General features: G+C 71.4%; 58 protein-coding genes (1 of these 58 running past the window's edge). 22 read left to right on the top strand and 36 right to left on the bottom strand.

Annotated features, from left to right (window positions below; translation table 11 throughout):
• The 4 genes in view from FS532_RS17220 to FS532_RS17205 are tightly spaced (each overlapping or abutting the next) and all read right to left on the bottom strand, a layout consistent with a single transcriptional unit that may run on beyond the window.
• Positions 1–728: the 5' portion of a hypothetical protein gene (locus FS532_RS17220; RefSeq protein WP_144757018.1), read on the bottom strand. The gene continues 265 nt to the left of window position 1, outside the view; 728 of the gene's 993 nt are visible here — the first part of the coding sequence; the start codon lies at positions 726–728; its stop codon lies beyond the left edge, outside the window.
• The gene (locus FS532_RS17215) at positions 725–1,513 is read right to left on the bottom strand and encodes a heme ABC transporter ATP-binding protein (protein ID WP_144757016.1); all 789 of its coding nucleotides are present in this window, start codon (positions 1,511–1,513) and stop codon (positions 725–727) included. Before FS532_RS17215 ends, FS532_RS17220 begins: the two co-directional genes overlap by 4 nt.
• Complete coding sequence (locus FS532_RS17210) at positions 1,510–2,613, bottom strand: FecCD family ABC transporter permease (RefSeq protein ID WP_144757014.1); 1,104 nt, start codon at positions 2,611–2,613, stop codon at positions 1,510–1,512. The genes FS532_RS17215 and FS532_RS17210 overlap by 4 nt, the downstream gene beginning before the upstream one ends.
• Complete coding sequence (locus FS532_RS17205; protein WP_144757012.1) at positions 2,610–3,746, bottom strand: heme/hemin ABC transporter substrate-binding protein; 1,137 nt, start codon at positions 3,744–3,746, stop codon at positions 2,610–2,612. The genes FS532_RS17210 and FS532_RS17205 overlap by 4 nt, the downstream gene beginning before the upstream one ends.
• Positions 3,747–3,864: 118 nt before the next feature.
• Between FS532_RS17205 and FS532_RS17200 the strand changes: the two genes are divergently transcribed.
• The 3 genes from FS532_RS17200 to FS532_RS17190 all read left to right on the top strand — a co-directional run bounded on the left by FS532_RS17200 (position 3,865) and on the right by FS532_RS17190 (position 7,188).
• Positions 3,865–4,887 (top strand): glycerate kinase, encoded by a 1,023-nt coding sequence (locus tag FS532_RS17200; protein WP_144757010.1) that lies wholly within the window; start codon positions 3,865–3,867, stop codon positions 4,885–4,887.
• Positions 4,888–5,019: 132 nt separating this feature from the next.
• On the top strand, positions 5,020–6,066 hold the full coding sequence (locus FS532_RS17195; RefSeq protein ID WP_144757008.1) for an NAD(P)-dependent alcohol dehydrogenase: 1,047 nt from the start codon (positions 5,020–5,022) through the stop codon (positions 6,064–6,066).
• 162 nt (positions 6,067–6,228) lie between these two features.
• Positions 6,229–7,188: a helix-turn-helix domain-containing protein gene (locus FS532_RS17190; RefSeq protein ID WP_144757006.1), complete on the top strand. Its 960-nt coding sequence runs from the start codon at positions 6,229–6,231 to the stop codon at positions 7,186–7,188.
• Here FS532_RS17190 and FS532_RS17185 read toward each other — a convergent pair.
• From FS532_RS17185 to FS532_RS17170, 4 genes are all read right to left on the bottom strand, one after another.
• Positions 7,185–8,597: a hypothetical protein gene (locus FS532_RS17185; protein WP_144757004.1), complete on the bottom strand. Its 1,413-nt coding sequence runs from the start codon at positions 8,595–8,597 to the stop codon at positions 7,185–7,187. The two genes, FS532_RS17190 and FS532_RS17185, sit on opposite strands and share 4 nt — an antisense overlap.
• Entirely contained in the window at positions 8,587–9,369 is a 783-nt protein-coding gene (locus FS532_RS17180; protein WP_144757002.1) for a TIGR03943 family putative permease subunit, read from the bottom strand. The genes FS532_RS17185 and FS532_RS17180 overlap by 11 nt, the downstream gene beginning before the upstream one ends.
• Positions 9,356–10,381: a permease gene (locus FS532_RS17175; RefSeq protein WP_144757000.1), complete on the bottom strand. Its 1,026-nt coding sequence runs from the start codon at positions 10,379–10,381 to the stop codon at positions 9,356–9,358. The genes FS532_RS17180 and FS532_RS17175 overlap by 14 nt, the downstream gene beginning before the upstream one ends.
• 211 nt (positions 10,382–10,592) lie before the next feature.
• Positions 10,593–11,171: a TetR/AcrR family transcriptional regulator gene (locus FS532_RS17170; protein ID WP_260852797.1), complete on the bottom strand. Its 579-nt coding sequence runs from the start codon at positions 11,169–11,171 to the stop codon at positions 10,593–10,595.
• Between the two features lie 82 nt (positions 11,172–11,253).
• Between FS532_RS17170 and FS532_RS17165 the strand changes: the two genes are divergently transcribed.
• Positions 11,254–11,568 carry a DMT family transporter gene (locus FS532_RS17165; protein ID WP_144756998.1) on the top strand — a complete coding sequence of 105 codons (315 nt, stop codon included), beginning with the start codon at positions 11,254–11,256 and terminating at the stop codon, positions 11,566–11,568.
• A gap of 1 nt (position 11,569) precedes the next feature.
• Positions 11,570–11,944 carry a DMT family transporter gene (locus FS532_RS17160; RefSeq protein WP_144756996.1) on the top strand — a complete coding sequence of 125 codons (375 nt, stop codon included), beginning with the start codon at positions 11,570–11,572 and terminating at the stop codon, positions 11,942–11,944.
• A gap of 245 nt (positions 11,945–12,189) precedes the next feature.
• Here the strand turns inward: FS532_RS17160 and FS532_RS17155 are convergent, their stop codons facing one another.
• From FS532_RS17155 to FS532_RS18800, 4 genes are all read right to left on the bottom strand, one after another.
• Positions 12,190–13,329: a CE1758 family FMN-dependent luciferase-like monooxygenase gene (locus FS532_RS17155; RefSeq protein ID WP_144756994.1), complete on the bottom strand. Its 1,140-nt coding sequence runs from the start codon at positions 13,327–13,329 to the stop codon at positions 12,190–12,192.
• 88 nt (positions 13,330–13,417) lie between these two features.
• Positions 13,418–14,344 carry a DUF4436 family protein gene (locus FS532_RS17150; RefSeq protein ID WP_144756992.1) on the bottom strand — a complete coding sequence of 309 codons (927 nt, stop codon included), beginning with the start codon at positions 14,342–14,344 and terminating at the stop codon, positions 13,418–13,420.
• Complete coding sequence (locus FS532_RS17145; RefSeq protein WP_144756990.1) at positions 14,341–16,617, bottom strand: Ig-like domain-containing protein; 2,277 nt, start codon at positions 16,615–16,617, stop codon at positions 14,341–14,343. Before FS532_RS17145 ends, FS532_RS17150 begins: the two co-directional genes overlap by 4 nt.
• Before the next feature lie 194 nt (positions 16,618–16,811).
• Entirely contained in the window at positions 16,812–17,603 is a 792-nt protein-coding gene (locus FS532_RS18800; RefSeq protein WP_186322114.1) for a phosphatase PAP2 family protein, read from the bottom strand.
• A gap of 310 nt (positions 17,604–17,913) precedes the next feature.
• On the opposite strand from FS532_RS18800, the gene FS532_RS18795 reads away from it, so the two are divergent.
• The gene (locus FS532_RS18795; RefSeq protein WP_186322113.1) at positions 17,914–18,366 is read left to right on the top strand and encodes a DUF4383 domain-containing protein; all 453 of its coding nucleotides are present in this window, start codon (positions 17,914–17,916) and stop codon (positions 18,364–18,366) included.
• 216 nt (positions 18,367–18,582) lie between these two features.
• Here FS532_RS18795 and FS532_RS17130 read toward each other — a convergent pair whose 3' ends face one another.
• From FS532_RS17130 to FS532_RS17070, 12 genes are all read right to left on the bottom strand, one after another.
• On the bottom strand, positions 18,583–19,896 hold the full coding sequence (locus tag FS532_RS17130) for an ATP-dependent DNA helicase (protein WP_144756985.1): 1,314 nt from the start codon (positions 19,894–19,896) through the stop codon (positions 18,583–18,585).
• Positions 19,893–21,935: a cytochrome c oxidase assembly protein gene (locus FS532_RS17125; protein WP_186322112.1), complete on the bottom strand. Its 2,043-nt coding sequence runs from the start codon at positions 21,933–21,935 to the stop codon at positions 19,893–19,895. Before FS532_RS17125 ends, FS532_RS17130 begins: the two co-directional genes overlap by 4 nt.
• Before the next feature lie 170 nt (positions 21,936–22,105).
• A complete protein-coding gene (locus tag FS532_RS17115; protein WP_071299873.1) occupies positions 22,106–22,393 on the bottom strand; it encodes an HU family DNA-binding protein in 288 nt (95 codons plus the stop codon).
• 276 nt (positions 22,394–22,669) lie between these two features.
• Positions 22,670–22,975 carry a 30S ribosomal protein S14 gene (gene rpsN / locus FS532_RS17110; protein WP_070417144.1) on the bottom strand — a complete coding sequence of 102 codons (306 nt, stop codon included), beginning with the start codon at positions 22,973–22,975 and terminating at the stop codon, positions 22,670–22,672.
• A gap of 2 nt (positions 22,976–22,977) precedes the next feature.
• Positions 22,978–23,148, bottom strand: coding sequence for a 50S ribosomal protein L33 (gene rpmG, locus FS532_RS17105; RefSeq protein WP_022908193.1), 171 nt, complete (start codon positions 23,146–23,148; stop codon positions 22,978–22,980).
• Positions 23,148–23,384 (bottom strand): 50S ribosomal protein L28, encoded by a 237-nt coding sequence (gene rpmB, locus FS532_RS17100; protein WP_022903747.1) that lies wholly within the window; start codon positions 23,382–23,384, stop codon positions 23,148–23,150. Before rpmB ends, rpmG begins: the two co-directional genes overlap by 1 nt.
• Positions 23,385–23,720: 336 nt before the next feature.
• Complete coding sequence (locus FS532_RS17095) at positions 23,721–24,422, bottom strand: alpha/beta fold hydrolase (protein ID WP_144756979.1); 702 nt, start codon at positions 24,420–24,422, stop codon at positions 23,721–23,723.
• A gap of 10 nt (positions 24,423–24,432) precedes the next feature.
• The gene (locus FS532_RS17090) at positions 24,433–24,846 is read right to left on the bottom strand and encodes a Fur family transcriptional regulator (RefSeq protein WP_070417146.1); all 414 of its coding nucleotides are present in this window, start codon (positions 24,844–24,846) and stop codon (positions 24,433–24,435) included.
• Positions 24,843–25,790: a metal ABC transporter permease gene (locus tag FS532_RS17085; RefSeq protein ID WP_144756977.1), complete on the bottom strand. Its 948-nt coding sequence runs from the start codon at positions 25,788–25,790 to the stop codon at positions 24,843–24,845. The genes FS532_RS17090 and FS532_RS17085 overlap by 4 nt, the downstream gene beginning before the upstream one ends.
• Positions 25,790–26,605 (bottom strand): metal ABC transporter ATP-binding protein, encoded by an 816-nt coding sequence (locus FS532_RS17080; protein ID WP_260852796.1) that lies wholly within the window; start codon positions 26,603–26,605, stop codon positions 25,790–25,792. The genes FS532_RS17085 and FS532_RS17080 overlap by 1 nt, the downstream gene beginning before the upstream one ends.
• A 56-nt stretch (positions 26,606–26,661) precedes the next feature.
• Positions 26,662–27,573, bottom strand: coding sequence for a metal ABC transporter solute-binding protein, Zn/Mn family (locus FS532_RS17075; protein ID WP_144756973.1), 912 nt, complete (start codon positions 27,571–27,573; stop codon positions 26,662–26,664).
• Positions 27,574–27,826: 253 nt separating this feature from the next.
• Positions 27,827–29,092 (bottom strand): PTS transporter subunit EIIC, encoded by a 1,266-nt coding sequence (locus FS532_RS17070; protein ID WP_144756971.1) that lies wholly within the window; start codon positions 29,090–29,092, stop codon positions 27,827–27,829.
• 178 nt (positions 29,093–29,270) lie between these two features.
• On the opposite strand from FS532_RS17070, the gene FS532_RS17065 reads away from it, so the two are divergent.
• On the top strand, positions 29,271–29,507 hold the full coding sequence (locus FS532_RS17065; protein WP_069711960.1) for a PTS transporter subunit EIIB: 237 nt from the start codon (positions 29,271–29,273) through the stop codon (positions 29,505–29,507).
• Complete coding sequence (locus FS532_RS17060) at positions 29,504–29,956, top strand: PTS sugar transporter subunit IIA (protein ID WP_144756969.1); 453 nt, start codon at positions 29,504–29,506, stop codon at positions 29,954–29,956. Before FS532_RS17065 ends, FS532_RS17060 begins: the two co-directional genes overlap by 4 nt.
• A gap of 110 nt (positions 29,957–30,066) precedes the next feature.
• Here FS532_RS17060 and FS532_RS17055 read toward each other — a convergent pair whose 3' ends face one another.
• Positions 30,067–30,807 carry a GntR family transcriptional regulator gene (locus tag FS532_RS17055; protein ID WP_144756967.1) on the bottom strand — a complete coding sequence of 247 codons (741 nt, stop codon included), beginning with the start codon at positions 30,805–30,807 and terminating at the stop codon, positions 30,067–30,069.
• 106 nt (positions 30,808–30,913) lie between these two features.
• On the opposite strand from FS532_RS17055, the gene FS532_RS17050 reads away from it, so the two are divergent.
• The 8 genes from FS532_RS17050 (at position 30,914) to FS532_RS18780 (ending at position 39,507) form a co-directional block, all read left to right on the top strand.
• Entirely contained in the window at positions 30,914–31,549 is a 636-nt protein-coding gene (locus FS532_RS17050) for a response regulator transcription factor (protein ID WP_144756965.1), read from the top strand.
• The gene (locus FS532_RS17045) at positions 31,542–32,744 is read left to right on the top strand and encodes a sensor histidine kinase (RefSeq protein ID WP_144756963.1); all 1,203 of its coding nucleotides are present in this window, start codon (positions 31,542–31,544) and stop codon (positions 32,742–32,744) included. Before FS532_RS17050 ends, FS532_RS17045 begins: the two co-directional genes overlap by 8 nt.
• A gap of 96 nt (positions 32,745–32,840) precedes the next feature.
• Positions 32,841–34,865: a bifunctional lysylphosphatidylglycerol flippase/synthetase MprF gene (locus FS532_RS17040; protein ID WP_144756961.1), complete on the top strand. Its 2,025-nt coding sequence runs from the start codon at positions 32,841–32,843 to the stop codon at positions 34,863–34,865.
• Positions 34,862–36,142, top strand: coding sequence for an alpha/beta hydrolase (locus tag FS532_RS17035; RefSeq protein ID WP_144756959.1), 1,281 nt, complete (start codon positions 34,862–34,864; stop codon positions 36,140–36,142). Before FS532_RS17040 ends, FS532_RS17035 begins: the two co-directional genes overlap by 4 nt.
• A complete protein-coding gene (locus FS532_RS18790; protein ID WP_186322111.1) occupies positions 36,139–36,294 on the top strand; it encodes a hypothetical protein in 156 nt (51 codons plus the stop codon). Before FS532_RS17035 ends, FS532_RS18790 begins: the two co-directional genes overlap by 4 nt.
• Before the next feature lie 96 nt (positions 36,295–36,390).
• Positions 36,391–36,786: a lactococcin 972 family bacteriocin gene (locus FS532_RS17030; RefSeq protein ID WP_186322110.1), complete on the top strand. Its 396-nt coding sequence runs from the start codon at positions 36,391–36,393 to the stop codon at positions 36,784–36,786.
• 448 nt (positions 36,787–37,234) lie between these two features.
• A complete protein-coding gene (locus FS532_RS18785) occupies positions 37,235–38,869 on the top strand; it encodes a hypothetical protein (protein ID WP_186322109.1) in 1,635 nt (544 codons plus the stop codon).
• Entirely contained in the window at positions 38,866–39,507 is a 642-nt protein-coding gene (locus FS532_RS18780; protein WP_186322108.1) for an ABC transporter ATP-binding protein, read from the top strand. Before FS532_RS18785 ends, FS532_RS18780 begins: the two co-directional genes overlap by 4 nt.
• Positions 39,508–39,521: 14 nt before the next feature.
• Here the strand turns inward: FS532_RS18780 and FS532_RS17020 are convergent, their stop codons facing one another.
• From FS532_RS17020 to FS532_RS17000, 5 genes are all read right to left on the bottom strand, one after another.
• Entirely contained in the window at positions 39,522–40,097 is a 576-nt protein-coding gene (locus FS532_RS17020; protein WP_144756953.1) for a GNAT family N-acetyltransferase, read from the bottom strand.
• A gap of 175 nt (positions 40,098–40,272) precedes the next feature.
• On the bottom strand, positions 40,273–41,853 hold the full coding sequence (locus FS532_RS17015; RefSeq protein ID WP_144756951.1) for a dihydrolipoamide acetyltransferase family protein: 1,581 nt from the start codon (positions 41,851–41,853) through the stop codon (positions 40,273–40,275).
• Positions 41,854–41,893: 40 nt separating this feature from the next.
• On the bottom strand, positions 41,894–42,853 hold the full coding sequence (locus FS532_RS17010; RefSeq protein ID WP_144757119.1) for an alpha-ketoacid dehydrogenase subunit beta: 960 nt from the start codon (positions 42,851–42,853) through the stop codon (positions 41,894–41,896).
• Positions 42,854–42,939: 86 nt separating this feature from the next.
• Positions 42,940–44,076 (bottom strand): thiamine pyrophosphate-dependent dehydrogenase E1 component subunit alpha, encoded by a 1,137-nt coding sequence (locus FS532_RS17005; RefSeq protein WP_144756949.1) that lies wholly within the window; start codon positions 44,074–44,076, stop codon positions 42,940–42,942.
• 23 nt (positions 44,077–44,099) lie between these two features.
• The gene (locus FS532_RS17000) at positions 44,100–45,179 is read right to left on the bottom strand and encodes a histidinol-phosphate transaminase (RefSeq protein ID WP_144756947.1); all 1,080 of its coding nucleotides are present in this window, start codon (positions 45,177–45,179) and stop codon (positions 44,100–44,102) included.
• A 50-nt stretch (positions 45,180–45,229) separates the two neighbouring features.
• On the opposite strand from FS532_RS17000, the gene FS532_RS16995 reads away from it, so the two are divergent.
• The 3 genes from FS532_RS16995 (at position 45,230) to purB (ending at position 47,630) form a co-directional block, all read left to right on the top strand.
• Positions 45,230–45,628, top strand: coding sequence for a phage holin family protein (locus FS532_RS16995; RefSeq protein WP_079237926.1), 399 nt, complete (start codon positions 45,230–45,232; stop codon positions 45,626–45,628).
• Between the two features lie 107 nt (positions 45,629–45,735).
• Positions 45,736–46,248 (top strand): low molecular weight protein-tyrosine-phosphatase, encoded by a 513-nt coding sequence (locus FS532_RS16990; RefSeq protein WP_097181947.1) that lies wholly within the window; start codon positions 45,736–45,738, stop codon positions 46,246–46,248.
• On the top strand, positions 46,245–47,630 hold the full coding sequence (purB, locus tag FS532_RS16985; protein WP_144756945.1) for an adenylosuccinate lyase: 1,386 nt from the start codon (positions 46,245–46,247) through the stop codon (positions 47,628–47,630). The genes FS532_RS16990 and purB overlap by 4 nt, the downstream gene beginning before the upstream one ends.
• A 73-nt stretch (positions 47,631–47,703) precedes the next feature.
• Here the strand turns inward: purB and FS532_RS16980 are convergent, their stop codons facing one another.
• Positions 47,704–48,618, bottom strand: coding sequence for a LysR family transcriptional regulator (locus FS532_RS16980; protein WP_144756943.1), 915 nt, complete (start codon positions 48,616–48,618; stop codon positions 47,704–47,706).
• 72 nt (positions 48,619–48,690) lie between these two features.
• On the opposite strand from FS532_RS16980, the gene FS532_RS16975 reads away from it, so the two are divergent.
• Entirely contained in the window at positions 48,691–49,632 is a 942-nt protein-coding gene (locus tag FS532_RS16975; RefSeq protein ID WP_144756941.1) for an EamA family transporter, read from the top strand.
• Here the strand turns inward: FS532_RS16975 and FS532_RS16970 are convergent.
• Positions 49,601–50,578, bottom strand: coding sequence for an epimerase (locus FS532_RS16970; protein ID WP_144756939.1), 978 nt, complete (start codon positions 50,576–50,578; stop codon positions 49,601–49,603). The genes FS532_RS16975 and FS532_RS16970 overlap by 32 nt on opposite strands.
• A 1-nt stretch (position 50,579) precedes the next feature.
• On the bottom strand, positions 50,580–51,305 hold the full coding sequence (locus FS532_RS16965) for a DUF4166 domain-containing protein (RefSeq protein WP_260852795.1): 726 nt from the start codon (positions 51,303–51,305) through the stop codon (positions 50,580–50,582).
• Between the two features lie 48 nt (positions 51,306–51,353).
• Here FS532_RS16965 and FS532_RS16960 point away from each other — a divergent pair, with 48 nt between their 5' ends.
• A complete protein-coding gene (locus FS532_RS16960) occupies positions 51,354–52,262 on the top strand; it encodes a cation diffusion facilitator family transporter (protein ID WP_144756937.1) in 909 nt (302 codons plus the stop codon).
• Between the two features lie 220 nt (positions 52,263–52,482).
• On the opposite strand, the gene FS532_RS16955 is transcribed toward FS532_RS16960, so the two are convergent.
• The gene (locus FS532_RS16955) at positions 52,483–53,094 is read right to left on the bottom strand and encodes a hypothetical protein (RefSeq protein ID WP_144756935.1); all 612 of its coding nucleotides are present in this window, start codon (positions 53,092–53,094) and stop codon (positions 52,483–52,485) included.
• A 55-nt stretch (positions 53,095–53,149) separates the two neighbouring features.
• The gene (locus FS532_RS16950; protein WP_260852794.1) at positions 53,150–54,406 is read right to left on the bottom strand and encodes an MFS transporter; all 1,257 of its coding nucleotides are present in this window, start codon (positions 54,404–54,406) and stop codon (positions 53,150–53,152) included.
• Between the two features lie 81 nt (positions 54,407–54,487).
• Here FS532_RS16950 and FS532_RS16945 point away from each other — a divergent pair, with 81 nt between their 5' ends.
• The gene (locus FS532_RS16945; RefSeq protein ID WP_186322107.1) at positions 54,488–55,366 is read left to right on the top strand and encodes a LysR family transcriptional regulator; all 879 of its coding nucleotides are present in this window, start codon (positions 54,488–54,490) and stop codon (positions 55,364–55,366) included.
• A 116-nt stretch (positions 55,367–55,482) separates the two neighbouring features.
• Here FS532_RS16945 and FS532_RS16940 read toward each other — a convergent pair.
• Positions 55,483–56,022, bottom strand: a 540-nt coding sequence (locus FS532_RS16940) for a hypothetical protein (protein ID WP_186322106.1), incomplete at its 5' end; no start/stop codon positions are given.

Below are 56,022 nucleotides of genomic sequence, written 5' to 3'. Positions count from 1 at the left end.
GTCGCCCGAGCGGACGCTCCCGCCCCCGGCGTCGCAGCGGCGGACGGACTGGAGGCACGACCCGCCTCCGTCGCGCCGGCCTGCGTCTGCCCCGTGGCCGGCCCGGCACCCCCGGCGAGCGTGCCGCCCGTGCCGTAGAGGTTCTGCACGGAGACCGGCGTGAACGACTCGTTGTTCGCGTTCGACACCCCGTGCGCGCCGATCGTGATGATCCCGCACTGCACGCGCGCGCAGTCGACGGTCCTCGCGGCGCCGTTCCGGTCGAGCGCCTGGAACGTGGAGCCGGGTACCTTGAGCGTCGCCGACCAGGTGCCGGTCGCCGAGTCCACGGTGCCGCCGTTCGCCGCGTAGCCGGTGGAGCTGCCCTCGAACGCGACGAAGTCCAGGTACCCGGTGGGGTTCGACTCGTCGTCTGGGACGTAGCTGTAGTTCACGCCCGTGGCGCCGCCCTTGCTCGGCTGCCAGGTGCCGGCGACGGTGCCGAACGCGACGTAGATGCCGCCGTACCCGTTCTTGATGCCCTGGAACCCGGAGCCGTTCAGCCGCAGGGTCGTGAGGTAGGTGGAGTCGACCTGGTTCGTGACCTCGGGGTGGCCCTCGATCGCGACGCTGACCCGGCCCGCTGCCGCGGCGGGCGCGGCTCCGGCGAGCAGGAGCGCACCGGAGGCCGCGGCGACGAGCACCCCGGCGAGCGCGGCGCGGAGCGGACGGTGGGTTCGGGTGGTCACTGGACGGCCTCCTGGCGGGTGGGGACGACGACGGGGGTTCCGGAGTGCGGGTCCGGCAGGACGGTGACGGGGTGCCGGTAGACGGTGCTGATCCGTTCGGCGGTGAGGACCTCGTCCGGGGTGCCGTCCGCGACCAACCGGCCGTCGGCGAGCATCGCGACCCGGTCGGCGTACGCCCCGGCGAGGGTGAGGTCGTGCAGGACCACGACGACCGCTCCCCCGGCGGCGGCGTGCGCGCGGGCGATCCGGAGCACGCCCTCCTGGTGGCGCAGGTCGAGCGCCGCGGTGGGCTCGTCGAGCAGCAGCACGGGTGTCTCCTGCGCGGTGATCCGGGCGAAGGACGCCCGTGCGCGCTCCCCGCCGGACAGCGAGGGGAACGTCTGGTCGATGCGGTCGGCGAGCTCCACCTGGTCGAGCACGCGTGCCACGACCCGGTCGTCGTCCTCGGCGCGGTCGGTCCCGCGCCAGGGCGCCCGCCCCATCCGGACGACCTCGCCGACCCGGAACCCGAACGCGACGGCGTGCTCCTGTTCGAGCACCGCGCGGCGCCGGGCGGTGGCGATCGGCGGCTCGGACCCGGCCGGCACCCCGTCGACCGTGACCGTGCCGGTGTGGTCGACGTCGCCCGCGATCGCCCGGAGCAGCGTGGACTTACCGGCACCGTTCGGCCCGACGAGGGCGAGCACCTCGCCGCGCTCGACGACCAGGTCGACGTCGGTGAGCAGTGCGCGGCGCCCGACGACCACGCCGAGGCCGCTGACGGTCACGCCGGTCGCGCCGGTCATGCCCAGCCTCCCGACCGTCGGCGTGCGCGGCGCAGGAGCCAGAAGAAGAACGGGCCACCGACGAGCGACGTGAGCATGCCGATCGGCAGGTCCGCGTACGGCACGAGCGTCCGGGCGAGCAGGTCCGCGATCGTCAGGAGCAGTGCGCCGCCGAGGGTCGAGACGAGCAGCAGCGGGCCGTGCGCCGGGCCGATGAGCATCCGCATGAGGTGCGGGACGACGAGTCCGACGAACGCGATGATCCCCGCGAACGCGACCGCTGCCCCGACGAGCAGTGCGACGACGACGATCGCGACGATCCGGACGGCCTCGACCCGGACCCCGACGTGCCGTGCGGCCCGGTCCCCGAGCGACAGCAGGTCGAGGGAGCGGGTGAGCACGACGGAGCCGGCGAGCCCGAGTCCGACGACCGGGGCGATCGCCGCCGCCTGGTCCCACATCGAGCCGTTCAGGGACCCGAGCTGCCAGAACACGATCTGCTCGCGGGCCTGCTGGTCGCCGAGGAAGGTGAGGAACGCCAGCCCCGCCCCCGTGAAGGCGTTCACCGCGATGCCGGTCAGCAGGAGTGTGACGACCTCGGTGCGTCCGCCCGCGCGGGACAGTCCGTAGACGAGCATCGTCGCGACGAGTCCGGCGGCGAACGCCATCAGCGGGGTCGTCCAGTACCCGGCGAACTGCAGGCCGAACACGATCGAGGCACAGGCTCCGAAGGCGGCGCCTCCCGAGACGCCGACGACCCCCGGGTCCGCCAGCGGGTTCGCGAACACCGCCTGCATGAGCACCCCGGCCGCGGCGAGCGCGGCGCCGATCAGGAGCGCCATGACGACCCGAGGGAACCGGATCGTCCAGAGCGCCTGCGTGACGAGGTCGTCCGAGGGTCCGGCGACCGGCAGTCCGATCGAGCGTCCGACGGTGCGGAGCACCTCGGCCGGGGAGATCCCGAGCTGGCCGACGCTCGCCGACACGAGCGTGGCGACGACGAGCGCCACCACCAGCCCGACCGTCAGCAACGTGATCCGGCCGACCCGTGACCTGGACGCAACCGGCGGTGGGACCGCGACGTTCGGGGCGGGCGCGACCCGCGCCTCCAGACCGGTCATCGCGACCGCTCCGGAGCGTAGATCGCCGCTGCCAGCGCGGCCACGATCTCGGGCGTGCGCGGCCCGAAGCTCATCACCGTCGTGTCGGCCATGTCCACGATGCGGCGGTGCTGCCCGGCCGGGGTCTTCGCGATCGCGGGGACCCGCTGCAGCAGCCCGTCGACGCCACCCACCGACTCGAGGCCCTTCGTCATCATGATCACGAGGTCGGGCTGCATGGCGACGAGCGCTTCGGCGTTCACCGGCCGCATGCCCTTCCAGTCCTGCTCCGTCGCGATGTCCCGCCCGCCGACCGCGTCGATGAGCGAGTCCGCGCCGGACTCCTGGCCGAAGAGGTAGTAGATGCCGGCGTTCCCCCGCACGTACAGGAAGACCATCCGGAGCTTGTCCGCCTTCGACTGCGGGGCGATGCGCGCGACCTGCGCGGCGACGGCCTCCTGCTGCTCGTGCACCTCGTCGACCAGTCGCGCACCCGTCTCGGGCACGCCGAGCGCCGTCGCGACCTGGTCGATGATCCGGTCGGTGTTCGAGGTGTCCCGGTGCGAGTCCACGACGACGACCGGGATCCCCGCCTTCCGGATCTGCAGGACGACGTCCCAGGGGCCGAGCGAGGTGTCCGTGAGCAGCACGGTGGGACGGAGCGCGAGGATCGCCTCGGCGGAGAGCTCGTGGCCGTTCTGGGTGACGAGCGGCAGCTCTTCGGTACCGGCGAACCCGGTGGAGACGTCGCGTCCGACGAGGTTCCCGCCGAGGCCGAGGCCGTACACGGTCGACGACAGCGTGCCGTAGACGTCGAGCGCGAGGATGCGGTCCGCGCTCGTCACGGTGACCTCCGTGTCCTGGTTGTCCGTGACGGTGACGGGCAGCTCCGGCTCGTCGACCGTGCTCGCCTTCGGCGGCAGGTCGGTCGTCAGGGTCGCGGTGCTCGCGCCGGTGACGGACTTCGCGTCGGTGACGGGGGCGATGGCCTGGAGGCTCGTGGCCGGGTCCGTCGCGCTCGTCGCGGAGTCCGCGGTGCCGGCTGCGGCGGTGCCGGCTTGTTGCGGCGCGCCGCCGGCGCTGCACCCGGTGGCCACGGCGAGGACGACGAGGGCGGAGGCGGCGGCCAGGAGGGCGCGGCGGCGTGACGGCATGGAAGGGCGATCCCCGGGGAACTGGAGCGAAGGGCGAGTTAGGTTAGCCTCACCTGAGTGTTAACTTAGGTGAGGCTAACCTGACTTGTCCAGCGGTCGTCTCCGCTACGGTTGTCGGGTGCGAATCGTCGTGGCTCCGGACTCCTTCAAGGGCACCGCGACGGCAGCGTCCGTCGCCGAGGCGATCCGCGAGGGCTGGCTGTCCGTGCGACCGGACGACTCCGTGACGCTCGCGCCGATGGCCGACGGCGGCGAGGGCACGCTCGACGCCTTCGCGACCGCCGTCCCCGGTGCGGTCCGCGTCCCGATCACGGTGACCGGACCGGACGGTTCCCCAGTCGACACGTCCTGGCTCCGGCTGCCGGACGGCCGTGCCGTGGTCGAGCTCGCGGCGACGAGCGGGCTCCCCCTGCTCGGCGGGGACCTGCTGCCGGACACCGCGACCTCGCGCGGGTTCGGCGAGGCGATCGCCGCCGCGCTCTCCTCCGGGGTGACCGGCCTCGTGCTCGGGATCGGGGGCAGTGCGTCGACGGACGGCGGTTCGTCCGTTCTCGACGTCATCGGCGATCTCCCGCTGCCGTCCGGCGGGGTCGTCGTGCTCACCGACGTCACGTCACCGTTGCTCGGGCCGACGGGTGCCGCCGCGGTCTTCGGGCCGCAGAAGGGCATCACGCCCGACCGGGTCGCCTCGTTCGACGACCGCTTGGCCGCCTTCGCGGGGCGCTTCCCCGACGTCGACCCCTCGACGCCCGGTGCCGGCGCCGCCGGCGGCGTGGGGTTCGGGCTGCTGGTGTGGGGCGCGACGCTCGCGCGAGGGGCCTCGGCGGTCGCGGACGTCCTGGGACTCCCGGCACTGCTGGACGGGGCCGACGTGGTGGTCACGGGCGAGGGGCGGTACGACGGGCAGAGCGCCGCGGGCAAGGTGCCGTCGGTGGTGCGGGCCCTGGCGGCGTCGCACGCTCCCGCTGCTCGGTCGATGCTCGTCGCGGGGGCGATCGATGCCCCGCTGGACGACTACGACGCCGCCGCCTCACTGACCGTGCTGGCGACGCAGACCACCGGCGAGCCGGACGACGCCCTGGCCGATCCGCTGCGGTTCGCCCGGATCGCCGGGCAGCGCCTCGCCCGCATGGTCGACTGACGGCCCAGCGCATCCGACACGCGAGGGCTGACACACCAGGGGTGCCCCAGTGGGACCTCCCACGGGATGGCGCGCTCCACGAGACTGGTGCAGGACCGGATCCGGTCCTGAAGCAACCCCACGAGGAGACCATTGCGCACCGTCAACGCGTACGCGGCCCCGTCCGCCACGGAACCGCTCGTCAAGACCACCATCACCCGTCGTGACCTCGGCCCGAACGACGTCGAGATCGACATCGCCTACGCCGGCATCTGCCACTCGGACATCCACACCGTCCGCGGCGAGTGGGGCGAGATCCAGTACCCCCAGGTCGTCGGCCACGAGATCGTCGGCCATGTCGCCTCCGTCGGCGAGAACGTCACCAAGCACAAGGTCGGCGACCGCGTCGGCGTCGGCTGCATGGTGAACTCCTGCGGCGAGTGCGAGAACTGCCTGAAGGGCGAGGAGCAGTACTGCCTCAAGGGCAACATCCAGACCTACGCGGGCGTCGACCCCGCCGACGGCAGCATCACCCAGGGCGGCTACTCGCAGGCCGTCGTGGTGAACGAGGACTTCGTGCTGCGCGTCCCCGAGTCGCTCGACATCGAGAAGGTCGCGCCGCTGCTCTGCGCCGGCATCACCCTGTACTCGCCGCTGCACCACTGGAAGGCCGGCCCCGGCAAGAAGGTCGCGATCGTCGGCCTCGGCGGGCTCGGCCACATGGGCGTCAAGATCGCCGCCGCGCTCGGCGCCGAGGTCACCGTCCTGTCGCAGACCACCTCCAAGCAGGAGGACTCCCTGCGCTTCGGTGCCGTCGCCCACTACGCGACGAAGGACCCGGAGACGTTCGAGAAGCTCGCGAACTCCTTCGACCTCATCATCAACACGGTGTCGGCGAAGATCCCGATGGGCGCCTACCTGGGCCTGCTCGCGGTCGACGGCACCATCGTGAACGTCGGCGCTCCGTCGGAGCCGCTCGAGGTCCCCGCCTTCGCCCTGATCGGCTCGCGTCGCAGCTGGGCCGGTTCGGCCATCGGCGGCATCCGCGAGACCCAGGAGATGCTCGACTTCTGCGCCGAGCACGGCATCCTGCCGGAGACCGAGCTCATCAGCGCCGAGTACATCAACGAGGCGTACGAGCGCGTCCTGTCGTCGGACGTCCGGTACCGCTTCGTGATCGACGCGGCAACGCTGGCGTAGCGGGTCGCGTCTCTGACGCGACCAGATACGGACGGGAGGCGCGGTGCCAGCCGGCACCGCGCCTCCCGTCCGTCTGTGCGCGCGACCCGCGCGCTCACCACCCCACCGTCCGACACGCGCACCGCACAGGCGCGACCGACCCGCGCGCGACAGACTCGACCCATGACCACCACGGCCCACGAGGGCACCCCTCCCCTCGTGTCCGTCGCGGGCACCGACACGGACGCCGCCGTGAGCGACCTCGCCGGCATGTACGCCGGCCGGTCGTGGCGCTCCGACCGCACCGACGGCGCGTACTGGTACCGCTACGTCGGTGTCGGCGACGACCGGATGAGCATCCGCCGGTCGCAGATGCACGGGTCCCTCCGCGGCGACGCAGCCGTCGAGGGCGAGGTCGTCGTCCAGTGGATCGACGACGGTGTCGCCGCGATCGACGCCGGCCGTGACGAGGTCCGGATGCAGCCGGGGATCCCGACGCTCTTCCCGGTCGAGCAGCGGTTCAGCATCGACTACACCGACTGGGACCAGCGGCTCGTGCACCTCGACCGAGGCCTCGTGCTCGACGTCGCATCCGAGCGGTACCTGGTCGACGGGTCGGTCGACTTCGACCGGAACGCCACCCCGACGGCCGAGTCGATGGCCCGGTGGCGCACCGCGGTCGCGTCGTCGGTCCGGGCACTCCGCGAGCAGGGTTCGGAGTCGCTCGCGTGGCACGAGTCCCAGCGCGAGACCACCCGAGCGCTGCTCGGCATGTACCGGTTCCGTGCCGAGGTGGCGCCGATCGGCTGGGGCGAGCACCGGAACGCCCGGATCCGCACCGCCGTCGAGCACATCCACGCGCACGCGCACGAACCGTTGACGGTGTCCGACCTCGCCCGGGTCGCCGACCTCAGCGTCCGCGGCCTGCAGGAGGCCTTCCACCGCACCCTCGACCGGTCGCCGATGCAGTACCTCCGCGAGGTCCGGCTGCGCCGCGCCCACGAGGACCTGCTCCGCGCCTCCCCCGCCCAGGTCGCCGTCGCGGACGTCGCGGCGCGCTGGGGATTCACGCACATGGGCCGCTTCTCGGGCGAGTACCTCCGCCGGTTCGGCGAGTACCCGAAGGTCACGCTCCGGCGCTAGCCGACCTCGTCGCCCGACGGCAACGCCGCGCACCAGTCCACGGACCCCGCGTCGATGCTCGCCTCGAGCGCTCCCGAGGTGGCGTCGACGATGCTCACGAGCTCGCTCGTCGCCGACTTCGTCGCGACTGCGACGAACTGCCCGTTCGGGGACGGGCAGACCGCGGTGACGCTCGCGTCCTCGGGGACGGTCACGGGCAGCCTGGAGGCGCGGCTCCCCTCCACGCGCACGACCCGCTGCGAGATGGTCCCGTCCGACCGCACGTCCCCCACCACCCGCAGGTAGCTGTCGTCCGTCAGCTGGGCGATGCGCCCGAGGTAGGCGGCGTCGGTGCTGGCGGCGGGGGCCTGCAGCGCCGTGCGCTCGCCGTCCGTGAGGTCGAGGCGCACGATGCCGGTCCCGGTCTCGACCACGGCGGTGGTGCCGGTGCCGACGAAGCCGTGCAGGTACGTGGCGCTCCCGAGCCGGACGGCGTCCGTGCGGCCGCTCATGTCGACGAGCAGGAGGTCATCGCTGCCGGTCCGGACGAGGGCGCTCTCGGTCCGCGGCACGTACGCCCACTGCCCGACCGTCATCGGGACGGCCCCGGTCACCGGCTTGCCGCTCCCGTCGATCGCGGTCGGCAGGTGCGTCCCGGTCATGTCGACGACGTACAGCCCGACGTTGCGGGACTGCCCGGTCGAGGTGTCGGCGTACTCGAACCCGAACGAGGCACCGTCGTCCGCGGCGTGCAGGGCGGTGACGCGGCCCTCGGCGGTCGGCAGCGTGAGGTGCTCGACGGGGGCGTCCTCGTCCTGCACCCCACCGGCGAGCGGCACGATGTCGACGGAGGACCCGGCGTCCGTCCCGCTCACCACGACGAGCGACCGGCCGAGGCGGACGTACTCCGTGATGCCGGTCCCTTGGTACACGGTGGTCGCGCCCCCGGCGTCGAGGGACCGACGGACGATGCGGTCCTTCGCGCCGGCGTCACCCGGGACGAGCGCGAGGACGTCGGTACTGCCCGTTCGGATCGAGGCACGGAGGTCCGAGGTCGCACGCTGCCCGGGGGCGCGGACGCCCGCGACGGTGACCGTGTAGTCGCGGTCGTACGCCAGTGGTCCGGCGAACTCCACGGCGATCGTGTTCCCGCTCGAGGTCACGGTGTGCGCTGCCGCCGGGCTGACCCGGACGTCGGCGGCGGACACCCGCTGCAGTGCCTGGTTCGCGGTGAGGATCACGCGCTGGGCCGGCCGGGAAACCAGCCCGGTGGCGTCGTACGTGACGTCGCGGAGCCGGGGGCCCTGCTGCGACCCGACGACCGCGGCGGCCGTGCCGACGACGACGAACACCAGGACCGTGGCGACGAGCCGGCGGCGGAAGCGGTTCCGGGGCCGACGGCGCTGCATCGTCTCAGCCTCAGTACTCATACGGGTCCTTCGGCTGCGCGATCTTCTTGACCGTCGCTGCCTTGATGACGATCCGGGCGTCCGCCGACTGGTCCGGGTTGGCGGCGAGCGCGCCCGTCACGGTGACCCACTGGTCCTCGTCGGGGACGGCGCCGTCGGTGACGACCCCGAGCCCGACGGGCTGGGCGTCCACGGCGCAGCAGCTGATCACGAACCGGGTCAGCGTGAACGAGCCGTCCGAACCGGGCACGACGAACCCCGAGAGCCGCACCTGCTTGCCGACGAGCGACGTGGTGTCCGTGGTCTGGCGGATGAGGGCGGCCCAGTCCTTCACGCCGTACTCCGACGTGTCGACCGACCCGCTGCCGAGCAGGGACACCGCGGCCTCGGAGCCGGTGGCGTTCGACAGGGTCGCCGAGTCCACGCTCCGCTGTTGCGCGGTGCGGGCGGAGAGGGTCGTCGGGGGCAGGACGAGCATGGCGGCGGTGACCCCGATCGTGACGAGCGCCGCCACCCCACCCAGGACGACCCGTGTGAGGCGACCCGCGCCTCCCGGCCGGTGCTCGTGTTCCTCGTCGTCGTGCACGTGCTCGTGCCCGCGCGCCACGACGACCAGGCCGGCCACCGACGCGGGCACCGCGACGGTCGCGAGGACGATCGTGAACGCCGAGTACCGCGGGTTGATGTACAGGTCGAGGTGCCCGGCGAGGGCGAGCCACAGCGTGCAGAGCGCCACCGCGAGCACCGACCCGAGGCCGAGGTACGCGGGCAGGCGCGACTCAGACGAGGACATTCATCACCAACCCGACGGTCGCGGCGAACAGGACGCAGACGACGGCGAGCAGCACCAGGAAGCGTGCACGGAACGTCGTTCGGAGCAGGGCGATCATCTTCACGTCGATGATCGGCCCGATGATGAGGAAGGCGGTGATCGACCCGGGCAGGAACGTCGACGCGAACGACAGCGCGAAGAAGGCGTCCACGTTCGAGCACAGCGACACCGTCATCGCCAGGAGCATCATCGCGGCGACGGACAGCACCGGGTTCGCGCCGATCGACACGAGCGTGGACCGGGGCACGGCCACCTGGATCGCGGCGGCCAGTCCGGCGCCGACGAACAGCGCGGGCATCATCGTCGCGGTCTCGCCACCGAACTGCGCGGCACTCTCCCGCCAGCGGTTCCGGGACCGCGGGGCACCGATCGCCGCACGGCAGCGGGCCTCGAACGCGGGCAGCAGCAGGTCGGCCGGACGGCGGTGCGCGGCGACGATCCAGCCGACGAGGTTGGCGATCACGAAGCCGCCGACGATGCGGACCGGCAGGATCCAGCCGGACCAGCCGAACGCCTGCGCGGTGCTGATGATCACGAGCGGGTTGAGGATCGGGGCGGCGACGAGGAACGTGACGGCCTCGGCCGGGGTGAACCCGCGCATCATGAGGCCGCGGGCGAGCGGCACGTTCCCGCACTCGCACACCGGGAAGAGCATGCCGATGAGGGAGATCACGGCCCGGCGCGGGATGGGGCGCTGCGGCAGGACCTTCTCGAGCGCACCGACGGGCACCCAGACCTCGACGACGATGGACAGCACGATGCCGAGCACCACGAACGGCAGGGACTCGACGACGACGCTGATCGCCAGGGTGAGGAAGTCCTGCACGACGTTCGGCAACCCCGCGGTCCCGACGGCCGGGGACAGCAGGCGGATCCCGAGCAGCACGACGACGGCGAGCAGCACGAGCCCGGGGCCGGTGAGGGCCCGCGATCGGGAGTCAGCGCGCTGTGGCGGCCGGGTGGTCGTCGTCACCGGGCAAGGATAGGCGACGGACGTTGCCGCGCGGGGCGGCGCGGCGCGCGGTGCGAGGCCTCGCACGGTGCGAGGCGCGGACAGTGTGCGAGGTTCCGGTCACCGTGGGACGCCGCGAGCCTCGCACCATGCACGGGACCTCGCACCATGCCCACGGGACCTCGCACCGTGCGAGGCCTCGGGCGCCCCGCGAAGCCCGCAACGACCCGCCTCAGCCCGTGGCGACCCCGTCGAGGTGCCGGTCGAGCACCTCGATCGCCCAGTCGCCGGACTCCCCCGGCGCGAGCCGCACGACGTGCATCGCGAGCCCGTCGATCAGCGCGTGCAGCCGGCGGGCCTCGTACTCCCGGTCGGCGGCGGGTACCCCGACGAGCCCGAGGATCTCCTCGCTCCACTCCCGCATCTCGTCGACGACCCGGTCGAGTGCCGGCCGGAGCTCGGTGTCGGTCAGCGCCGCGTTCCCGAGCGCGAGGTAGACGTCGAGCTCGATGACCCGCTCCTCGTCGAGGGGCAGCAGCTCGAGGACGATCCGGTGCGCGCGGTCACGGCCCGAGATGTCGGACGCGATCGATGCGATCCGCTCCCGCGTGCGGTCGAACACGAGCGTGATGGTGTGCTCGCGCATGCTCGACTGCGTCGGGAACACGTAGCGCACGGTGCTCGGCGGCAGTCCGGCCTCGGCGGCGACGTTCCGGACGCTCAGGGCCCCGAGGCCGTCCCGCGCGAGGACCCGGCACGCCGCTTCGGACACGGTGCGGCGCCGTTTCTCGACGTCGATGCTCCTGGTCACGCCCCCATACTCGCACAGTTGTGCTACTTTCGAACTCGTACTCGTACTCGTACACTCGTACGACTCATGGAAGGAGATCGTCATGGCATGGGTGATCCTCGTGCTGTCCGGCGTCCTCGAGGCCGTGTGGGCCACCGCCCTCGGCGCCTCGAACGGCTTCAAGAAGGTCGTCCCGACGATCGTGTTCATCGCAGGCATGGCGCTGAGCATGGTCGGCCTGGCGTTCGCGATGAAGGAGATCCCGGTCGGCACCGCCTACGCTGTCTGGGTCGGCATCGGCGCATCGCTCACGGTGATCGTCGCGATCCTCCGCAAGCAGGAGGCCGCCTCGGTCGCCCGGATCGCCCTCGTGCTCGGGCTCGTCGCCTGCGTCGTCGGCCTCAAGGTGGTGAGCTGAGATGCCGTGGATCGTCCTGTTCGTCAGCGCCGCGCTCGAGACCGTGTGGGCGACCGCCCTCGGCGAGAGCGACGGCTTCACCGTCCCCGGCCCGACGATCGTGTTCGCGATCACCATCGTGGTGAGCCTCGTCGCGTTCGGCTACGTCCTGAAGCACATCCCGATCAGCACGGCGTACGCGGTGTGGACGGGGACCGGTGCCGCCCTCACCGTGCTGTGGGGCATGGCCACCGGCGCCGAGCCCGTGACTGTGCTGCGCGTGCTCTTCATCGCCGGCATCGTCGGCTGCGTGGTGGGCCTCAAGCTGGTCCCCGCCCGCGCGGTGGCTCCCGCGCCCGACGCTCCCGCAGCCCCCACCCCGCCGAATCGCGCGTAGGAAGCAGGTCCGCGCGTAGGAAGCGCTTTCGCGCGTAGGGGGCAGTTCCTTCCTGCCCCCTACGCGCGAAAGCGCATCCCAGGACGCGCATGATGGGTCAGAACGCACACCGTGACGGACTGGAGGCGCGGTGCCAGCCCGCACCGCGCCTCCAGTCCGTCGGTGGTCGCGCCCACCCCGCATGGTGAGCAGCAATGGTCGGGCCACCATCCGGGACCCGACCATCCCCGCTCACGAAGCGTGCGTCAGACCGACGCGCCCGTCCACTCGTCCTCGGCGGCGACGTGGTCGCTGCCCGCCGTGCCGGCGGCCAGCGCCGCGGCCGCACGAGCCGCGTGCGACGGCGGGTCCGACGGCACGTCCGCCGGACGCCCCTCGTCGTTGATCGTGCGGAGCGCGGGCACGATGTCCTCGGCCAGGATGTCGATCTGCTCGAGCACCGTCTTGAGCGGCAGCCCCGCGTGGTCGACGAGGAACAGTTGACGCTGGTAGTGCCCGACGCTGTCCTTCATCGCGGCGTACCGGTCGATGACCTGCTGCGGGGAACCGACGGTGAGCGGAGTCTGGTGGGTGAAGTCCTCCATCGAGGGGCCGTGTCCGTACACCGGCGCGTTGTCGAAGTACGGGCGGAACTCGTCGATCGCGTCCTGCGAGTTCTTCCGGGCGAAGAACTGCCCACCGAGGCCCACGATCGCCTGGTCGGCACGCCCGTGACCGTAGTGCTCGAAGCGCTGCCGGTACAGCCCGACCATCTGCGCGGTGTGCTCGATCGGCCAGAAGATGTTGTTGTGGAAGAAGCCGTCGCCGTAGTACGCGGCCTGCTCGGCGATCTCCGGCGTCCGGATGGAGCCGTGCCACACGAACGGCGGGACGCCGTCGAGCGGACGCGGGGTCGAGGTGAAGCCCTGCAGCGGCGTGCGGAACTTGCCCTGCCAGTTGACGACGTCGTTCTCCCAGAGCTGGCGGACGAGTGCGTAGTTCTCGATCGCCAGGTTGACGCCCTGGCGGATGTCCTGGCCGAACCACGGGTAGACGGGACCGGTGTTGCCGCGGCCCATCATGAGGTCCATCCGGCCGTCGGAGATGACCTGGAGCATCGCGTACTCCTCGGCGATGCGCACCGGGTCGTTCGTCGTGATCAGCGTCGTCGAGGTCGACAGCGTGATGTGCTTCGTCCGACCCGCGAGGTAGCCGAGCATGGTGGTCGGCGACGACGCCACGAACGGCGGGTTGTGGTGCTCGCCGGTGGCGAAGACGTCGAGGCCGGCCTGGTCGGCGTGCTCGGCGATCGTCAGGATGTCCCGGACGCGCTGGGTGTCGTCGGGGGTCTGCCCGGTGGTGGGGTCGGTCGTGACGTCACTGACCGTGAAGATGCCGAACTGCATGATGCGCCGCCTTCCGCGAATTCGATGCGTTTGCATCGACTTGCTGGATACAACGTACCGTAGCCGCTGGCATTCCCGCCAGGAGCCGCTACGCCGCGTCGTCCTCCAGGACCCGCCCGCGCAGCACCTTCGACTCACGCCAGAGCATGTACGCGCCGGTCCACACGAACATGATCGCGACGAGCGCCAGGCACGGGAACAGGAACACGAAGTCGAGCGTCGTCCCGATCGGCGGCGCCCCCGGCATCGCCGACCGGAGCGCCGGGAACGACAGCAGGGTCGCGCTCAGCCAGATGACGTTCGCGAACTCGAGCTTCCGCCGCAGGATCGCCGCACCGATCGTCACGACGGCCATCAGCGTCGTGAACAGGATCGCGAGGATGTAGAACGACACGATCACGACGCTCAGGGTGTCGCGGTGTCCGTCGATCTGCATCGGGACGAGGGTCCGACCGTCCTGCTGCTCGCCGGCACTCCGCTCGGCGTTCATCACCCACGGGCGCGCCGAGTTCGACATGTCCACCTCGAACGGCACGGCAGCGCTGGTGTCGTCGTTCTGCACGCTCAGTTGGAAGTTCGTGAACGGCTGGTCGAACGGGTACGAGGTGTCGCCACGGTCCAGGGTCAGCGTCAACGAGGTCGCGTCCACCACCGACTGCCCCGGGAACGTCACCACGCTCGTCGTCACGCCGCCGCTCGAGACCTCGATGCGGAGCGGCTTCGATATCTCACCGGCCTTCTCGCCCTCGTACGTCCCGTGCGGGATCGGCAGCACGTTCGCCTGCATCACCCGGTTCGACAGGTCGACGTCCTGCACGCTCATCCGCAGGGTCATGTAGTTCCCGGTGGGGCTGTTCGACCCGCTCACCGGCACCGCGGTCGTGGTCTTCAGCGCGCCGGAGAGCCCGATCACGACGTAGTACACCGCCAGGAGCACCACCGCGACGAGCAGGATGATCGGCGCCGGGTTCCTGCGGGTGCGCTTCTCGGTGGGTGCGTCGGTCGTCTGCGTCATCGGTTGCTCCCGGACGGTGGATCGGTGGTGGGACGGGGACTGGTCGGACTGGAGGCACGGCTCGGCTCCGGCGGACCGGATCCGGTCGGCGACGTGGTCGCCCCTGCGGCGGGGCCGGAGGCGGCGCGTCGACCCGCGACGGTCGCGGCGAGCGCGAAGAGCAGCATCGCGAGGAGCGGCACCATCGCGCCGGGGAACTCCGTGACGTTGAACGTGGTGATCTGGTCGGCGAGCTGGGATGCCTCGGTCTCGCCCTTCGCCACCGCGGTGGTGACGGTGATCGCGTTCGCCTGCGACGCCCGGTTCGACGCGAGGGAGATCTGCTGCACGGCCGTGTCCGGGGCGTTCACGGGATCGGCGTACACGCGGACGTCGACGTCCGCCTGCTGCCCGGGGTCGAGCGGGATCATGCAGGAGAACGAGGTCGTGGCGACGGTGCAGTCGAGCGGCTGGTCGTCCACCTCGACGTTCACGTTGCGGTAGACCATGCCGGTCGACATCCGGGCCTGGAAGGTGATCGCGACCGTCGCTCCGGAGGCGTTCGGGCCGAGGGTGCCGCGCATGTCGGAGGCCGTGCCGGGGACGATGCGCTGGGTCCCGAAGCGGAGGTTCATCGCCATCGGGCCGTTGTTCACCCCGTCGCCGCCGCCGTTGCCGTCGCCTGACCCGTCGCCGGAGCCGTTGGCGGCGCCGGGGGCGGGGGCGGGGGCGGGCGCGGACGGCGTGCTCGGGGTCGCCGGTGCCGACGACGGCGGCTGGCCGGCGTCCCCGGAGGCGGACCCGCCGCTCGCGCCGGAGCCGGTGCCGTTCCCGGAGCCGCTGCCGCCACCGGCACCGGTGCCACCGGAACCGTCACTGCCGGAGCCGCCGGGGGCGGTACCGCCGGACCCACCCGTGGAACCGCCGCCGGTGCCGGGGAGGGGAGTCGTGCCTCCAGGCGGGGTGGCCGGTGCGCGCACCGTGAAGCGGGTGCTGCCGGCGTCGGACTCGATGCCGCCGACGGTCTGCGTCGCCGTCAGCGTGACCGCGCCGAGCGGGAAGGTGCGGTCGGGCGTGCACGAGAACCCGGTGCTCGCCATGCCGGTGGCCGTGCACAGCACGGTGTCGCCCTGCCGGACGGCGACCGTCGCCCCGGGCAGGACCCCGTTGCCGAAGACGCCGACCCGACGCGCGACGGTCGACGAACCGTTCGCCGGCGCCGTGATCACCGGCGCGGTCGGGGCCGACGTGACGAGGGTGCTGCTCGAGTCGACGGGCGAATCCGGATCGGTCGACGACGACGCCCTCGTGGCGATCGGGAACGACGTCCCGGGCACGGTGCCCGCCGGCGCGGCGATGGTTAGCCGGAACACCCGCTCGCCGCCGGACGCCATCGTGCCGAGCTGGACGCCGGACGTCAGGGTCGCGCAGTCGAACGCCGCGCCGTCGAGCTCGCACACCGGGACCTGGAGGCCGCCGGTGTCGGCGGTGAACACGACGCCGCGGGCCTCGCCGTCGCCGGCGTTCCGGACGGTGACGGTGTGCACGGCCGGGAAGCCGGCGTAGAGCGGGGTACCGCCGGTCTGCGTGATCGCGAGTCCGGCCTCGGCGAGGACCGTGAACGTGGTCGTCGCAGCCGGCGAGGTCTGGCCGAAGCGGTCGGTCTGGGTCGCACTGATCGTGTGGGTGCCGACGGCGAGCGGTGCCGCCGGGGCACAGGCCCACGTCGACTCGGTGCTCGCAGCGACGGTGCACAGCGGGTCGCCGTCGAGTGTCGCCGTCAGGGTCGTGCCGGTCGTGGTCGCGGCACCGGCGGTCTTCGAGCCGGTGATGGTCGGCTGGGTCACGATCGACTCGTCGCCGGCGGGCGGGGCGGTGATCGCGGGGGCGGCGGGGGCGGCCGGCGGGACGATGTCCACCGAGTAGTCACCCGACTCGACGTTCTGGATCGTCGAGTTCCCGGTGACCGTCTGCGGTGCGGCTGCGGTCGGGTCGATCGTCATGGTGATGGCGACCTGGTTGTCGGCACCCCACAGCCCGCTGAACTGACAGTCCGCCTGCGCCCCGCCGTTGATCGGGACGCACGTGAACGGCAGCAGGCCGGGGCCGGGGATCGACTGGGCAGCGGTGATCACGGTGCTCGGCGGCGCGGTGATGATCCACGATCCCGTGCCGGAGGACTGGTTCTGCACCACCGCCTGCACCGAGCTGCCGGGGACTCCGCTGGGGGCCGCGCCGACCTGGACCATCGCCGAGGCGGCGGCCGTCGGCACGAGCGCAGCGACACCGACCATGATCAGACCCAGGACAGCGGCGATCGTCCCACGTACTCGGCGACCTCGCGCCACGGTGTGCTGCACCCGCATGGTTCCCTGTCCGCCGCGGGTCCCTGGTCCGCCGACGCGGGCAACGCTAGTCGTCTTTCTGCCCGGGATCCGGACGCGTTACAGGGCTGTAACCCTCGCGCATGCGATTGCGACTGTGACGCTCACGCGGGGACGGCCTCGGTGTCGGTGCGCGCCGCGTGGTGCATCCCGTCCGCGAACCACACGATCGTCACGACCGCCAGCACGCTCGCACTCGACGCCATCCGCCCCGCCACGAGGATCGCTGCGTGGTCGTGCGCACCGCCCGTCACGCCGTACACGAGCGCCGCGACGCCCACGAGGAACGTGACCCCGGTCGCCACGAGGAGGACCCCGGTCACGACGCGGCGCGGTCCCCGGTGTCCGTCCCGGTCGCCGCGCTCACTGCGGTCCACGTTCGGCCCGAACGCCCGGACGACCCCGAGCCAGAAGAGTGCGATGGCGCACGCACCGATGATGTCGCTCACCCGGTGCCAGCCGTAGACCACGGTCTGGTTCGCGACGAACACCGCGTACGCCGCACCGATCAGGGTGACGATCGGTCGGAAGCGCCGCGGGGTCACCATCAGCACGGCGAACAGTGCCGCGAGGGCGATCGTGGCGTGACCCGAGGGGAACGAGTTGGGGGTCGTCGACTGGGCGATCTCCGGGCGCTCGGCGATACGCTTGACGAGCGTCGAGGTGGCCGCCGCCGCGAGCACGACGACATCGGCTCCGAGCCCCACCGCGAGCCGACGTCGAGCGAACGCGACGGCAGCGATCACGACCAGGAGCAACAGGATCACCGGCACCGAGATGACGTTGAGCGCAGTGTCCGACCCGAACAGGTCGGACTCCCGGACCCCGCCGAGTGCGGCGTCCTCGACCCGCTGCCCCACCGGCGTCAACACCGCCGCCGCGTAGACGAGAGGCACGATCACGAACCCCAGAGCCGCCAACAGCCCCCACCGCAACCGTCGCGAGACACTCGGTCCACGCGATGCAGGTGCGTTGCGTTCGGGCGTTCGCGTCACCGGACTGGTCCTCCTCGGGGTGCTGGTCGTCGGCCTCGTCACGCGCCTGGCGACGCGCGTGCGATTCGGACGGTCGGGGTCCGACACGATACCGTTGGAGCGCCGGTCGGAGGCTGGGAACGCACCGATCGGGCTCGCGCGGGTGAACGCACCGGCGCACATCGCCGGACCGACGTACAGCGCGTCGGCTGCGTACGAGGAGGAAACCGAAGTGGCAGTCAAGGAACCGAGCATCACTGCTTCCCCGAACCGTGGACTCGCGCTCACGGTCGGCGCGATCCTCTTCGTGTGGGGCATCCTCGGCTTCTTCTTCGCTGCCGACGGCGACCCCGGGTTCTTCAGCCGCCAGGGCGGCATGCTCTGGAACGCGTTCGGCGTCAACCCGCCGCTCGCCCTGATCTGGGTGATGCTGGCCGCCGTGCTCCTCATCGTGGGCCTCGGCAACACGATCGGGTCGCGCAACGGCAACATCCTGGTCGGCGCCGTGCTCGTCGTGCTCGCCGTGTACGGCTTCGTGTTCGTGAACACCTCCGCCAACATCTTCGCGCTCAACACCACGGACAACGTGTTCCACGCGATCGTCGGTGTCATCCTGCTCCTGACGGCGTTCGGTGCCGACAAGCAGAACCTCCGCGCACTCCGGGCGGACGCCGCTCGCGCCTGAGTCCTCGCGTCCACGAACGCCCCGCCCGCCCACGTGGCCGGCGGGGCGTCGTGCGTCCGCGCGTCGTGCGTCCGGGCGTCGTGCGTCCGGGCGTCGCGGTCGCCGAGGTCGCACGACTCGCCGTGTGCGCGCCGCCGAGGTCGCACGTTCTGCCGCCCACTCGGCGCTCGGGCGGCACTTCGCGCGACCTCGCGAGCGCGCGAGCCCGTCCGGGCGTCAGGCCTCGTCGGGCTCGGGGGCCTTCGGCGCCTCGAGCTCCGTCGCCACCACGCGCGGTGCCTCGGACATGAAACGCCGGACGTCGAGGTCCACGATGATGTCCTGCGGCCGCAGCGGTCGGGTCAGGTAGAGCCCCTCGAGCGAGGTCAGCCGCGACAACGCCACGTACGTCTGCCCCGCGCTGAACACCCGGTTGCCCAGGTCGACCACGGCCCGGTCGTACGTGCTGCCCTGCGACTTGTGGATCGTCACCGCCCACGCCAGGCGCAACGGGAACTGCTGGAACTCCCCCACGGTGTCCTTCTTGAGTTCCTTCTTGTCCGGGTCGTAGGAGTACTTGAACTTCTCCCACACCGACGGCTGGACCTCGAAGGACTCCCCGTCGACGTCGACCCACACGGTGTCCCGGATCGTCTGCACGATGCCGAGGGTGCCGTTCACCCAGCGCTGGTCGGGGTCGTTGCGCAGGAACATCACGTGCGCGCCGGGCTTGAGCTCGAGTGCTTCGTCGGCGGGGAAGTTCCGCCCGCCGAAGTCGCCGTTCACGTCCGCCTTCGCCGTCTTCACCTTGCCCGGCAGCCGGTCGAGCGCGGCCTTGTTGATGCGCGCCACGGTGTCGTTGCGGGTCGCGAGGGTGATCGCGTCGTCGGGTGCTGGTCGTGCCCCGGCGGCGTTGAGCTGGCCGGCGACGTCGGCCGTGACACGTCCGTGCCGCACGGCCGTGAGCATCGCGGCGAAGGCGTCGTCCCGCTGGCGGTGCACGGTCGCGAGTTCGATGATGTTCAGCTCGGCCTCGAGCCACACCTTCGCGTCGAAGAACCACATCGACCGGTAGTGGTCGGTGAAGTAGGCCCGCTCGTCGCCGTCGCCCGGGACCGGGGGCAACTGGTACGGGTCGCCGAACATCACGACCTGCACGCCGCCGAACGCCTCGAACTGCCGACCGCGGGCTTTCCGGAGCGAGCGGTCCATCGCGTCGAGCAGGTCGGCGTTCACCATCGAGACCTCGTCGATCACGAGGGTGTCGATGGTGTTGAGGAGCTTGCGGGTGTCCGGCCCCTGCCGGAGCTCGGCGTCCGCGATGAGACCGATCGGCAGGCGGAACAGCGAGTGGATGGTCTGTCCGCCGACGTTCAGCGCGGCGACACCGGTCGGTGCGCAGATCACGACCTGCTTCTCGGTGTTCCACGACAGGTGGTTGAGGAGCGTCGACTTGCCCGTCCCCGCACGCCCGGTGATGAACACGTGGTCGCGGGTGTGCTCGATGTACTCGAAGACCGCCCGCTGCTCGGCGCTCAGCTCGACGCTCATCGGGTCACCGCGGAGTCGTCGCTGCTGTCGTCGAAGTCCGGCTCGTCGGACGCGCTCCCGTTCGCGCCCCGGTTCGGACGTCGCGCCCCGGTGTGTGCGGGCGCGATGTCCGCATCGGGGCGCAATCCGTCAGGCGCGGACGCGGACGCGGGCGAAGCCGCCTCGCGCCGCACGCGGACGAGCACCACCACGACGACGGTCACGAGCACGACGGCACCGGCGACCACGAGCAGGGCACCCGCGCGCGCCTGGTCGACGAGCGGGTCCGGCCCCCACGTCCGGCCCATCGCGCCGAACCACGACGCCTGCAGGAGCCCGAGCGGCCCGCGCATCGCGATGCCGAGCGAGACCAGGCCTGCTGCGACGATGACCGCTCCGGCGATCCGGACGAGTGCCGCCGGCACCGAGGCGCGTCGGGCACCGGCCGCGATCGGCGTGAGCAGGGTCGGCACCGCGAGAAGCCCGACGAGCAGGAACACGACGTCGATCACCGTTCGCCCGGTGGAGTCGCTGACGGACCACCGGAGCGCGTCGGTCACGAAGAACGCCCACCACACGGCGGCGAGGAACACGAACGCCGGGAACGGCTGTACGAGGTACCGCACCGCGGCGTTGTCGAGCAGGACCCCGGCCCACTCGCGCACGCCGGTGCTGTCGTCGTCACGCGGGTGCACGGCCGCGCGGACGAGCCGTACCGGCGCGGCGGCCCAGAGCAGGGTCGGCACGGCGAGCCCGAGGAGCAGGTGCGCACCGACGTTCGCCGACACCAGGAACCGGTCGTAGGTGTGCAGCGAACCCGACGTCGCCACGACGAGCGAGACGAGGGCGATGCCCAGTGCCACCGTGCGGCGGACGGGCCAGTGTTCCCCGCGCCGACGGAGCCGCAGGACCCCGGCGGCGTACGTCGCGGCGACGAGCACGGCCGCCATCAGCCAGAACAGGTCGATGTTCCACGCCGTCAGCCAGCCCCAGGCACCGGGTGCGTGCGGCAGGGTGTCGTCCGTCAACAGCTCGGCCGGCGACGGGTTCGTGGTCTTGCTCAGCGCGATCTGGTCGACCGGGGTGGCCGTGCGACCGAGTGCTGCGGCGAACCCGCTCGCGACCCCCATCACGGCGAGCTCGACGACGATCAGCGTCCAGAACGGGCGCCGACGGTCTGGCGCGACGGTGAGGGAGCGGATGGCACGCTGCCGCTGCACGGCCCCGAGGACGCCCATCGCCACGATGGCCGCGATCTTGACGAGCACCAGCACCCCGTACGCGGTGAACAGGTTCGAGAGCGCCCCGACCCGGATCTGTGCGGAGGCGACACCGGACACGGCGACGAGCACGAAGCAGCCGAGGGCGATGCTCGAGTACCGCCCGACGACCAGGGCGAGGCGGTCCGCGTCGATCACGGGGCGGAGCAGCACGAGCATCACGAGCCCGCCGACCCAGAGCGCGGCGCCCACCAGGTGCAGACCGAGCGCGGTGACCGCGGCGTCGTGGCTGGCCGTGCCCGCGGCGTGCCCCTGCTGCGCGAGCGGGATGAGGCCGATCATCGAGACGCCGGCGGTCAGGGCGACCATCCCCCGCGAGCGCACGGCGAAGCACAGCACCGTGACGGCAGCCGCGACGAGGACGGTCACGAGCCAGGCGAGCCCGAGGTCCGTGCCGGTGAGGAACACACCCATCGACTGGCCGAACTGCTCGTCGAGGCTGACCTTGGAGCCCGCGACGCTGAGGAACGTGAAGAACGTCGTGACGGCGGATGCCACCGTCCAGACGCCCGCGGCCCCGGCGGCGACGTCGATCGCCCGGTTCCACTCCGGAGCCGTGCGCGACAGCCCGACGGTCGCGAGCGCCAGGCCACCGATCGTGGCCGCGGCGGAGAGGTCGACGACCAGCCGGGCGATCGGGAGGCCGAAGCGCACCACGGCGCCCGGGTCGGCGATGAGCGCAGCGTTGGCCCCGCCCCCGATGACGAGGGCGACCAACAGGGAGACGAACCCGACGAGCAGCAGCACGGCGGGGCCGGCGATGCGCGCGATCCGGTTCACCCGTCAAGCCTAGGCGCTGCCCCACCCGGCCACGGAATCGAGTGGGCCGACCTGTGGACGGCGATCCGTGCCTCCAGGCTGGGGATGGGTGACCACGCGCCGGAGGCGCCGCGGCCCCGGGAACGACGAAAGGGACGGCCGGAGCCGTCCCTTCCAACGCGGAAGCAGTCTTACTTGACCGCAGCCTTCAGCTTCGAGCCGGCGCTGACCTTGACCGAGTCGCTCGCGGCGATCTCGATGGCCTCACCCGTCTGCGGGTTGCGGCCGGTGCGCGCGGCGCGGTGGGTCTTCTCGAAGGCGATCCAACCGGGGATCGTGACCTTGGTGCCGTCGGCAACCGAGCCGGAGACGACGGAGAAGAGCGCGTCGACGACGCCGTTGACGGTGGCCTGGCTCTGGCCGGACTCCTGCGCGACGGCAGCGACGAGCTCGGTGCGGTTCAGTGACTTGTCAGCCATGGATGTCCTCCTCGGACTTCTTGCAGTATCGGTCGGACGACTTCTCGTCCGGCGCCCGGAGCGGGTGCCCCGTGCCGCGGGACCGCAGGCGTGCTGCCCGGCGGAACCGGAGTCGAACGTACCAGCCACCTGGGACGAAACCCGCCGACTCGCCCGGATTTCCGGGGTTGTCGGGGTACCAGTGAGGCAGAAGTGACCGATGTGACGAAGATGTCCCCCGAAAGCACGAACGCCCCGCCACCACTGGGGTGACGGGGCGTTCGCGGAAGCTGGTGCTTACCAGGAGCTCTTCGTGATGCCCGGCAGCTCGCCACGGTGGGCCATGTCGCGGAAGCGGACACGGCTGATGCCGAACTCACCGAGGTGGCCACGGGGGCGGCCGTCGATGGCGTCGCGGTTGCGGTAGCGCACCGGCGACGCGTCGCGCGGGAGCTTCTGCAGGCCGACGCGGGCAGCCTCACGCGACTCGTCGGAGCCGTTCGGGTCCACGAGGGCCTTCTTCAGCTCGAGACGACGCTCGGCGTAGCGCGCGATGATCTCGGCACGCTGGTTGTTCTTCGCGATCTTGCTCTTCTTCGCCATGCTTAGCGCTCCTCACGGAAGTCGACGTGCTTGCGGATCACCGGGTCGTACTTCTTGAGCACGAGACGGTCCGGGTTGTTGCGACGGTTCTTCTTGGTCACGTAGGTGAACCCGGTGCCCGCCGTGGAGCGGAGCTTGATGATCGGACGAACGTCCTGACCCTTCTTGGCCATCAGATCTTCTCCCCACGGGCGAGGAGATCCTTGACGACGGACTCGATGCCGCGTGCGTCGATCACCTTGATGCCCTTAGCGCTGAGCGTGAGCGTGACGTTACGACGAAGCGAGGGCACGTAGTACGTCTTCTTCTGCACGTTCGGGTCGAAGCGGCGCTTCGTCCGGCGGTGCGAGTGCGAGATGTTGTGTCCGAAGCCGGGGGTGGCTCCGGTCACCTGGCACACTGCTGCCATGGTTTCCTCCTGAGGTACCGTGCGACCGATCGGTCGCACCCAAGTTCACTTGCCTGGCACGCACGCGCTGCCGCTCGGTCTGCGACCGGGCTGTCAGCGAGGGGGTTGTGCGCGCCGCCCAGGCCCGCGGACCCTGTCGAAGGGCCTGTGAGCACCGCGCGACCGCGGCGTTCGCGACGGTCGGAGGGCTTGGAACAACTGGGCTCGCCGCGCGGACGCGGAGAACCAAGGGTCAAGCGTACGCGACGACCGGGCGTGTCGCAAACCGCGGCTTCCGGTCGTCGGCCTGGAGGCGCGCCCCGCGTCCGGCGCGCGGACGCCCGCCCGGGACGCGCCCTACGGCGCAGGCGCCTGCGTCGGCGCGGGCGCCAACGCCTGCACCATGAGCTCGCCGAGCTCCCGCGGCGCCGTGAACATCGGCCAGTGCCCCGTCTCGAGCCCCACGATCGAGAGCTCCTCGGTCGCCACGAGCTCCGCCGCCCACGTCTGGTGGTCGGCCACCATCGTCGCGAGGTCCGTCGCAGGGATCTCGCACGTGATCACCGTCGCCGGGATCGTGTGCCGTGCGGCGTCGGAGTAGTGGAACCGGTCCGACGGCACGGCCGCGGGCTCCGGGATCGCCCGGTGCTCGAAGGCCTCCCGCAGTTCAGGCGTCATGCCCCGCACGGTCGCCGGCTCCCACACGTCCCACGAGGGCAGCGGCACGACGCCGTCCACCACGGGCAGTTCGTCGTTGACGCAGCCGCCCTCCGGTCCGGGGAACGTGTCGACGTACAGCAGGTGCGCGACGAGCGAGGGCCGCTGGTCCGCTGCCATGTACGCGATCGGCCCCGCCCCGGAGTGCCCGGCGAGCACGACGGGTTCGTCAGCGGTGGCCACGTCGTCGAGCTTCTCGACCAGTGCGGCGACCTGCTCGTCGAGCGTGTCACCGTCGCGGGTGACCGCCTCGACCGAGTGACCGGCGGCGCGGAGCACCGGGGCCACCTCGTCCCAGGCGCTCGCGTCGAGCCAGAATCCGGGAACCAGGATCACGTGCATGAGGCGGAGACTACGCGCCGGTGCGGGCTGCGGTGCACGACGCGCACTCGCCGAAGATGTCCACCACGTGGCTGGCGTTCGTGAAGCCGTTCGCCGCGGCGACCTCCTGCGCCCACCGCTCCACCGGGTCGGCTTCGATCTCGACCGTGCGGCCGCAGTTCCGGCAGATCAGGTGGTGGTGGTGCGCGTCGGTCGTGCAGGCGCGGTACAGCGACTCGCCGTCCTGCTGCAGGGAGTCGGCGTCACCCTCGGTGGCCAGGTCGGAGAGCGCCCGGTACACCGTCGCCAGTCCGATCGTGGAGCCGTCGTCCCGCAGGTGCTGGTGCAGCGCCTGCGCGCTCACGAACCCCTCGGTGCTGGAGAGCGCGGTGCGCACCGCTTCGCGCTGCCACGTGTTCCGCTTCGGCTTCTGCACGGCGTTCATGCGGTGACTCCTTCCTTGCGGCTCGCGTCGGTCGACGCGTCCGGCGTTCCGGCCTGGAGGCGCGGTGCGCCCCCGCCTCGTTGGTCCCGACCCACGATCCGGTCACGTCCACGGCGGTCCTTGCGTCCGCCGACGATGCGGCAGACCACCCAGATCGCGAACGAGATCGTCGTGACGTAGGGGCTGATCGGCAGCCCGCCGCCGAGGGCGAGCAGGATCCCGCCCACGACCGACACGACCGCGAACACGGTCGACAGGATCGGCACGACGACCGGGTGCGAGCTGAGGCGCAGTGCCGCTGCCGCCGGGGTGACGAGCAGGGAGAGCACGAGGAGCGCGCCGACGATCTGCACCGACACCGCCGTCGCGAGTCCGAGGGCGAGCATGAACACGATCGCCAGGGTCCGCACCGGGATGCCGGCCGCCGCCGCGACGTCGGGGTCGACGGACGCGAACATCAGCGGGCGCCAGATCACGAGCAGCGTCGCGACGACGATCGCGGCGATGACGATGAGGAACGTCAGCTGCGGGTTGTCCACCGACACGATCTGGCCGGTGAGCAGGCCGAACTTGTTCGCCGCACGCCCCTTGTAGAGCGCGAGGCAGAGGATGCCGAGCCCGAGCCCGAACGGCATGAGGACGGCGATGATCGAGTTGCGGTCGCGGGCCTTCGACCCGAGCAGTCCGATGAGGAGCGCCGCGATGACCGACCCGACGAGCGACCCCGTGACGACGTTGACGCCGAGCAGCAGGGACGCACTCGCGCCCGCAAAGGACAGCTCCGAGATGCCGTGCACCGCGAAGGGCATGTTCCGGGCGACCACGAACGGACCGATCAGGCCACCGACGATGCCGAGCACCGCGCCCGCCCAGATCGAGTTCTGCACGAGCACGACGAGCTCGCCGTAGTCCTGGAACGAGAAGATCGTCGACCAGACGTCCATCAGATCCGTCCTTCGTCCGGTGCCGGAGCGTGCGGGTCCGGGTCGCAGTGGTGGTCGTGCGCGTCGTTCGCACCGACGATGACGATCCGCCCCATGGTCCGGACGACGTCGACGGGCGTGCCGTACAGGTCGGAGAGCACGTCGGTGCGCAGGACCTCGTCCGGCGAACCGATCCGGAACCGCCCGCCGGCGATGTAGAGCACGCGGTCGACGACGTCGAGGATCGGGTTCACGTCGTGCGTGACGAACAGCACCGCTGCGTCCTGCTGTCGGCGCTGCCGGTCGATGAGCTCGGTGACGCCGCGCTGGTGGCGGAGGTCGAGCGAGATGAGCGGTTCGTCGCACAGCAGCAGTGCGGGGTCGGCGGCGATGGCCTGCCCGACGCGGGTGCGCTGCTGCTCCCCGCCGGAGAGCTCGGCGACCGGGGCGTCCGCGAACGCCGTCGCGCCGACCTCGTCGAGGATGCGGTCGACCCGGGCTCGCTCGGCACGGCTCGCGGGCAGGATCCCCCACCGCGACCCGGTGACGCCCTGCGCGATCATGTCCCGCGCGCGGAGCGGGGTCCCGGCGTCCATCAGGCGCTGCTGCGGGATGTACCCGATCTTGCGGTGCCCGCGACGGACCGGCTGGCCGAGGAACGACATCGTGCCGGAGGTCAGCCGCTGCTGCCCGAGCACGGTCCGCAGCAGCGAGGTCTTCCCGGCACCGTTCGGCCCGAGCACGGCGACGAACTCGCCCGGCGCCAGGTCGAGGTCGAGGTGCGACCAGAGCCGGCGCGCACCGTAGGAGAGCTCGGCGTCCCGCAGCGCGAGCACGGCGGAACCGCCACTGCCGGGGGCAGTGACGGTTCGCGAGGGACTCTGGAGGGCGGTCACTTCTGGAGCGCCGCCTGCACCGCGTCGATGTTCGCCTGCTGCCACGAGACGTAATCCTCCCCCTTCGGGAGCGTCTCCGTGACACCGACGACCGGGATGCCGTTGTCCTCGGCCGCCTTCTTGACCTGTTCGGTCTCCGGGCTGGAGGTCTGGTCGTTGTACGCCAGGACCTTCACGGTCTTGTTCGTGAACAGCTTGAGGGTGTCGTTGAGCGCGGCCGGCGGGACGTCGTCGCCCTCCTCGATCGCCTCGGAGAAGGCCTCGGGCGTGACGTTGTCGAGCCCGATCGCGTCGAACAGGTAACCGGGCACGGGCTCGGTGTACGAGACCTTCTCGCCCGCGTACGTCTTCTTCAGGTCGGCGGTCGCGGTCTCGAGCCCCTCGAGCTTCGTCGTCAGCGCGTCGGCGTTCTTCGTGAACTCGCCCTTGTCCGCGCTGTCGAGCTCGCCGAGGCGCTTCGACACGTCGGCCACGAGCTTCACCATCGTCGGGTAGCTGTAGAACACGTGCTCGTTGAACTCGGTGTCCCCGCCCTCGTCGAGCCCCGAGAGCTTCACGACGTTGATCGTGTCGGCCTCCGTGCTCGACGCGTCGGCGAGCGTGGTCATGAAGTCGTCGTACCCGCCCCCGTTCTCGATGAGGAGGTCGGCCTTCGACACGGCGAGCTGCGTCTTCGCGCTGGACTCGAACGAGTGCGGGTCCTGCGACGGGTCGTTGAGGATGCTCGTGACGGACACGTGGTCGCCGCCGATCGCCTCGACGATCGAGCCGTAGACGTTCGTGGAGGCGACGACCCGGACGGTGCCGTCGCCCGAGGCGTCACCGGAGGCAGAGGACGTCGCGCAACCGGTCAGGGCGAGCGCGGCGGCGCCGGCGACGAGCGGCAGGGCGAGGAGACGGTTGTGCATGTCCTCGAGCGTAGAGCTAGTTGATAACGGTTGTCAAAACCACTCTCATGAAGCCAGCGCGGGTGTCGTTCCGCGCGTCGGAGGCCGTTCCGCGCGTAGGAAGCCGTTCCGCGCATGGAGAGCAGGAAGTTCCGGCCTCCTACGCGCGAATCCGCTTCCTACTGCGCGCGGCATGGGAAGGAACACACGCCGTGACGGACGGGAGGCGCGGTGCCAGCTGGCACCGCGCCTCCAGTCCGTCAGGTGGTGACGTCTACGGCTTCGTGGCCGCGTCGATCGTGTTCTCCGCGATCGTGTCGTCCTCACGCCCGGGCGTCCGGAGGTTCCACTTCTTGATCACGAAACTGAACAGGAAGTAGTAGATCACCGCGTACCCGAGGCCGATCGGGATGAGCCAGATCGCCCCGTCGGCCTTGCCGAAGTTCAGGACGAAGTCGATCGCGCCGGCCGAGAACGAGAACCCGTCGTGGATCCCGAGCGCGTTCACGAGGGCGAGCGACGTGCCCGTGAGGACCGCGTGGATGACGTAGAGCGGGAACGCCACGAACATGAACGAGTACTCGAGGGGCTCGGTGATGCCGGTCACGAACGAGGTGAGCGCGGCCGAGATCATGATGCCGCCGACGAGCTTGCGGTTCTGCGGCTTGGCGTTGCGCCAGATGGCGAGGGCACCAGCCGGCAGGGCGAACATCATGATCGGGAAGAACCCGGTCTGGAAGATGCCTGCGGTCGGGTCGCCCGCGAGGAAGCGCGGGATGTCGCCGTGGACGATGTCACCGGCGGCGTTCGTGAAGCTCCCGAGCTGGAACCACGGGAAGAAGTTCAGCAGCTGGTGGAGACCAATCGGGATGAGCATCCGGTTCGCGAACCCGAAGATGCCGCCACCGATGACGGCGTTGTCCGCGACCGCGGTGCCGGCTGCGGTGAGCGCGATGTCGAAGTACCGGTAGACGAAGGACATCAGCACAGCGATCACGAGGCCGGCGGCCGCAGTGAGGATCGGGACGAGGCGACGTCCGGAGAAGAAGCCGAGGAAGTCGGGCATCTTCGTCCGGTGGAACTTCTCCCACATCACTGCGGAGACGAGGCCCATGACGATGCCGCCGAGCACGCCGTAGTTGATGACCGCCTGGTCTCCGTTGGCGTTCTTCACACCGTCGAGCACGACCGGGGACATCACCGCGAACACCTGGTACATGACCATGTAGCCGACGACCGCGGCGAGCGCCGTCGTGCCGTCCGACTTCTTCGCCCACCCGATCGCGATGCCGACGGCGAACAGCAGCGGGAGCCACGTGAAGATGGCCTGTCCCGCAGCCGAGATGACGCTGGCGCCCGTCTCGAAGCCCGGGATGGCACCGAGGAGGTCGGGCTGGCCGATGCGGTTCAGGATGCCCGCCGCCGGCATGACCGCGATCGGGAGCAGCAGGCTGCGTCCGAGTCGCTGGGCGTTCGCGAAGACCTTGGACTGCTTCTTCGGCTTCTTCTCCGGCACGTCCGCGGCAGTGGTGATGCTCATCGGAAGTCCTCTCGTCATTGGGTGGAGCTGTCGGAGTGGGTTGAGTCGTGCAGCCAGCGCAGGTAACCTCGGCGGTACCACCAGGTCCGGTCCTGTCCGGTCATGACCAGTTCCGTAGTCTGAACCGAGACCGGGCGCATGTCAACCTGGCGCTCACACCCTTAACGAGGAGGAAACGATGGCTGACATCAAGGCCGCCGACATCATCGCCGCGCTCGGCGGGGTCGACAACATCGAAGAGGTCGAGGGCTGCATCACGCGCCTCCGCGTCGAGGTGGAGGACGGAGACCTCGTCGACAAGGCCGCACTGCAGGCCGCTGGGGCCCAGGCCGTCGTCGGTGGCGGCACCGGCTGGCAGGTCATCGTCGGCACGGTCGCCGACAACCTCGCGCAGGACATCCAGGACGAGCTGTGACGAGCGTCCGGACCCCGTTCGCGGGCCCGGTCGTTGCACTCTCCGACGTGCCGGACCCGGTGTTCGCCGGGCAGCTCGTCGGCGCGGGCGTCGCGGTGGACCCGACCGGCGTCGAGGGTGCGGTCACCGCGGTGGCGCCCGTCGACGGCTCGATCGTGAAGCTGCACCCGCACGCCTTCGCCCTGCAGGGCTCGGCGGGGACCGACGTCCTCGTGCACGTCGGCATCGACACCGTGAAGCTCTCGGGCGAGGGCTTCGAGCTCCTTGCCGCCGAGGGTGACACCGTGAGCGCCGGTGACCCCGTCGTCCGGTTCACCCCCTCGGTGATCTCGGCCGCCGGCTACTCGCCGATCTGCCCCGTCGTGGTGCTCGGCTCCGCGCCGGACTCCATCGCACAGGACACCGTCGGCACGACCGTCCGCGACGGCGACGCGCTCTACGAGGCGTAACCCGCACGCACGAGACCCAGGCCCCGTCCGTCGCACGCCGACGGGCGGGGCCGACCCGTGCCTCCAGGCCGGCGCAGTGACGCGACGTGACGTGACGCGACGCGACGGCCCTACGCGACCGCCTGCGGCGCCGTCGCCGTGACCTCCATCTGCACGCGGTACCGGTCCGACCGGTACCACGAGCGGGAGTGCTCCACGGGGCGGTCGCCCGAGTACGACACCCGGTCGAACTCCAGGACCGGCGCACCCGTCTTCGTGCCGAGCAGGGTCGCGACGTCGTCGGCCGCGGGCTTCGCCGCCACGGTCTGCTGCGCCCGATCGATCGGCGTGCCGTACTCGACGGCCGCCAACGAGTAGACCGACCCGGACAGGTCGTGGTCGAGGAGGCCGGGGAACGCCTCGGCGGAGAGCCACGCGTCGTCGATCGACACCGGGGCGCCGTCCGCCATCCGGAGGCGCTTCAGGTGGTAGGCCGTGTCGGTCTCGCCGAGTCGGAGTGCCGCAATCGTGTCCGCCGGCGGGACCTTCTCCTCGCGCACGAGCACGACCGTCGTGGGGACGTGTCCGAGCGCACGCATCTCCTCGGTGAAGGACGCCAGGTGCAGCGTGGACTGCACGGGACGGTGCGCCACGAAGGTGCCCTTGCCGCGCACGCGCTCGAGGTAGCCCTCGTTGACGAGCTGCCCGAGGGCCTCGCGCACGGTGATCCGCGAGACGCCGTACTCGGCGATGAGCTGCCGTTCGGAGGGGATCGCGGCGCCGGGGGCCAGGCGCGAGGTGGCGAGCTCGAGGAGGATGCGCCGCAGCTGCTGGTGCTTCGGCTCGGCGCCCTCGGTGATGCGGCTCGTCATGCGTCCCTCGTGCTCCGTCGCTGGTCGTCAGGGTGGTCATGCGCGGACATGACCAGTTGGCATCACAGTAGCGAGTCCCCCTCGGAACGCCAACGTGCATGACAAGATGACGGCCGTGACAACCGTGGTGATCGTCGACGACGAGACGCTCGTCCGCTACGGCTTCGAGCTGATCCTCGGTGCCGCGCCGGACATCGACGTCGTGGCCACGACCGGGGACGTCGACGCCGTGCAGGTCATCCGGTCGCACGCACCCGACGTCGTGCTCCTGGACGTGCGGATGCCGCGGGTGAACGGTCTCGAGGTCCTCCGCGAGCTGCAGACCCTCGCCGATCCACCGGCGGTGGCGATGCTCACCACCTTCGACACCGACGAGTACGTCGGTCAGGCCATGGAACTCGGCGCCGCGGGGTTCCTGCTCAAGGACACCGATCCCGAGGGACTCGCCGAGTACGTCCGGGTCCTCGCCCGCGGCGGCGTGGTCCTCGCACCCGGCGTCGACCGGTCTCGTCTGTTCGCCGCGCGGCCACCGGGCCAGGTGCCGCCGTCGCTGTCCGAGCGCGAGCACGCGGTCCTGCGGCTGGTCGCCGACGGCGCGAGCAACCCGGACATCGGGCAGCGCCTCGGCGTGAGCACCGGCACCGTCAAGGAGGACGTCCGCGGCCTCCTCGCCGCGTTCGGCGTCCCGACACGGGTCCAGCTCGCACTGCGTGCGGCCGAGGCGGGACTGCTGGATGGCTGAGCAGTCGGCGGCCACCCGCCTCCGGCGGGTCCTCACCGCGACCGACGGGAGGCTCGACCGCCTCGTCGACGCCGGCCTGCGCTGGGCGCGCACCCACCGGGCACCCTGGTGGCTGGTCGACGCGTTCTTCGTCGCGGCCGCCGTCGCCGACGCCGTGCTCGACATCTCGGGAGCGACGACGGTCGAGACGTGGTTGTCGCTGCTGGCGGCAGCGGCGCTGCTGCTCCGTCGCCGGTTCCCGGTGCTCGCGTTCGCCCTGACGGTGCCCGGACTGTTCGTCGGGTCCGCGGTGGTCGCCGCCAGCATCGCGCTGTTCACCCTCGGGGAGCGCACGGACCGTCGCTGGCTCATGCTCCTCGCCGCGCTCGTGCAGTTCGTCGGGTTCGGCGGGTTCGTGGGACCGCCGCAGACCCTCGACGAGATCGTCGTGTCCGTCGTCTACGCCCTCATCTTCGCGCTCGGCCCCCTCGCCGTCGGGCTGCTCGTGCAGACCCGGGCACGCCTGACCGAACAGCTCGACCTCGCCCGGCGCGCGCAGGAGGACGAGCGCCGGCAGGCAGCAGCGGTCGCGCTCTCCCGTGAGCGGGCGCTCCTGGCGCGGGAGATGCACGACGTCGTCTCGCACCAGGTCACCCTCATCGCCGTGCAGGCCGGGGCGATGCAGATGGCGGGGCGGGACGAGGCCGAGCGTGGGTTCGCCCGGACCATCCGGCAGTTGTGCGTCGTGACCCTGCAGGAGCTGCGCGAGATGGTGCAGGTGCTCCGGGCGTCCGGCGGCACCGACCGCGAGATCGCCCCGCAGCCGGTGCTCGCCGACCTGCCGCGGCTCGTCGCCGAGAGCGGCCTGGAGACCAGCACGACCGTCGACCTGCCGGACACCCTCTCGCAGCCGCTGCAGCGCGCCGTGTACCGGTTCGTCCAGGAGGGGCTGACGAACGTCCGGAAGCACGCCCCCGACGCGACCGTCCGGGTGAGCGGCCGGATCCACGCCGGGCAGGTGCTCGTGGACGTCGTGAACGGGCCGGCGCGAGCCGACCGTCTCGAGCTCCCCGGGTCCGGCCTCGGGCTGATCGGCCTCGGCGAGCGGGCGTCACTCCTCGGCGGGAGCATGGAGTCCGGTCCGCAGCCCGACGACGGGTTCGCGCTGCACCTGCGGCTCCCGGTCGAGCACGTGCCGGCCGCGCGCCCGGTCTGACCGTCATCCTCCGAGCCACCCGGACTGGCCGATCGGCCATCGTGGTTCACACCCCGGAGCGATGACGCGGAGCCCGCAACCGGCTGGGATGAGATCGTGGCACCTCAAGCTCTGCTCGGACGACTTCGTCGCTTCCCGGTCTCCGTCGTCGTGGCCGTCGTGGCGGCCGTCCTCGTCGTGTCCGCCCGGATGGCCCACGCCGAACCCGACTTCCCGCACCACCCGCCCGTCGCCTGCTTCGCGCTCGTCGCGGTGGTGCTGACGACCGTCATCGCGGAACGCTCGCTCGGTTCGCTCCGGACCCTCGTCATCGGCGTCGCCGCACCCGCGATCGCCGTGCTCGGGACCCTGGCCACGGTGTCGATCGGCGCCGCGTTCGGCGAGGCGCACGCGGAGTTCGCCGTCGGCCAACCGCTCTTCGCGCCCTCGATCGTGGCCGCGGCGTTGCTCGGTGCGGCCACCGCCTCGATGCCGACCCAGCACCGCTGGCGGACCCGGGCCGCGCTGTGGACCGTGGTCCTGACGCTCGTCCTGTTCGCCGGCCACGGGTCGGACCTGGCGCGTGCCCTGGCGACCCTGCTCGGGACCGCAGCCGGCGTGTTCGTCGTGCGCCGTGCCTCCAGGCCGGAGACCCGCACCACCCGCGATGCGGTGAGCGCACGCACGTTCGTCGTGAGCGCCCTCATCGCGCTCGGCGCGGGCACGCTCGTGACCCTCGTCGTCCCGGACCCGGACGGCGTGCTGTCCGTCTTCGTGGACGCGATGAGCGACCGCTCGGTCGTCGTGGTCGGCGTCCTGCTCCTCTGCGCGGCCTGGCTCGTGCACCGCGGCCGACCTGCCGGGTTCGCCCTGGCGACCGGGGTCCTCGTCGTCCTGATGGTCGTGCTGGTGGACGTGTTCGTCATCGAGCCGGTGCGCTCCGACGCCGTGCAGTGGCAGGGCCTCGGCCTGGACGCCCTGGAGTGGCAGGTCACGCTGCTCGGTGCCTGGCTCGTGCCCGCCGCTGTCCTGCTCGCCGTCCTCGGGCTGCACGGCCGGCTCGTCCGCAAGCGGTTCCGCGCCGCCGGCCCGTGCCGTGACGACCTCGTCGAGATGCTGCGAGACGGCGATGCCGGGACCCTCGGGCACATGGGCACCTGGCGCGGGAACGCGACCTGGACACACCCGGACGGCCTCGGCGCGGTGGCCTACCGCGTGCGCGGCGACGTCGCGCTCACCGTGTCCGACCCGGCGTGCGCGGCGGCCGACCGTGCCGCGGTGCTGGCCGCGTTCACGGCGTTCTGCGAGCGGAACGGGTGGGTGCCGGCGTTCACGAGTGTGCACGAGCCGGTGCGGGAGATCCTCGTCGCCGAGGGCTGGTCCGCCCTGCCCGTCGGGGTGGAGTCCGTGCTCGACGTGACCGCGTTCGACCTGCGCGGCAAGAAGCGCCAGGACCTCCGCACCGCGTCGAACCGGGCCGACCGTGAAGGCGTGCGCGACGAGTGGACCACGTTCGGCGCGCTCGACGACGCCCGTCGCGCCGAGGTCGAGTCGATCTGCACCCGCTGGGCCGCCGACCGTCGACTGCCCGAGATGGGGTTCACCCTCGGCGGGTTCCGCGAGCTCGACGACCCGGACGTCCGACTGATGCTCGCCGTCGCGCCGGACGGCCACGTGACCGCCGTGACGAGCTGGCTGCCCGTGTACGAGCACGGCACGCTGACCGGGTACACGCTCGACGTCATGCGCCGCGGCGAGGACGGGATGCCCGGCGTGATGGAGTTCCTCATCGCCCGGACGGCGCTCCGTGCCCGGGACGCCGGCCTCACCACGATCAGCCTCTCCGGCACGCCGCTCGCCGCGCACGCCGGCGCCGGGTCACTCGTCGCGCGTGGCTCGATGCTCCTCGCCCAGGTGCTCGAGCCCGTGTACGGATTCCGGTCGCTGCAGCGCTTCAAGGAGAAGTTCGGCGCACGGCACGAGCCGCTCTGGATCGTCGTCCCGACGGCCCTGCACGTGCCGCGGGTGGCCAGGGCGCTGGCGTCGGCGTACGTCCCGGGTCTCCGACCGAAGCACCTGTGGGCGCTGCGGCAGGCGCACCGCAGCGCGGCGACCGGCCGCAGCAACGCCGTGCGCTCGTGAGCCCGACCGAGTGGCTGCTCGCGACGCAGCTGCAGGCGCCGTCGAAGCTCGTCCCGATCGACGTCACGTTCGCGGTGCTCGCGGTCGTCGTGCTGCTCCCGGTCGTCCGGTCGTGGCGTGATCGCCGTGCGTGGCGGTCCGTCGGACTGCGGGCCGCGATCGCCGGCGCTGCAGCCGTCGTCGTGCTCGTCGTGTGCTGGATCGTGAGCGACGTCCTGAACCTGTTCGGGGTCGCCCTCAGCCCGGTCACCCGGATGTGGGTCGCGATCGCGGCAGCCGGTCTCGCCCTGGCCGTCACCGCCATCGTGCAGGGCGGACGATGGCGCCGGGTGCTCGCCGTGGTGCTCGTGCCGGCAGCACTCCTCGTCCCCGCGCTCGGGGTGAACGTCGAGTTCGCCAAGTACCCGACGCTCGGGACCGTCGTGCAGAGCAACCCCTACCCCGCACTCGACCTCTCCTCCGCGCCCCTGCCCTCGCAGCCCACCGTCGGCGAGGTCCGCACCGTCGACATCCCCGGCAGCCGCTCCGACTTCCCGGCCCGCCCCGCGGTCGTCTACCTGCCACCAGCCGCCCTCGTCCGCGATCCCGCGCCGCTGCCCGTGGTCCTCGCGTTCGCCGGCCAGCCCGGCGCCCCGAGCGACATGTTCACCGCCGGGCAGATGGGTACCGTGCTCGACGCCTACGCTGCAGCGCACCACGGTCGCGCCCCGATCGTCGTCTCCGTCGACCAGCTCTCCGCGCCGGGGCTGAACACCATGTGCGTCGACTCGCGGCTCGGGAAGTCCGCGACCTACGTCACCGAGGACGTCCCCCGCTGGCTCACCGCACACCTGCCCGTCACCACCGACCGGCAGGCGTGGGGCCTCGTCGGCTTCTCGCAGGGAGCGACCTGCGCCATGCAGTTCCTCACCAGAGCGCCCGACCGGTTCGGAGCGGCCCTCGCGATCTCGAGCGAGATGCAGCCGACGGACCAGAGCCCGCAGCACAGTGCCGACCAGGCCTTCGGCGGGTCGGTGGCGGCGTGGAAGGCGGCTGCCCCGATCGCGCAGATGCGAGCACACGGGCTCGGTGGGCACGCCGTCTGGTTGACGGCGGGGTCCTCCGACCACGCGTTCAGTCGCAACGCCCGGGTGCTCGGTGCGGCCGCGCGGAAGGCCGGGGCGCGCACCGACGTCGCGTTCGCGCCCGGCAGCGGTCACGACTGGAACACCGTGCAGTGGTCGCTGCGGACGGACTTGCCGCGCGAGGCCGACGTGCTGTTCGGGGCGCTGCGGTGAACCACGTCGTCATCGGTGTGGTCGCCCTCGTCGCCGTCGTTGCCCTGACGCTCTGCCCGCTTGCCGCGGTGCCGGTGACGGGAGCACTGTTGGCCGTCACCACGATCTGTGCAGCGTTGGGCGGTGCCCCGCGGAACCGTCACGACGGTTGATCGATGATCGCCGATATTCACATCTGACGTTTTTGACATCGCCGTTCACTCCCTGCCACGATGAGGCGCCTCACTAGGGGCAGTGAAAGGCGAATGATGCAGAACACGAAGGTGAAGGTCCTCCTCGGCCTCGGGCTGTCGATCGGTCTGATCGCAGGGACAGCCACGACCGCATCGGCCACGCCGGACGAGGTCCTGGGGTCGGGCTCCGAGGCCGGTGGCGTCGTGATCGCCGACTCCGGAGCCGGGTCGACGGGCGAGACCTCGGGGGTCTCCACGAGGGCGGGCGACGGCGGGGGCGGGAGCTTCTGGCAGTGGGGAGTCGGCAAGGACGACACGTGGTCGAACTACTTCCGTGAGAAGCGGTGCCACGGTGCCACTGCGGTGGGCAAGAAGTCCAAGCGAGTGTCCAACGTCCCGGGCGGCAAGTACGCGATGGCGATGACGCCGAAGGCTTCCAGTGGCAACAAGGCGTACTACCACAACTGCTGATCGCGCCACGGGCGCTCCTACCGGGAGCGCCCGTGCACGCCGGTCCCGGAAGAGTAGGCCCGTCATCCGATCCGTCACGATGGCGTACGTCGTCCCGCCGCTCCTCGCGTTCGTGCTGGGCTTCATCGGCCTGACACAGGTGAGCGAAGCCGGACTCGTCGGAGCGTCGTCGACAGTGACCGCGGCGGCGGGCAGCGAGACCGGATCCAACCAGCGAGTCGCTGCCGCACTCGAACGCATCGCGCGGGCCGAGGACGCGACCATCGTGCGCGTCGTGGCGGACAGATCGGCCCCCACCATTCGCCGCGTGGCACTCGTCACCGATGCTCCGGCGAGCCGGGGTGAGTCGTGGCTCCGAGACGGCTACGCGGACTTCTCGAGCGCCATCACGACCGACGTCCGGCCCATGGCAGACCTGGACCAGTTCGACCCCACGGGGACCTACGACGTGTTCGGTGACGAACGAGCACGACGAGCGACCATCGATGCGCTGACGGGGGTGGGCTACGACGTGACGTCTGAGCGTACCCCGCTGCTCCGTCGCGTCGGGATCGCCGACGGCATCAACGGGGCACTCGGCCTCATCGCCGTCCTGACACTGGGATCCTCGGTCTTGTGCTTGATGGGGACGGTCGGGTCGCCCCGCCGTTGCGCGGTGCGGCGGCTGCACGGGAGGGGCACCGCGTCAATCCTGCTCGCCGAACTGGCAGAGACCCGAACCGCCTTGCTCATCGTCGCGATCGCGGCCCCGTGCGCGGCGACCGCGCTCGCGTTCCACAACGGGCTGGCGGATGTGATGACGTTCGGCGTGGCGGTCGCGATCCTCTGCGGAGCGCTTCTCGCTCCCCTCGTCGCCACGCACGCAGTCGGCACGCTCGTAGCGTGCCGCCGACCGATGGCCGAGGCGCTTCGAGGCGCACGGCCACCTGGGCCGCTCTTGGTCGTGCTCCAAGGAGCACGCGTCCCGGCGCTCCTCCTGCTCGTCGCGGCGGCGTTCGACCTCGTCGGGGCCGTCGCCGTCGTTCGATCAGGCAGCGCTGAGCGCGACCTGCGGGCCGCCGGGGAAACGGTCCAGCTCTGGGTCACCCCGGACCCACGCCCAGTGGACACGCAATCGTACTGGGACCGGATCGGCGAGTTCGCCGGACGTGCTCTCGACCACGGAGACGCGCTTCTCGCAGCACCGGTCGAGGTGTCCACGGGGCACGGCCGGAGCGTGGCACCCGCGTTGTTCGTGGACTCCGGCTACCTGCAGCTGCAGGACGTCCGCGCGGAGGACGGCACTCGTCTCACCAACGCGGGCCGGGGCATCTCAGTCTGGCTGCCCGAGCACACCGAGATCGACTCGGATCGGCTCGTCCAGGCCCTGTCCGAATGGGAGCTCCGAGACGCGCCAGCCGCTGCGCTCGCAGGCATCACGGTCGGCCGACTCGCCGCACAGGAGCTGTACTCGTATCCCGGTGATTCGACGTCGCGGGCATGGCTCGACGACGCGATCTTGGTCGTCGTGCCGGAACCGGCTTCGGCGTTATCTGCGGATCTCCTCGGCTCATGGCTGTCCAGTGGGGACGTCGTGTTCGGCTCGCGGGTCGCCGCCGAGCGCGCAATCCGAGCGTCCGATGTCGACCGGGAGTTCAGCGCCGTCGTCGATGTGGGTCAAGTGGCCGCGGAAGAAGCTCGGATTGCCGCGCGCATGGTCGGGATCGGAGTTGCCGGAGTGGCGAGCGCCTTCGTCGTCAGCGGGGCGCTCGCGGCGCTCAGCGCGATCGCGCATCGACGCCGGTACGGCCGCGCTCACTTCGCGAAGGTCGCTGCCGGCACGCCCTTCTTGCGGGCGAACGGCAGTCTTCTGGTGATCGAAGCGATGCTGCTGACCGTTTCCGCGGTCGTCACGATCAACACCTGGTGGGGTCTCCGGCCCGACGGAGCCGGACTCCACTCGTCACTGGACCCAGTCACCCAGACTGCGGGAGTCGCGGCTGCGTTCGCCGCTGGCGCGCTCGCTCTGGTCTGTGTCACCAGCCTGGCGGCGATCGCGACGACGGCGAGGGGTGTCACCCGAACACGAGGGAACGGATCATGATGATCGAAGTGCGCAGCGCTGACAAGCGGCGCGGACGACGGGTGCTCTGGCACGACCTGACGTTCGACGTGGACCGCGGTGAGACCCTCGCCGTCATCGGCCCGAGCGGATCCGGGAAGTCGACACTCCTCGACTGCCTGGGCCACATCGACAGGTTCGACTCCGGATCGATTCGGATCAACGGTGTGGTCGCCGGCGGACGAGGTCGAAGCGCGCGTCTCGTCCGCCGAGATCACCTGGGCTACCTCTTCCAGGACTTCGGGTTGGTACCTGACATGACTGTGCAGGCGAACATCGACATCGCCCGGGTGCCAGGCAGGAAGCGTCGTGGAGAAGCCGTGCGCACAGCCGCAGCACTGGAGCGGGTGGGCCTCGTCGGCAGGGCGACTGACCGCGCTCACGAGCTCAGCGGCGGAGAGCAGCAACGTGTGGCCCTCGCCCGCCTGCTGGTCAAGCAGCCTGACGTCATCCTCGCCGACGAACCGACGAGCGCACTCGACGGGACCAATGCGGCGATGGTGCTCGATCTGCTCGACGAGTTCGCCGGCTCGGGCGCCGCGGTGATCGTGGCGACGCATGCAGCAGACGTGGAAGCACGAGCATCCAAGACGGTCTCGCTGTACGCCTCCGACGGGTGAACGGCGGTGGGAACTCAGGCGTTGGCGACGAGCCAGGCCCGCTGCGTCCGTGAGAGCGCCCGGTCTGCCCACACCTGACGCTCGACACCGGTCGGCAGCGTGGCGGACGTCGATCCCTGCCACACGAGCGACAATCCTGCCCGCTCGAGCACCGCGGCCGACGCCGGGTTGTTCGTGAGCACCCGACCCGTGATCGGGACATCGGGTGCGACCTCGTGCGCAGCGCCGACGGCGGCACGGGCGATCTCCGTCGCGTAGCCGTTGCCCCACGCCGAAGGTGCCAGCCGGTACCCGAGGTTCCACACCCCGGCGGCGGTCATGTCGACACCGCCGACCCCGAGGAACGCGTGGTCCGCAGCCGAGCGCACCGCCCACGACCCGAGGCCGTGACGAGCGCGACCACCGATCTTGCGCTGGACGAGGTCCACGGTCGACGCCCGCACCGTGTGCCGACCGGCGGGCAGGTGGGTCCACGTCCGGGCGTCGGAGAACACGTCGTGCACGTCGTCGATGTCGGCGGGGGTCAGCGGGGTGAGCAGGAGGCGATCCGTTCGGATCTCCTGCGAGGGCATCAGGAGCTGGTGGACCATGCGTCGATCATCCCGCCGCCCACCGACATCCGGGTGAACGGCGCGCGAACGGGCGCGAGTCGTGCGGGAGGACGGCGTTCAGCGAGCAGAAATGGTCGGGTCGCGTGACCCGACTCGACCATTGCTGTTCACTGAACGCAAGCGGACGGGCGCGCCCGAACGCACGCGGCGCCCGCTAGTCGAGCAGCAGCGCCGGCTCCTCGAGCACCGACGCCACGTCGTGCACGAAGCGCGACGCCACGTCACCGTCGACGACCCGGTGGTCGAACGAGGCGCCGATCGTGGTCACCATGCGGGACCGGACCTCACCGTCGACGACCCACGGCTTCGCCTTGATCGTGCCCATCGCCACGATCGCGACCTCGCCCGGGTTGAGGATCGGGGTTCCGGTGTCCATGCCGAACACGCCGATGTTCGTGATCGACACCGTGCCGTTCGCCATCTGCGCCGGCGTCGTCTTGCCGTCGCGGGCCGTCAGGGTGAGCTGCTCGAGGGCCTGGGCGAGTTCGAGCAGGGACATGTCCTGCGCGTCCTTGATGTTCGGCACGATGAGCCCGCGCGGGGTGGCCGCGGCGATGCCGAGGTTCACGAAGTGGTGCACGATGATCTCGCGGTCGGTCCACGTCGAGTTCACCGAGCGGTTGCGGCGGACGGCCCAGATGACGGCCTTCGCGACGAGGAGCAGCGGCGAGACCTTCACGCCGGCGAACGTCGGCGAGGACTTCAGGCGCTTGACGAACTCCATCGTGCGGGTCGCGTCGACGTCGACGAACAGCGACACGTGCGGCGCGGTGAACGCCGAGGTGGTCATCGCGGTCGCGATCGCCTTGCGGACGCCCTTGACCGGGATCGTCTCGCTGCGGACGTCGCCCCACTCCGGCGTCTCGATGTTGCGGAAGACGCTGGCCTGCTTCGCGTGCCGGATGACGTCGTCGCGGGTGACCTCACCCGCGAGTCCGGTCGCCACGATCTCGGTCAGTTCGACGCCGAGGTCCTTCGCGAGCTTCCGGATCGGCGGCTTCGCGAGGACGTTGGTCGCGGTGGTCTGCTTGCGCCCGGACCCGGACCCGAGCGCGCTGATGGCCTCGGCGGTGCTCTCCTCGCCGGGATCGGTGGCGGCTTCGGCCGCAGCAGCGGCATCCGCACTGGAGGCACGGTTCGCCTCCGCCGCGAGGGCTGCGGCCCGGCGGGCGCCCGGCTTCCGACGGGACGGGGACGAGGTCGCGGAGCCGTAGCCGACGAGGACGGCGCCGGAGGACTCGTCCGTCCCGACGACGGAGGCGCCGTCGGCGACCGGCTGCGCCGGCGCTGCAGCAGCAGCGGGTGCCGGAGCAGCGGCGGGTGCCGGAGCAGCGACCGGTGCGGGCGCTGCCGGGGTCTGCGCGACCGGAGCCGCGGGTGCGGGCGGTGCTGGCGGGGTGGCCGTGACGTCCGGCGAGGCCGGGACGCTGTCGGCGACTGGGGCCGCGCCTCCAGGCTGAGACGAGGTGACGGGCGCACCCGACGCGACCGACGCGTCGGAGTCGACCCGGATGATCGGCTTGCCGACCTCGACGGTGTCGCCCTCGGACACGAGGAGTCCGGTGACGGTGCCCGCGAACGGCGACGGCAGCTCGACCAGGGACTTCGCGGTCTCGATCTCGACGAGCACCTGGTCGACGGCGATCTCGTCCCCGATCGCGACGCGCCACTGCACGATCTCGGCCTCGGTCAGGCCTTCGCCCACGTCGGGCAGGGGGAATTCGGCGGCGGCCACGTCGGCTCCTTCGGCGTTCGGGTCGAGCTCGGTCAGGGTGTCAGTAGGCGAGGGCGCGGTCGACGGCCTCGAGGACGCGGTCGGCGTCCGGCAGGTGCAGGTGCTCCAGCTTGGAGACCGGGAACGGGATGTCGAACCCGGAGACCCGCAGTGGCGGCGCCTGCATCGTGTAGAAGCACTGCTCCGCGACGGTCGCGGCGATCTCGCTGCCGACGCTCACGAATCCGGAGGCCTCCTGCGCGATGACGAGGCGACCGGTCTTCCGGACCGACGCGAGCAGCGGCTCCCAGTCGATCGGCGAGATCGAGCGGAGGTCGATGACCTCGCAGCTGGTGCCCTCGGACTCGGCGAGCTCGGCGGCCTGCATGAGGGTGGCGACCATCGCACCATGGCCGACGAGGGTGACCTCGGTGCCGGTGCGGGCGACGCGGGTGGTGTGCATCGGCACGTGGCCGTCGACCAGGTCCACCTGGCCCTTCGGCCAGTAGCGGGACTTCGGTTCGAGGAAGACGACCGGGTCCTTCGAGGCGATCGCCTCCTGGATCATCCAGTACGCGTCGTTCGGCGTGCTCGGGCTCACCACGCGGAGGCCCGGCGTGTGCGCGAAGTACGCCTCCGGCGACTCCTGGTGGTGCTCCACGGCGCCGATGTGGCCGCCGTAGGGGATCCGGATGACGACCGGCAGCGACATGTGCGCCGGCAGGCGATTCGCCATCTTCGCGAGCTGCGACGTGATCTGGTCGAAGCCGGGCCAGACGAACCCGTCGAACTGGATCTCGACGACCGGGCGGTAGCCGCGCAGGGCGAGTCCGATCGCGGTGCCGATGATGCCGGCCTCGGCGAGCGGGGTGTCCCGCACGCGCTCGGGGCCGAAGCGGTCCTGCAGGCCCTCGGTGATGCGGAAGACACCGCCGAGCTGGCCGATGTCCTCGCCCATCAGCAGGACCTTGTCGTCCGCCTGCATCGCGGCGGCGAGCCCGGCGTTGAGCGCCTTGGCCATCGGGAGGGTCGGGGTGGGGTCGCTCGGGACCTCGCCGGCGCCCGGGTGGGAGCGCAGCGTGTAGTCGAAGAGCTGCTCGGTGGTGCTCATGCGTGGGCGCCCCCTTCGTAGCCGGCCTCGTACCGTTCGAGCCATGCCTTCTGCTCGGCGATCAGCGGATGCGGCTCGCGGTACACGTTGTCGAACATGACGTCCACCGACGGCGCCGTCAGGGCCACCGTGCGACGTCGGACGTCGGCGGCGATGTCCTCGCCCTCCTCGTCGAACGCGGCGAACTGCGCGTCGGTGGCACCCTTCGAGCGCAGGTACGCCTCGGAGCGGGTGATCGGGTCGCGGCGGACCCAGTCCTCGAGCTCACCGTCGGCGCGGTAGCGGCTCGGGTCGTCCGAACTCGTGTGCGCGCCGATGCGGTACGTGTCGGCCTCGATGAACGCCGGACCCTGGCCGCTGCGGGCGTGGTCGGTGGCGACGACGGAGGCCGTGTACGACGCGAGGATGTCGTTGCCGTCGATGAGGACGCTCGGGATGCCGAAGCCGCGGGGGCGGTCGACGAGCGGCGTCGGCGACTGCACCGACACCGGCACCGAGATCGCCCAGTGGTTGTTCTGCAGGAAGAAGACGACCGGGGCCTTGGTCGAGGCCGAGAACACGTACGCCTCGTTCACGTCGCCCTGGCTGGTGGCGCCGTCGCCGAAGTACACGATCGAGCACGCGTCGCGGTCAGGGTCCCCCGTGCCCACGTCGCCGTCGAGCTTCTGCCCGAGGGCGTAGCCGGTGGCGTGCAGCGTCTGCGAGCCGATCACGAGCGTGGAGATGTGCGTGTTGCCGCGCTCGTCCGGGTCCCAACCGCCGTGCGTCTGCCCGCGGTACATCGCGATGATCTCCATCGGCTCGACGCCGCGGTGCATCGTGACCGCGTGCTCGCGGTAGGAGGGGAAGACGTGGTCCTGGGCGCGCAGGGCGAAGGCGGAGCCGGTCTGCGCGGCTTCCTGCCCGTGGCTCGGGACCCAGAGGCCGAGCTGCCCGGTGCGCTGGAGGTTGTGACCGGCGTGGTCGAACCGACGGGTGAGGACCATGCGGCGGTGCATCGCCAGCAGGGTCTCGTCCGGGATCGCTCGCGCGGCGGCGGCGAACTCGGCGTTCTCGTCGGTCTCCACGAACCGGCCCTCGGGGTCGAGGAGCCGGACGGTGGTCGTCGCGGGGGCCGCGGCGCGGAATGACATGCGGGCCAGCGTAGCGGCAGCGACTACCGGGCCGCCTGGAGGTCCCCCACAAGCGAGCGTGCTGTTTCGAGGAGTGTTCCCACAGCCTCGTGCTCGCCGATGGAGATGCGGATGCCCTCGTTCCCGAAGGCACGGACGATGATCCCCGCCTGCTCGAAGCGCTCCGCGGCGTGCGCGGTCAACTCGCCCGTGGGTAGCCACACGAAGTTGCCCTGCGCGTCGGGCACGTCCCAGCCCTGTTCCCGCAACGACGTCACGATGCGGTCGCGCAGGGCGGCGATCTCGGAGACCCGCGCGAGCAGCTCGGACTCGCGTTCGAGGCTGGCGAGCGCCGCGGCCTGTCCCTGCGCCGTGACCGAGAGCGGGATCGCGCAGGCACGGACGGCGTCGAGCACGTACGCCGGGCCGAGGGCGTACCCGACGCGGAGGCCGGCGAGCCCGTACGCCTTCGAGAACGTGCGGAGGACGACGAGGTTCGGGTACTGCTCGAGCAGCGGGGCACCGCGGACGGCGGTCGGCTCGGTGACGAACTCGGCGTACGCCTCGTCGAGGACGACCAGCACGGACGACGGCACCCGCGCCATGAACGCCTCGAACTCGGTGCCGGTGACGACCGGGCCGGTCGGGTTGTTCGGCGTGCAGACGATGACCATGCGGGTGCGCTCGGTGACGGCGGCGGCCATCGCGTCGAGGTCGTGCCCGCCGTCGGCCCGGTTCGGCACCTGCACGCTCGTGGCGCCGGCGACCGTGACGACGCCCGGGTACGCCTCGAAGGAGCGCCAGGCGTAGACGATCTCGTCGCCGGGGCCGGAGGTGGCCTTCGCGAGCTCGTGCAGGATCGCGACGCTGCCCGGGGCGACGTGGACCTCGTCGACGGTGGTGCCGAAGCGGTTCGCGAGCACGGCGCGCACGGCGAGGGCGGTCGCGTCGGGGTAGCGGTTGAACGCCGTCTGCGCCTGCACGGCCTCGACCACGCCGGGCAGCGGCGGGAACGGGTTCTCGTTGCTCGACAGCTTGAAGGCGTCGGCGGCCGCCTGGCGTCCCTGCTTGTAGGCGGGGAGGACAGCGATCTCCGGCCGGATGTGCACGCGCTCGTCAGTCACCGCACCAGGTTACCGGCCCGTCCCCGGTCGCTGGAGGGCATCATGGGTGCATGCGATTCCTCGTCCGCCTCGTCGTCAACGCCGTCGCGCTCTGGCTCACCACGCTCATCGTGAGCGGCGTCTCGGTCACCCCGTTCGGCGACGGCGGCACCACGGCCACCGTGCTGACCTACCTGCTCGTGGCCTTCGTGTTCGGCCTCGTCAACGCGGTCATCGGCACGCTCATCAGGATCGTGGCGTTCCCGATCTACATCCTGACGCTCGGGCTCATCTCGTTCGTCGTCAACGCGATCCTGCTGCTCATCGTCGCGGGGATCTCGGACGCCTTCGGCTTCGGGCTGAACGTCGAGTCGTTCGGGTGGGGGATCGTGGGCGCCTTCGTGCTCGCCGTGTTCGCGTGGCTGATCGGGCTCTTCGTGCGTCCGGTGCTCAACCGCCAGCGCGCGTGACGCGGGCTGACGACGCGACCGGCACCGCGCCTCCCGGCCTGACGACGGACCGGCTGACGGACGCGACGCCCGTCGCGGACGCGCCCTCGCTGCGTCATGATGTCCCCATGACCACGGACGCCGGCGCCCCCTTCCGGGTCTCGTTCGTCTGCAGTGGCAACATCTGCCGCTCCCCCATGGCCGGCATCGTCTTCGCCCAGCTGGCGGCCGACGCCGGCATGTCCGACCGGTTCCAGGTCGAGTCCGCCGGCACCGGCGACTGGCACGTCGGCGAACCCGCCGACGAGCGCACGATCGCAGCCCTCGCCGCACGCGGATACGATGGCAGCAGGCATCGCGCCCGTCAGTTCGACCCGGACCGGTTCCCGGACCTCGACCTGGTGGTCGCACTCGACCGCTCCCACGAACGCATCCTGCGCTCGTGGGCACCGACCATGGACGACGCCGCGAAGGTGACGCTCCTGTTGCGGTACGACGACGCCTGGCCCCAGCAGACCGACGTACCGGATCCGTACTACGCGGACCGGCACGAGTTCGACCGAGTGCTCTCGACCGTCGAACGGGCCTGCCGGGCGCTCTTCCGCCAACTCGAACCGGCAGTCCGTCAGGGAGCCCCATGACCCCCCTTCCCCCGCAGCCGATCAGCCCGCTCGACGGGCGCTACTACCCGATCGTGCACACTGTGGGCGAGCACCTCTCCGAGGCCGGCCTCAACCGCGCACGCATCGTGGTCGAGGTCGAGTGGCTCATCTTCCTGACCGACCACGCGATGTTCACCACCTCGCCGCTGAGCGTCGACGACAAGGCCGCGCTCCGGCAGGTCGTCGAGACCTTCGGGCAGGCGCAGATCGCCGAACTCGCCGAGATCGAGGCCACGACCCGTCACGACGTCAAGGCCGTCGAGTACTTCGTGCGCCGTCGTCTGTCGGAGCTCGGGCTCGACTCGATCGCGGAGCTCACCCACTTCGCCGCGACGAGCGAGGACGTCAACAACCTGTCGTACGCGCTCACCGTGCGGGACACCGTCGACCAGGTCTGGCTCCCGGCGTTCAAGGCCGTGCTGACGGTGCTGCGCGGGATGGCCGAGGAGCTCAAGAGCGTCCCGATGCTGTCCCACACGCACGGGCAGCCGGCGACGCCGACGACGCTCGGCAAGGAACTCGCGGTGGTCGTGTACCGCCTCGAGCGCGTGCTGGCCCAGATCGAGGGCGGCGAGTACCTCGGCAAGTTCTCCGGCGCGACCGGCACCTTCTCGGCGCACCTCGCCGCGGACCCGGAAGCCGACTGGCCGACGCTGTCCCGCGAGTTCGTCGAGGGGCTCGGGCTCACCTGGAACCCGCTCACCACGCAGATCGAGTCGCACGACTGGCAGGCCGAGCTGTACGACCGGGTGCGCCACGCGAACCGGATCCTGCACAACCTCGCGACCGACGTGTGGACCTACATCTCGATGGGGTACTTCACGCAGATCCCGGTGGCGGGTGCCACGGGGTCGTCGACGATGCCGCACAAGATCAACCCGATCCGGTTCGAGAACGCGGAGGCGAACCTCGAGATCTCGTCGGCGCTGTTCTCCACCCTCTCCGAGACCCTGGTCACGAGCCGACTGCAGCGTGACCTCACCGACTCCACCACGCAGCGGAACATCGGCGTCGCGTTCGGGCACTCGCTGCTCGCGCTCGACAACCTGCGCCGCGGCCTGGGCGAGATCGCCGTGAACGAGGTCCGCCTCGCCGAGGACCTCGACCACAACTGGGAGGTGCTCGCCGAGGCGATCCAGACGGTCATCCGTGCCGAGGTCACCGCTGGTCAGTCGAACATCGAGGACCCGTACGCGATGCTCAAGGAGCTCACGCGCGGCAAGCGCATCGGGCAGGCGGAGCTCGTCGCGTTCGTGAACGGGCTGGACATCTCGTCCGGTGCGAAGGCGCGGCTGACGAACCTCACGCCGGCGACCTACACGGGCCTCGCGGACGAGCTGGTCGACCACCTCGACGTCTGACGCGGCGCGCGTCGCGCCGGGCCGCAGGTCGGACTGGAGGCACGGGTCGCGCCCCGCGCGTCGGCCCGCCACCTCAGGTGGTGACGTCCAGGGCCTCGGCGACCAGCGCCTCCAGGACGCTGCGGACCGCAGGTCGGACCGCACGGTCCGGCCGGACGAGCGCCTCGATCCGGCGACCCGCGCGGACGTCCGCGAGCTCCGCCAGGTGGAACCGACCAGGGGCGCGCGTTCCGGAGGTGTACCGCGGCACGAGTGCGACACCGTGCCCCGCCGCCACGAGGTTCTCGATCACCGGCAGGTGGATCGTCCGGAACCCGACGCTCGGCGGGGTGTCCGTCGCGGCCGCCATCGCCGTGAGGACCCGGTCGATCGGGTAGCCCACCGGCACCCCGATCCACGACTCCCCCACGACGTCGTCGATCCGGACGCGCTCGCGGGACGCCAGCCGGTGGTCGAGCGGGAGGGCCACGTCGAGCGGTTCCCGCAGGAGCGGGACGGTCTCGAGCGCTTCCCGTCCGGCGGGCGGGGCCCCGTCCGGCCGGTGCCCGATCACGACGTCGTGGTCGGCGGCGAGCGGGCCGAACTCGTCCTCGCTGACGTCCACGTCCACCAGCACGAGTTCGATCCCGGGGTGCTCGCGCATCCTGGTCAGCAGCCCCGGCAGCAGGAGCTCGGCGGCTGACGGGAAGACCGCGAGGTCGACGCGGCCGCCCGCTCCCCCGAGGTGTTCCCGCCAGGCGGCGTCCACGGTGGCGATCGCCGTCGCGACCCCGCCGGCCAGGCCCGCGAGGACCCGCCCGTGCTCGGTCAGCCGCACACCTCGGCCGACGCGTTCGACCAGGACGACTCCGACCTGGCGCTGGAGCGTCTGGAGCTGCTGCGACACGGCGCTCGGCGTCCGGTGGGTGGCCTCGGCGACGGCGGTGACGCTGCCGCGTTCGCCGAGTTCGCGGAGCACGGCGAGCAGCTGCACGTCGAAGTCGACCATGCAGGGACCCTACAACGTCGGTTCGGAACTCTTCGCTGGTGCTGCACGGTCCGGGTGCGCCACGATCGACCCGTGCGTACCCGTGACCGTCTCCTCGCCGTGGTCGTCGCCGTCGTCTGGGGACTCAACTTCCCCGCGACGGCGTTGGCGCTCGAGCACTTCCCGCCGTTCCTGCTCGCGGCGCTGCGGTTCACGCTGCTCGCCGTGCCGACCGTGTTGCTCGTCCCGCGCCCGAAGATCCCGTTCGGGCGCCTGCTGCTCGTCGGTTTCGGGCTCGGGGTGCTGCAGTTCGCGTTCCTGTACCTGAGCATGGCGTCGGGCATGCCGTCCGGGCTCGCCTCGCTCGTGCTGCAAGCCTCGGCGCCGTTCACGGTCGTGCTCGCCGGGGTGTTCCTGCGCGAGCGGCTCACCGGGCGGCAGGTGATCGGTGTGACGATCGCGGTGTGCGCGCTCGCCGCGATCGCCGTGCACCGGGCCCAGGCAGCGGCACTGCTGCCCGTCGTGCTCGCGCTCTGCGGGGCGCTCGGCTGGGCGATCGGCAACGTCGCGACCCGGCGTGCCGGAGCGCCGAACCCGCTGCACCTGACGCTCTGGTGGTCGATCGTGCCGCCGATCCCGATGGCCGTGCTGTCGTTCGTCGTCGAGGGGCCGTCGCGCATCGGGGACGCGCTCGGGACGGCGTTCACCGCGGAGGCCCTGCCCGCCGACCTCGGGCTGCTCTACATCGTGCTCGTCGCAACCCTGGTCGGCTACGGCATCTGGTCACGACTGCTCGCGACCTACCCGTCGAGCACCGTCGCGCCGTTCTCGATGCTCGTGCCCGTGGTGGGCGTGCTCGCGTCGTGGGTGGCGTTCGGCGAGGTCCCGGACGCGGTGGAGATCGCGGCCGGCGTGGTCATCGTCGCGGCGGTGCTCTGGTCGTCGCGCGCGGCTCGACCCCGACCGCTGCCGGTCACCACCGCCGGCCTCCCGGTCCCGGTGCTCAGCCCCGGTGCTGGCGACGCTCGGCGATGATCCCGGCGAGCGCGCCGCGCAGGTGCGGGTAGCGGAACTCGTACCCGGCCTCGACCAGGCGCGTCGGCACCACCCACCGGCTCTTCAGCACGAGCTCGGTCTCGGTGCGGATCGCGAACGACCCGATCTCGAGCATCCACCGCCAGGTCGGGATCCCGAACCGGCGTCCGACGGCGTCCCGGATGGTGGCCATCACGGTGCGGTTGTCCGACGGGTTCGGACTCGACACGTTCACGGCGCCGTCGATGTCCTCGTGGTCGCGCACGAACCGGATCGCCCCGATGACGTCGGCGATGTGCACCCAGCTGAACCGCTGCCGGCCGCGGGTGTGCCGGTCGTGGTGGTACGTGCCCGCCCGGAGCCGGGAGCGCGTCGGGAACCACGGGCCGTCGTACTGCGGGCCGCCGAGCCCCGCTTGCGCGAGCCGCAGCAGGGGGACGAGGGCGCTGCCGTCGCCGAACACGATCGCCATCCGGAGCGCGACCCGTCGGGTGTGTGGGAGGTCGACGGCGTACAGGGCGTCCTCCCACGCCTTCGCCACGGACACCGAGAACCCCTCGCCGAGCTCGCCCGTGCGCTCGTCCTGTGGGCGGTCGTCGGCGTGCCGGTAGATCGTCGCGGTGGAGGCGTTCACCCACAGCGGCGGCGGGTGCTCACTCGTGCGGATCGCCTCGGCGAGTTCGAGGGTGGTGTCGACCCGGGAGCGGATGATCTCCGCCCGGTTGCGGGGCCCGTACCGGCAGTTGACGCTCTTGCCGGCCATGTTCACGACGAGCGCGGCGCCGTCCACGAGTTCGCGGATGCGCATCGTGTTGCCCCACACGGCGTCGCCGGTGCGGCCGATCGTGACGACGTCGTAGCCCTCGTCGCGGAGGGCGTCCTGCAGGTACTGCCCGACGAAGCCGCTCGCCCCCGCGATCACGGCGCGGCCCTTCCGGTCGCTCATCTCATCCCCGTTCTGTGTCCGGCGCGATCTCGTACCGGAACGCCCCCTCGTACCGGTACAGCGTGCCGAGCACCGGGGCCGAGAGCACCAGGGACACGCGCTGCAGCTCGGCATCGTCATCGAATCGTTCCGTGAGCGTCACGCGTGGTGCGATCAGTGCCGGGAGGCGCACCTCGCGTCCCAGCGCACGGAACGTCACGCGCGTGGAGACCAAGCGCAGGGCGCCCGCGTCCGGACCGAGCGCGTCGACCTCCGTCCGGAGCAGGGCGCTGACGCGCCCACGGCGACCGAGGTGGTCGACGAGCCCCTCCGGCTCGGCGGTGATGGCGTCCACCATCGTGCGGACTCCGGAGCGGAAGCGGAAGGTGCGGTGCGCGCGGACGGCGACACTCCCCACCCGCTCGGCCGTCCCGCCGCTCCGCGACGCGCCGGTACCGGCGGGCGTGGGCCCAGCCTCCGGGCTGGCCGACCCGCGATGGACGCGAGCCGGGCGGTTCTCGACGGCGAAGGGGACGTCCCGCTCCCAGACCGGGAACATGACGGCGTCGCGGGCGAACCAGGCGAGCATCGGCCAGAGCCAGCGGCGGGGCGTGCCGACCACGTCGAAGACGCCCTCGCCGCGGCCGACCTGACCGGGCGGGATCGGGCCGAAGTACGTGCGCAGCCGCGGGTGCAGGCGGGCGAGGACGTCCGGCGAGACGCTCAACTCGTAGGGTGACCGGGTCACACTCCCGATCCTGGCATGTCGTCGGTGGAGGTCCCTACGATGTTGCGCATGGGACACGACCACGGGCACGGGCACGCGTCCGAGCGAGCGCTGCTCATCGCCTTCTGCATCTCGGCGGGGATCCTGCTCGCCGAGGTCGTCGGCGCGGTCGTCACCGGGTCGCTCGCCCTGCTCGTCGACGCGGGCCACATGGTCGTCGACACGGGTGGGCTCGGCATCGGACTCGTCGCCACGCGGCTCGCCCGGCGCAGTCCGACGGCGCAGCGCACGTGGGGCTTCCAGCGGGCCGAGGTCCTCGGGGCCACGGCGCAGGCGGCCATCCTGCTCGCGGTCGGCGTCTACGTGATCATCTCGGCGATCCAGCGGCTGTTCGTGCCGGCCGAGATCCACTCCGGGCCGCTACTCGTCTTCGGGATCATCGGTCTCGTCGGCAACCTCGTGGCGTACGCGGTGCTGCTGCGGGCATCCGGCGAGGGCTTCACGTCACGCGCCGCCCGACTCGAGGTCCTCAACGACACGCTCGGCTCCGTCGCCGTCATCGCCGCGGCCGTCGTCCTCATGCTGACCGGCTGGGAACGGGCGGACTCGGTCGCGGCGATCCTGATCGGGTTGCTCATCCTGCCGCGTGCGATCCGGCTGCTGCGCGAGACCGCCAACGTGCTGCTCGAATCGACGCCGCCCGGGCTCGACCTCGACGCGGTGCGCGGGCACATCCTCGAGCTCGACCACGTCATCGCCGTGCACGACCTGCACGCGACACTCGTGGCGACCGGTGTCCCGAACCTCACGGCGCACGTGGTGGTCGACGACGAGTGCTTCTCGACAGCGCACGCACCGAGGATCCTCGACGACCTGCAGCAGTGCGTGGCGGAGCACTTCGACGTCCCCGTGGAGCACTCGACGTTCCAGCTCGAGCCCGCGTCCCACCGCCGGCACGAGCACGAGGTGCACGCGTAGGTCCTTCGGTCGGGCCGGGTGTCGCGTGCCGACCCGGGTGTCGAGGTGCCGACTCGGGTGTCGCGGTGCCGACTCGGAACGACAGCGTCGACGTCGTACGACAGCGGTCTCGTCGCAATCCGGCCCGTGCAACATCCCGCGCCCGCGACGAACGACTTCTCCGATGTCGTACGACGTCGGAGATGTCGTACTGCGTCAGCGGCGAGCCGGGGAGCGCCGGTCAGCAGCCGTCGTCGCGCGTCGGGTACGCCGTGATGACGCGGTCCGTGGTGGACGACACGATGACCTTCACGAACGGTTCGTCACCGGGACGCGAGCCGTCGTCGAACTGCGCTGGTGCCGAGTAGCAGACCTTGCCGTCGCCGGCGTCCTGCGGGTACCCCGTGCGCGGTGTCTCGAGCACGGTCTGCACGGCGGTGAGCATCGCGTCGTCCCAGTCGCGGGAGCCGTGCCCCGTGACGACGTCCTGCCAGTCCTGGGTGTGGCGGACGCGGATGTGCTCGTAGCCCTGGCCGGAGTTCCCGCACTGCAGGACCACGGTGCCGAGCGCGGCGGTGTCGTACTGTGCGACGGTCTGCCGGCTGCCCGTGTCGCAGCGGTCGAGGACTGCGTCACCCGGCAGGTCCGGCCCCGTGCGGGTGATCGTCACGGTGCCGTCAGTGGCCGTGCCCTCGCCTGCGGTCGCACTGGGTGTGATGGTGACGGCCGTGCCACCGATCACCGGGTCGTCGGCACCGCGCTGTGCGGTCAGCGCGACGCCGCCCGCGACGAGGCCGGCGGCCAGCACGGCCGCGACCCCGGCGATGACGGAACGGTTGCGCTTCTGGGACACGCGCCCAGTATGCCGGACCGGTGTCGCGCCTCCAGGCGGTCACGTAGCGGGCCCGCTACGCGCGCGCGGCCAGCCGGCTCCCGGCGACGACCGCCAGGACGATGACGAACACGACGTACCCGAGCAGCACCGGCAGGGTCGGCAGCACGAGCAGCGCAGCACCGACGGCCACGACCGGCACCGTGAGCCCGGCGTAGGCGATGAGGAACGTGGCGGCGAGGACACCACCCCGACCGGAAGGCTCGACGAGCGCCCCGGCACTCCCGATCGCGGCACGGAACAGCAGCCCCACACCGGCGCCGGCGATCACCCCGCCACCGATGAACCCGGCGACCTGCAGCAGAACGGCCGCCACCGCGAGGATCACGAGCCCGCCGACGAGGAGCACCATGCCGAGCCGGATCTGCGCACGCTGCGCGAGCCGGGCGAACACGATCTGCGACACCGCACTCGCGGCGAACACCCCGAAGGTCGTCGCCCCGGCGGCCAATCTGTCGGTCACGTGGAAGGTCGTCCCGAGGAACGTCGGCGCGACCGAGGTGAAGAGACCCTGCACCGCCAGCGCGGCGAACGCGGCGGTGCCGGCGGCCCAGAACGCGGCACCCTTGCCCTCCGGTGCCTGCAGCCGCTGCGGCCGGTAGGCGACCGGCGACGACGGACGATCGACGGTCTCGGGCGCCGCGAGCACCACGGCGAACGCGACGACGAGGGCGACGACGAACACGACGTACGGCACCATGAGCGGCTGTCCGACGAACTCGGCCAGGGCACCGCCGACGAGCGCGCCGAGGGACAGCCCGCCGAGGTTCACGACACCCGCGACGACCCCGGCACCGGCTGCCGATGACGGGGACCCGGTCGCGCGGACCCGGAGCTCCCCGAGGTGCGCGGTCGCCGTGGCCGTCAGCAGTCCGACACCGAGTCCCGTGACGAGCCGCGCGACGATGAGCCCGCTGACGTCGTTCCAGAGGAGGAACAGCACGGCGGCCACGAGCTCGAGAGCGATCGACACGAGGATGAGGGGCCGGCGTCCGTGCACGTCGCTGAGGTGTCCGGCGAGGTACAGCGCCGCGACGACGCCCACGCCGTACGCCGCGAACACCACGGTCGTCGTGAACGTCGGGAAGCCGTCCCGCGCCTGGTAGATCACGTAGAGCGGGGCGGGGACGGTCGCGAAGGCCATCACCGAGAGGAACGCGAAGGCCACGGCCCAGAAGCCGAAGCCGTGTCGCCGACGGGTGTGCGGACGGCGGCCGCGGGGAGCCTCGGCCACGGGTTCGACGGTGTGCGACGGGGCGGTGAGAGTGGACATGCTCCGATGGTGCCGCCGTCGGAGCATCGAGTCCAACGGATTCTCTTGATGGAACACATCGATCCGGTCGATACTCGGAGTATGGAGACCCGCCTGCTCGAACAGTTCGTGACCGTCGCGGCGGAGGGCAGCGTCACCCGCGCCGCCGAACGGCTCTGGGCGGCGCAGTCGACCGTGTCGGCCGGCATCGCGTCACTCGAGCGGAGCCTCAGCGTCCGGCTGTTCGACCGCACCGGGCGGCACCTCGTGCTCACCACCGCCGGCGAGGACCTCCTGCCGCACGCCCGTTCCGTGCTGGAGTCCCTCGACCGGATGCGGGACCTGGCGACCGTCTCCGACGCCGAGCTCCGCGGCCGGGTCCGGCTCGGCATCTTCACGAGCATGGACATCGTCGACCTCACCGGGGTCCTCCGTCGGTTCCGGCAGCGCCACCCGCTCGTCGCCGTCGAGCTCATGACGTCGCCGTCCGGGACGACCGGACTCGTGCAGGACCTGGTGGCCGGGCGGCTCGACATCGCCTACACGGGGCTGCCGGGGATCCCGACGGGCGTCGTGGTCGAACCGCTGCGGGAGATGCCGTTCCGGGTGTTCCTGTCCGCCGACCACCCCCTCGCCGACCGCAGTTCGGTGTCGCTGGCGGACCTCGCCGAGGAACCGTTCATCGACACGGCGCACGGCTTCGGCAACCGGATCATCCTCGACACGGCACTCGAGCGGCTCGGCATCCGGCGGCGCATCGTCGCGGAGATGAACGACATGCCCGCGGTGGTGCGGTTCGCGTCGGCCGGCCTCGGGGTGGGTGTCGTCCCGGACTCGGGCGTCCGGCACGACGGCGTCGTGCTCGAACTCGAGGACGAGGTGGAGCCGCTGCGGATCGGCCTCGCGACGCGGACGAGCCCGGAGCCGAACCGCGCGGTCCGGACGCTGGCCCGCGACATCGTCGCGGCCCGCGTCGTGTGAGGTTCCCCACCGACGGACTGGCGCACACGCTCAGCGGCGACGCGAAGCGTTGCGCGGGTGCGCCGACCGAGCCTGCGAGGGAGGTCGGGTCGCCCCCGCCACACGCCTCCGGGCCGTCAGTCCCCCCAGATCGTCTCGCTCAACGAACCGAGCAGGTTGTCGGTCGGGACGTTCGTCTGGTCGATGACGATCCACGTGGTGTCGCGGACGTAGTAGGTGTACGCCTTCTCGACGCCGTACCCCTCGAGCGTCGAGCGGGACTGGCAGAAGGTTCCCGGGCCTCGCGTCACACAGGTGCCGCCCCCGTCGAAGTCCGGGAACATCTGCACAGCCTCGGCCAGCTGGGCCGGCGATCCGGAACCGATCTGGATCGATATCCCGGAGATGTCCGCGCGCGGATCTTGCCAGACACACGAGAGCGACGTCGAGCCGAGGTCCGATTTGGGCGCATCGACGCCAGGGGTCGTCTCGGTCACCGGGGTCTCGCCGAACAGCCGGTCGTAGTCCGAGGCGGGGACGATGGACCGGCAGTCGGTGGGGATCGTAGCGACCTGCTTCGGGGTCGGCGTGGACCGGGGGACCGGTGTTGCGGTGATCGGGGCGGACGTCGGCGTCGTGGCGGACGGCGCCGGCTCGGGCTGCTGGCTCTGCGTCGG

The organism is Curtobacterium pusillum (genome assembly GCF_007673235.1).
In the GTDB taxonomy this organism is placed as follows: Bacteria; Actinomycetota; Actinomycetes; order Actinomycetales; family Microbacteriaceae; genus Curtobacterium; species Curtobacterium pusillum_C.
This window is presented reverse-complemented; position numbering and strand designations above follow the sequence as displayed.

Excerpts from the sequence above, each read along its gene's own strand:
- FS532_RS17215 (WP_144757016.1), bottom strand. The coding sequence starts at position 1,513 with ATGACCGGCGCGACCGGCGTGACCGTCAGCGGCCTCGGCGTGGTCGTC.
- FS532_RS17210 (WP_144757014.1), bottom strand. The coding sequence starts at position 2,613 with ATGACCGGTCTGGAGGCGCGGGTCGCGCCCGCCCCGAACGTCGCGGTC.
- FS532_RS17205 (WP_144757012.1), bottom strand. The coding sequence starts at position 3,746 with ATGCCGTCACGCCGCCGCGCCCTCCTGGCCGCCGCCTCCGCCCTCGTC.
- FS532_RS17190 (WP_144757006.1), top strand. The coding sequence starts at position 6,229 with ATGACCACCACGGCCCACGAGGGCACCCCTCCCCTCGTGTCCGTCGCG.
- FS532_RS17185 (WP_144757004.1), bottom strand. The coding sequence starts at position 8,597 with ATGAGTACTGAGGCTGAGACGATGCAGCGCCGTCGGCCCCGGAACCGC.
- FS532_RS17180 (WP_144757002.1), bottom strand. The coding sequence starts at position 9,369 with ATGTCCTCGTCTGAGTCGCGCCTGCCCGCGTACCTCGGCCTCGGGTCG.
- FS532_RS17165 (WP_144756998.1), top strand. The coding sequence starts at position 11,254 with ATGGCATGGGTGATCCTCGTGCTGTCCGGCGTCCTCGAGGCCGTGTGG.
- FS532_RS17160 (WP_144756996.1), top strand. The coding sequence starts at position 11,570 with ATGCCGTGGATCGTCCTGTTCGTCAGCGCCGCGCTCGAGACCGTGTGG.
- FS532_RS17155 (WP_144756994.1), bottom strand. The coding sequence starts at position 13,329 with ATGCAGTTCGGCATCTTCACGGTCAGTGACGTCACGACCGACCCCACC.
- FS532_RS17150 (WP_144756992.1), bottom strand. The coding sequence starts at position 14,344 with ATGACGCAGACGACCGACGCACCCACCGAGAAGCGCACCCGCAGGAAC.
- FS532_RS17145 (WP_144756990.1), bottom strand. The coding sequence starts at position 16,617 with ATGGTCGGTGTCGCTGCGCTCGTGCCGACGGCCGCCGCCTCGGCGATG.
- FS532_RS17130 (WP_144756985.1), bottom strand. The coding sequence starts at position 19,896 with ATGAGCGTCGAGCTGAGCGCCGAGCAGCGGGCGGTCTTCGAGTACATC.
- FS532_RS17115 (WP_071299873.1), bottom strand. The coding sequence starts at position 22,393 with ATGGCTGACAAGTCACTGAACCGCACCGAGCTCGTCGCTGCCGTCGCG.
- rpsN (WP_070417144.1), bottom strand. The coding sequence starts at position 22,975 with ATGGCGAAGAAGAGCAAGATCGCGAAGAACAACCAGCGTGCCGAGATC.
- rpmG (WP_022908193.1), bottom strand. The coding sequence starts at position 23,148 with ATGGCCAAGAAGGGTCAGGACGTTCGTCCGATCATCAAGCTCCGCTCC.
- rpmB (WP_022903747.1), bottom strand. The coding sequence starts at position 23,384 with ATGGCAGCAGTGTGCCAGGTGACCGGAGCCACCCCCGGCTTCGGACAC.
- FS532_RS17095 (WP_144756979.1), bottom strand. The coding sequence starts at position 24,422 with ATGCACGTGATCCTGGTTCCCGGATTCTGGCTCGACGCGAGCGCCTGG.
- FS532_RS17090 (WP_070417146.1), bottom strand. The coding sequence starts at position 24,846 with ATGAACGCCGTGCAGAAGCCGAAGCGGAACACGTGGCAGCGCGAAGCG.
- FS532_RS17085 (WP_144756977.1), bottom strand. The coding sequence starts at position 25,790 with ATGGACGTCTGGTCGACGATCTTCTCGTTCCAGGACTACGGCGAGCTC.
- FS532_RS17075 (WP_144756973.1), bottom strand. The coding sequence starts at position 27,573 with ATGCACAACCGTCTCCTCGCCCTGCCGCTCGTCGCCGGCGCCGCCGCG.
- FS532_RS17070 (WP_144756971.1), bottom strand. The coding sequence starts at position 29,092 with ATGAGCATCACCACTGCCGCGGACGTGCCGGAGAAGAAGCCGAAGAAG.
- FS532_RS17065 (WP_069711960.1), top strand. The coding sequence starts at position 29,271 with ATGGCTGACATCAAGGCCGCCGACATCATCGCCGCGCTCGGCGGGGTC.
- FS532_RS17055 (WP_144756967.1), bottom strand. The coding sequence starts at position 30,807 with ATGACGAGCCGCATCACCGAGGGCGCCGAGCCGAAGCACCAGCAGCTG.
- FS532_RS17050 (WP_144756965.1), top strand. The coding sequence starts at position 30,914 with ATGACGGCCGTGACAACCGTGGTGATCGTCGACGACGAGACGCTCGTC.
- FS532_RS17045 (WP_144756963.1), top strand. The coding sequence starts at position 31,542 with ATGGCTGAGCAGTCGGCGGCCACCCGCCTCCGGCGGGTCCTCACCGCG.
- FS532_RS17030 (WP_186322110.1), top strand. The coding sequence starts at position 36,391 with ATGCAGAACACGAAGGTGAAGGTCCTCCTCGGCCTCGGGCTGTCGATC.
- FS532_RS18780 (WP_186322108.1), top strand. The coding sequence starts at position 38,866 with ATGATGATCGAAGTGCGCAGCGCTGACAAGCGGCGCGGACGACGGGTG.
- FS532_RS17020 (WP_144756953.1), bottom strand. The coding sequence starts at position 40,097 with ATGGTCCACCAGCTCCTGATGCCCTCGCAGGAGATCCGAACGGATCGC.
- FS532_RS17010 (WP_144757119.1), bottom strand. The coding sequence starts at position 42,853 with ATGGCCAAGGCGCTCAACGCCGGGCTCGCCGCCGCGATGCAGGCGGAC.
- FS532_RS17005 (WP_144756949.1), bottom strand. The coding sequence starts at position 44,076 with ATGTCATTCCGCGCCGCGGCCCCCGCGACGACCACCGTCCGGCTCCTC.
- FS532_RS16995 (WP_079237926.1), top strand. The coding sequence starts at position 45,230 with ATGCGATTCCTCGTCCGCCTCGTCGTCAACGCCGTCGCGCTCTGGCTC.
- FS532_RS16990 (WP_097181947.1), top strand. The coding sequence starts at position 45,736 with ATGACCACGGACGCCGGCGCCCCCTTCCGGGTCTCGTTCGTCTGCAGT.
- purB (WP_144756945.1), top strand. The coding sequence starts at position 46,245 with ATGACCCCCCTTCCCCCGCAGCCGATCAGCCCGCTCGACGGGCGCTAC.
- FS532_RS16980 (WP_144756943.1), bottom strand. The coding sequence starts at position 48,618 with ATGGTCGACTTCGACGTGCAGCTGCTCGCCGTGCTCCGCGAACTCGGC.
- FS532_RS16970 (WP_144756939.1), bottom strand. The coding sequence starts at position 50,578 with ATGAGCGACCGGAAGGGCCGCGCCGTGATCGCGGGGGCGAGCGGCTTC.
- FS532_RS16960 (WP_144756937.1), top strand. The coding sequence starts at position 51,354 with ATGGGACACGACCACGGGCACGGGCACGCGTCCGAGCGAGCGCTGCTC.
- FS532_RS16950 (WP_260852794.1), bottom strand. The coding sequence starts at position 54,406 with ATGTCCACTCTCACCGCCCCGTCGCACACCGTCGAACCCGTGGCCGAG.
- FS532_RS16945 (WP_186322107.1), top strand. The coding sequence starts at position 54,488 with ATGGAGACCCGCCTGCTCGAACAGTTCGTGACCGTCGCGGCGGAGGGC.